This is a genomic window from Paenarthrobacter sp. TA1.8 (assembly GCF_048595705.1).
GTDB lineage: Bacteria > Actinomycetota > Actinomycetes > Actinomycetales > Micrococcaceae > Arthrobacter > Arthrobacter nitroguajacolicus.
In genome coordinates this window covers 3485917-3541474 of the sequence record NZ_CP184287.1, presented here as the reverse complement: position 1 = coordinate 3541474, position 55558 = coordinate 3485917, and the positions used below count along the sequence as shown (strand labels likewise).

Here is a 55558-nt window from a genome sequence, read left to right as displayed (position 1 = left end):
GCCAAGGCATGGAGTTCGCCCCGGCCGTGGTGCTCGGGGTGGGAGGTGCGCTCGGAGGCCTGCTGGGTGCATGGACCGTCGCGGCACTCTTGGCTTCAGCGGCACTTTACTGGTTCGTGCGCGCAACGGTTGGGCCGGTTTCTTCGCGCCGGTACTTGATTCTTGCGGGACGGATCGCGCTCACCCTGGCAGTGCCCGCCGGTGTGGCAGGCATGATGACCGGAAATCAGGACAGGACTGCTTACTCCCTGATAGCGCTAGTAGCCGTGGCTGCTGTGCAGCAAGTTGTGAGCGCCGGGCTTGAACGAGGGGGAGTCCGCCTGTTGGCTCCGCAAGCGTCTGTGGCTGGCTTCGGCGGTGCCGCCGCGGCTGGGCTCCTTGTCCTCCCGGTGTTCGATGACGGCGCCGGACGCCCGGTAGTGGCCGCAGCTGTTCTGCTCCTCTTGTCGGCGGGCCTGGTCTCGGGCCTCCTGATGTTTCCGGGAACTCATCGGGCGCCGAGTGCAACGGTTGCGTGGCGCCCAACGGTGGCTGAGGTGATCGCTCCGGCAACTGCGGTTCTTGCTGGCGGCATGGCAGCATCATTCGTGTCCTGGACGCTGGGACATGCTGTCCTGCTGGCTTTGCTTGCCTACCTTGTGGTCACGGCCCTTCGAATCCACCCGTCCTTCCACAGGCAGTGCTATTGGTGGCTGGCCCGGGCAACCGGCACGGTGTTGGCGGCATCGGCCTACGGAGATGCAACGCGCGATGGCTGGAGCATTCGCCTCGTAGGTGAAGTTCCCGCGATTGGGCTTGTACTCGTCATGGCTGCTGCGCTCCAGTTGTTCCTTCCCCTGAATGCCGGCAACCGACGCCGTTACCCCCGTGCTTCCGTGTTCGATGCCGGCGCTGTGGTTGTCGTCATGGCCGCGGCTACCACCTTCCTTACTGTCACCACCGCGTGGGGAGCTTGGAGCGTCAGGGACAGCTGGCAGCCGGGTGTTGCCGCGGTAACAACTGCCGTCGCTGCCGTCCTGGTCAGTTCGGTTCTCCGAAGTCACTCCGCAGCGTGGATCTTCGCTCCCTTGGCATTTGTGCTCCTCCTGGCTCTTCGGCTGGGGAATATCCGGGACGTCGAAATCTTGCTTGCCATCTTCGCGAGCTACAGCGGTTTCATGATGGGCGTGGTAGGCGACCGGTTGATCCGGGGTGGTTACCTGCTTGGCGTCCGGGTGCTTGCGGGCGCCTTGATCGCTGTAACGGTCGGTGATGTCACGGACTCGCCCGCAGCGGTGTCCATCAGCCTGGCCCTGGTGCTTGCGTTGCAGCATGTGTTCACCTTGGTCCTGCGCAGGCGTGGCGTGGATGTCGCCTTCCAACAGGCAACCGTTCAGCTCACCCTGGGTGCCCAACTCTTGCTGCCGTTCGCCTACTTGCTTGCAGGAGATTACGACGGCGGTGGCCGCTGGGTACTGTTGCTTCAGTTGGCCTTGGTCCCGGCTTCCGCTGCGGTCGCCTGGCGTGTCCTCGGTGCACGCGGGTCCCAATACTTCGGTGTCGCGGCCATAGGAGCGGGAGTCATCGCAGCCGGGCCCGCGCTCACGTTCCCTGTATCGACGTGGCTGCAGCAACCACTGCTGGACAAGTCCCAAGTACCCGTAGTCTTGCTCGCACTGGCTGTCGCCATGATTGGAGCCAGGGCCGCGTTCCGGCCGGAAAAGACGCCTGCCGGTGCAATCGAGGGTGTTACAGAGCGGTGGTTCTGGCTCATCTCTGCCATCGCGTTCACTGTTGTGGGCGGCCTTCTGACCTTAGGTGTGTCCTACTCCCTGACCGGACTTTCCGTGTTGGTCCTGGCTTGTGTTCTGTTCTCAGCCTCACACTTTGAACGAATGCCGGCTCTTTATGCGGCAGCCGCTCCAGCCGTGCTGGTAGGGGCGATTCCCGCCGTCGACGGGCTGCTGCAAGGCCTGCCTGCGGGCGTCTGGAGCGATTACGCTGTTTGGCTCATTGGCGGAGTCGGGACCGCTGTGCTCCTTTATTCGCTAAAGACCTTTGGCGGACCGGCAATGAGGGACGAGGACTGGCGGCGGAACTCCCTGGTTGCGGCCGCGGCCTTGGCTGTTGCATCATCCGCGGCGGTGGGACTGGGAAGCGACGAAACATCCATGGTCGGGTTTATCCTGGTGGTCGCAACCGGGGTGCTGGTGGTGGCTGAGGTTCCGCACGGTAAATGGGTGGCCGCTGAGGTTGCGGGACTGGTCTCTGTCGCAGCCCTCCAACGGGCAGTCCTGTTTGTGGACGCATCCAGGCCTGATTGGTTCTGGGCCGCGCAGTGGTACGTGATAGCCGGCGCCGTTATAGCAGGGCTGCGCTACATGAAGGGGCAGCGGGCGGATGGCCTGCTTCGGCTGTGCATTGCAGCCGGAGCTCTGTCGCTGACATCCGTGGGGACCATCTTCAGCGGTACTTCATCGCAGCAACTGTACGTACTCGTGGCACATGTCCTGCTACTGGCCGCCGGCCTGCTGCTGGCGGAGCGGGTGCTTGTCTGGTGGGGGGCCATTGCCGTTGCGCTGAGCATCATGTGGGCGTTGCGCTCCTATGCCTTTGCGATGCTTGCCCTCGTCGCTTTGGGCCTGATTGTGCTGGCGGTGTGGCGCTTGAACCGGAAGCCGCCAGGCAATACAGGCGGACCGGGAGAGGGTGGAGCTCCGAGTGACGCCCCGCCTGCGCGGACCCGTGACGGAATCCGATAATGTTGCAGTCTACGGAGAGGAGCGCACCATGGAATTTTTGATTTTCCTGGCAGTCATTGCAGCTATCGGCGGCGGCGTGTTGTGGGGTCGAAAGAACTTCAAGACCGAGATTGAACGCGCCAAGAGGATTCGGCGCGCCAACAAAAACAAGTAGGGCAACGTTCCGTAGTGCGGGAGTTAACCCGGGCGGGCTACATGACGATAATTTCCGCGGCCTATAAGTGACGGTGACGTGCACGGCCCAGCGCCCGGTACCAGTAGAACGAATCCTTGGGCGTCCTTTCCAAGGTTTCGAAGTCCACATGGATCAGGCCGAATCGCTGCGAGTAGCCCGCCGCCCACTCGAAATTGTCCAACAAGGTCCAGACGTAGTATCCGCGAAGATCCACATCCTCGGCTATGCCTCCAGGCCCGGTTGCCGTCAGTGCGTGGCCTAGATGTTCAGCCAGGTATGTGATGCGGTTGTGGTCCTGGACAGGTCCATCGACGTGGGCAGGTTCGGGAAAGCTGGCTCCGCCTTCGGTGATGTAAATGGGAGGAAGTGCATCACCGTACCGGTCCTTCATTTCGCGTAGCAGCAGGGCCAGGTACTCAGGCGCAACCGGCCAGCCGAACCCGGTGGTCTCATACTCCTGGTAGGCGGCCAGATGGAATGGAACCTTGGTCATCTCCTGCGACCTTCCGGTGGGTATCTCCGCCGGACCGGGGCCTGCCGCGGCCTTCACGGGGTAGTAGTAGTTGAGCCCATAGAAGTCCAGCGGTTGGCTGATCAGTTCAAGGTCGCCGTCGTGAACTGTACCCAGCGAGCGGAACCACGGTTTCATGGGCAGGGGTGGCTTGGGGTATTGGCCCAGCAGGATCGCATCGGCATAGATGCGGTTGAGGATCAGGTCCAGGGCCTGCGCCATCAATCGATCGCCGAGACTGGTGCTGGCTGGTTCGACGGGGCAGTGCATGTTGGACACGCCGATCTGCCCCTTCACTCCTGCGCCTCGGAGGGCCTGGACCGCCATTCCATGGCCCAGCAATTGATGATGTGCGGCAGGCAGTGAGTCGAACAGCAACTGCCGGCCTGGTGCGTGCACTCCCAACGAGTATCCCTGCACGGTGACTGACACGGGCTCGTTCATGGTCACCCAGTGCTCAACGCGATCCCCGAAGCGCTCGGCTGCGGCTTGGCAGTAGACAGCGAAGCGTTCGGCTGTGTCCCTGTTCATCCACCCCCCGGCATGTTCCAACTCCAGCGGGGTGTCCCAGTGGTACAAGGTGGCCATGGGGGAGATGCCTGCGGCAAGGAGTTTATCGATCAGGCGATCATAGAAGTCCAACCCCCGCTGGTTGACCGCGCCCTTGCCTCCGGGCTGGATGCGCGGCCACGAGAGTGAGAAACGGTAGGAGTCGACTCCGAGCTCCTGCATCAAGGCGATGTCTTCGTCCGAACGGTTATAGTGATCGCAGGCCACGGTGGGGGAGCCGCCGTCGACTATTGCTCCAGGCTTTTCACAGAACGCATCCCAGCCGGACGGTCCCCGCCCATCAGCGGTCAGCGAACCTTCTATCTGGAAGGCTGCGGCCGCGACACCCAGCGTGAACCCCGGGCGGAGTCGGGCGGCGAGATCTTCCACGGAGCCTGAATCCTGGGCGTTCATGACCCCATCATCCTCACCGGATGGGGGCCGGGCAATGGCTCCTCAGCGTCGATTGGCCTTTACACCATATTTCCGCCATACTGGATGAGTTGTTCAAGCGCTTCTTCGTGTCCCGATCCGGATAATGCCGGGTGTCAGGGTCCAGGCTGAAGCCCAAACATAACCCTGAACCCCATGATTGCGGTCGAGTTTGCGTGGAAATCGCGACACGCCCGACCGCGGGGGTCGGTGCGCCGACAAGGTGAGGAACCCGGATTACTCCGGATTCAGCTTGTGCGGCGTGTGGTGGTAAATCCTCAAACGCTTCGGCGGCCACATCAACAGGTAAGTAAACAGAGCAGCCCTAACTAGAGCAGCACTAGCTGAAAGAGAGTCAGGCGACATGGCGGGACAAAAAATCCGCATCCGGCTGAAGTCATATGACCACGAGGTCATTGATGTTTCAGCGCGGAAGATCGTTGAGACGGTCACGCGCGCAGGCGCAACGGTAGTCGGCCCGGTGCCGCTGCCGACGGAGAAGAACGTTTACTGCGTTATTCGCTCTCCTCACAAGTACAAGGACAGCCGTGAGCACTTCGAAATGCGTACTCACAAGCGTCTGATCGACATCATCGACCCCACGCCGAAGGCTGTTGACTCGCTTATGCGTCTCGACCTGCCCGCCGACGTGAACATCGAAATCAAGCTCTAGGGAGGTGCTGAGAGACTATGACCGCAACCCGTAACGTAAAGGGCCTGCTGGGCACGAAGCTCGGCATGACCCAGGTCTGGGACGAGAACAACAAGCTCATCCCGGTAACTGTTGTCCAGGCTGACTCGAACGTCATCACCCAGCTGCGCAACGCAGAGGTAGATGGCTACGTCGCCGTACAGATCGGCTACGGCCAGATCGACCCCCGCAAGGTCACCAAGCCGCTGGCTGGTCACTTTGAAAAGGCTGGCGTGACTCCTCGTCGCCACGTCGTCGAACTGCGTACCGCAGACGCCGCATCCTACGAGCTGGGCCAGGAGCTCTCTGTTGAGATCTTCGAAGCCGGCCAGAAGATCGACGTCGTCGGCACCTCCAAGGGTAAGGGCTTTGCCGGTGTTATGAAGCGTCACGGCTTCCACGGCGTTGGCGCTTCCCACGGTGCCCACAAGAACCACCGTAAGCCTGGCTCCATCGGTGGCGCATCCACCCCGAGCCGCGTCTTCAAGGGCCTGAAAATGGCCGGCCGCATGGGCGCCGAGCGTCACACCACGCTGAACCTCACGGTTCACGCCATTGACGCTGAGAAGTCGCTGCTCCTTATCAAGGGTGCCGTTCCCGGTGCCCGCGGCCAGGTCGTACTCGTACGCACCGCCGTGAAGGGAGCCTAGTTAAATGACTAGCACTGTCAAGGTAGACCTGCCTGCAGAGATCTTCGACGTCCAGACCAACGTGCCGTTGCTGCACCAGGTCGTCGTCGCACAGCTCGCTGCTGCACGCCAGGGTACCCACAAGACGAAGACCCGCGCCGAGGTTTCCGGTGCAGGTCGCAAGCCGTTCAAGCAGAAGGGTACCGGCCGCGCCCGTCAGGGTTCCATCCGTGCTCCTCACATGACCGGCGGTGGCGTTGTCCACGGTCCGACTCCTCGTGACTACAGCCAGCGCACCCCCAAGAAGATGAAGGCTGCTGCACTCCGCGGCGCCCTGTCTGACCGCGCCCGCAACGGCCGCATCCACGTCATCGCTGAACTGGTAGCCGGCACCAAGCCGTCCGCCAAGGAAGCACTGGCTTCGCTGCGTGCAGTCTCCGAGCGCAAGAACCTGCTCGTCGTAATCGAGCGCGCCAACGATGTTGCTGCACTCTCCGTGCGCAACCTCGAAGGTATTCACGTTCTGTACGCAGACCAGTTGAACACCTACGACGTGCTTGTCTCCGACGACGTGGTCTTCACCAAGGCTGCTTTCGAGGCGTTCGTCGCTGACAAGGCCAAGAACGAGGAGGCCTCCAAGTGAGCGTAACCACCATCAAGGACCCGCGCGACGTCGTGCTTGCACCCGTCGTTTCGGAAAAGAGCTACGGTCTGATCGACGAAGGCAAGTACACCTTCCTGGTGGACCCTCGCTCGAACAAGACCGAGATCAAATTGGCCGTTGAGAAGATCTTCTCGGTCAAGGTTGACTCGATCAACACCATCAACCGTGCCGGTAAGCGCAAGCGCACCAAATTCGGCTGGGGACAGCGCAAGAGCACCAAGCGTGCAATTGTCACCCTCAAAGAAGGCACAATCGACATCTTCGGCGGTCCGCTCGCGTAGCGGAGACCACTTTAACGAGGAAATAAATTATGGGAATCCGTAAATACAAGCCGACTACCCCGGGCCGTCGTGGCTCGAGCGTAGCCGACTTCGCTGAAATCACGCGATCGACTCCGGAAAAGTCGTTGCTGCGTCCGCTGCACAAAACAGGCGGCCGTAACAACTCCGGTAAGATCACCACCCGTCACAAGGGTGGTGGGCACAAGCGCCAGTACCGTCTGATCGACTTCCGTCGTCACGACAAGGACGGCATCAACGCCCGCGTTGCCGAAATCGAGTACGACCCGAACCGCACGGCTCGCATCGCACTCCTGCACTACGTTGATGGCACCAAGCGTTACATCATCGCTCCTAACAAGCTGTCCCAGGGTGACTTCGTCGAGGCTGGTCCTGACGCTGACATCAAGCCGGGCAACAACCTGCCGCTGCGCAACATCCCGGTTGGTACCGTAATCCACGCAGTTGAACTGCGTCCGGGTGGCGGCGCCAAGATGGCACGTTCCGCAGGTGCTTCGGTACAGCTCGTTGCCAAGGAAGGCCGCTTCGCACAGTTGCGTCTGCCCTCCGGCGAAATCCGCAACGTTGACGTGCGCTGCCGCGCAACCGTCGGCGAGGTCGGCAACGCCGAGCAGTCGAACATCAACTGGGGCAAGGCCGGCCGTATGCGCTGGAAGGGCGTTCGCCCGACCGTCCGTGGTGTAGCCATGAACCCGGTTGACCACCCGCACGGTGGTGGTGAAGGTAAGACTTCCGGTGGACGTCACCCGGTTAACCCGAACGGCAAGCCCGAGGGCCGTACCCGCCGTCCGAACAAAGAGAGCGACAAGCTTATTGTTCGTCGCCGCCGTACTGGCAAGAACAAGCGATAGGAGCCTGGACACATGCCACGCAGCCTGAAAAAAGGTCCTTTCGTTGACCAGCACCTCTTTGTGAAGGTCGCACGGGAAAACGATAAGGGCACCAAGAACGTCATCAAGACCTGGTCCCGCCGTTCGATGATCATCCCCGACATGCTCGGGCACACGATCGCCGTACACGACGGACGCAAGCACATCCCGGTGTTTGTCACAGAGTCGATGGTCGGGCACAAGCTCGGCGAATTCGCTCCCACGCGGACATTCCGCGGCCATGTTAAGGACGACCGTAAGGGCAAGCGCCGCTAGGCGCCTGACTTTACGTCTTAGACGAGAGAAGGAAAGCAATGGAAGCCAAGGCTATTGCGCGTCACATCCGCGTAACGCCTATGAAGGCCCGGCGCGTCGTCAACCTTGTTCGTGGTAAGCAAGCGAATGAGGCTCTGGCAATTCTGAAGTTTGCCCCCCAGGCAGCTTCGGAGCCGGTATTCAAGGTACTTCAGTCGGCAATGGCCAACGCACGTGTCCTCGCGGACCGTGACGGCGTTGCATTCGACGACAGCGACCTCTTCATCACCGAAGCATTTGTTGATGAAGGCCCGACCATGAAGCGGTTCCAGCCGCGTGCCCAGGGCCGCGCCTACCGCATTAGGAAGCGGACCAGCCACATCACGCTGGTTGTCGCAACCCCGGAGAAAGAGGAGGCTCGCTAAGTGGGACAGAAAGTAAACCCGCACGGGTTCCGACTCGGCATCACCACCGACCACGTTTCGCACTGGTTCGCTGACAGCACCAAGCCCGGACAGCGCTACAAGGATTTTGTCCGCGAGGACATCAAGATCCGTCAGCTCATGTCCACCGGCATGGAGCGCGCCGGCATCGCCAAGGTCGAGATCGAGCGCACCCGTGACCGTGTCCGCGTGGATATCCACACGGCACGCCCGGGTATCGTTATCGGCCGCCGCGGCGCTGAAGCAGACCGCATCCGCGGCGAGCTCGAAAAGCTCACCGGCAAGCAGGTTCAGCTGAACATCCTCGAGGTCAAGAACCCCGAGATGGAAGCACAGCTTGTTGCCCAGGGCATCGCTGAGCAGCTGACTTCCCGCGTGGCTTTCCGCCGTGCGATGAAGAAGGCCATGCAGTCCGCACAGCGTGCGGGTGCCAAGGGTATCCGTGTTGCTTGCTCGGGTCGTCTGGGTGGCGCAGAAATGTCCCGCTCGGAGTTCTACCGCGAAGGCCGTGTGCCCCTGCACACCCTCCGCGCGAACATCGACTACGGCTTCTACGAAGCCAAGACCACCTTCGGCCGTATCGGTGTGAAGGTTTGGATCTACAAGGGTGACGTAACTGCCAAGGAACTGGCTCAGCAGGCAGCTGCTGCTCCGTCCCGTGGCCGTGCAGGAGACCGTCCGGGCCGTCCGGGTGGCGACCGCCGTCGTCGTAACGACCGTCCGGCAGCTGAGGCAGCACCCGCTGCCGTTGAAGCACCGGCCGCTGAAGCTGCTGCTCCGGCAGCAGAAGGAGGACAGGCTTAAATGCTTATCCCACGTCGAGTCAAGCACCGTAAGCAGCACCACCCGGGTCGTTCCGGCGCTGCAACGGGCGGCACCAAGGTCAGCTTCGGTGAGTACGGTATCCAGGCTCTCAGCCCGGCATACGTAACCAACCGTCAGATTGAGTCCGCTCGTATCGCGATGACCCGCCACATCAAGCGTGGCGGCAAGGTCTGGATCAACATCTACCCGGACCGTCCGCTGACGAAGAAGCCTGCTGAAACCCGTATGGGTTCCGGTAAGGGTTCTCCGGAATGGTGGGTCGCAAACGTCAAGCCGGGCCGGGTTCTCTTCGAACTCTCCGGTGTCAATGAAGAGGTAGCTCGCGAGGCCCTGCGCCTGGCAATCCACAAGCTCCCGTTGAAGGCACGCATTGTGCGTCGCGAAGGTGGTGAATAGAAATGGCAGTAGGGTCGAAGGATCTCGCACCCGCACAGCTGGACGGTTTCGACAACGAGCGTCTCGTTGAAGAACTCCGCAAGTCCAAGGAAGAGCTGTTCAACCTGCGTTTCCAGTCCGCCACCGGACAGCTGGAGAACCACGGTCGCCTGCGTGCGGTAAAGAAGGACATCGCACGCATCTACACCGTTCTCCGTGAGCGCGAGCTGGGCATTCGTGCCGAGGTTGCCGCACCGGTTGTGGAAGCCAAGGAAGAAAAGAAGTCCAAGAAGGCTGCCAAGGCTGAAAAGGCCGAGGTTGAAGCTGGAGAGGACGCCAAGTGAGCGAGAAGGAAACTGTGACGGAAGCAGCAGCCAGCGCTGAACAGCGCGGTTACCGTAAGACGCGTCGCGGCTACGTTGTCTCTGACAAGATGGAAAAGACCATCGTTGTTCAGGTTGAAGACCGCGTGAAGCACGCTCTGTACGGCAAGGTTATTCGCCGCACCTCGAAGATCAAGGCTCACGACGAAGAGAACACCGCCGGCATCGGCGACCTCGTTCTCATCTCTGAGACCCGCCCGCTGTCCGCTACCAAGCGGTGGCGTCTGGTGGAGATCCTCGAAAAGGCCAAGTAAATCCGACGCCGGGCACGCCTGGTAGTGATTCACTGGAAAGGCCCGCATTCCTTTGGGAATGCGGGCCTTTCCGCTTCTCCCGCCGTTTCGGTTACAGGCTGTAAACGTGCTAGGATATTGAGTTTGTATGGCGCCACTTGTGCGTCGTCCACTACCTCGTAAACAATCGTGCCGCTGCATACTGCCCCGCGCAGAGTTTTCTGCAAGGGAAGCTGATGCTTGTGGCACGGGCGTTTAGGCCTGTACTGGCAAAATCCAGGCAGGTCAAGAGACACCCCGATCAACCGTTCCGCAAGGCTCATTCCGTATGCATGATTTCGGTCTGAGAACCGGCGCGACGCAAGGAGTAAAAATTGATTCAGCAGGAGTCGCGACTCAAGGTCGCCGACAACACGGGTGCTAAGGAAATCCTTACCATTCGCGTTCTCGGTGGATCCGGTCGTCGCTACGCAGGCATCGGCGACGTCATCGTCGCCACCGTCAAGGACGCTATCCCTGGCGGCAACGTAAAGAAGGGTGACGTCGTCAAGGCTGTCATCGTTCGTACCAAGAAGGAACGCCGCCGTGCGGATGGTTCCTACATCAAGTTTGACGAAAACGCAGCTGTGATCCTGAAGAACGACGGTGACCCCCGCGGTACCCGTATCTTCGGCCCGGTTGGTCGTGAACTTCGCGACAAGAAGTTCATGAAGATCGTTTCGCTGGCCCCGGAGGTGCTTTAGTCCATGGCTAAGATCAAGAAGGGTGACCTCGTTCAGGTCATCACTGGCGCCAAGCAGGAACGTGGCGGCGACCGCGGCAAGCAGGGCAAGGTCCTGCGCGTATTCCCCGACACCAACCGCGTGCTGGTAGAGGGAATCAACCGCGTCACCAAGCACTCCAAGGTCGGTCAGTCGCAGCGCGGCACCAAGACCGGTGGCATCGAGGTTGTTGAAGCCCCGATCCACGTTTCCAACGTTGCTTTGGTTGACCCGTCCACCAAGAAGCCGACCCGTGTTGGTTTCCGTCTCGACACCGTTGAGAAGGATGGCGCTACCAAGACCGTCCGTATCCGCGTGTCCAAGGCCACCGGGAAGGACATCTAATGACTGAGACTCTCGAGACTCCGGTAAAGATCGTTCCGCGTCTGAAGACGAAGTACGCAGAGACCATCAAGAAGTCACTGCAGGACGAATTCAGCTACGCGAACGTCAACCAGGTTCCCCGCCTGGTGAAGGTTGTAGTGAACATGGGTGTTGGAGATGCCGCCAAGGACTCCAAGCTGATCGACGGCGCTGTCCGCGACCTCACCCTGATCACCGGCCAGAAGCCGCAGGTAACCAAGGCCCGCAAGTCGATCGCACAGTTCAAGCTGCGCGAAGGCATGCCCATCGGTGCACACGCAACTCTGCGTGGAGACCGCATGTGGGAATTCGTGGACCGTCTGGTTTCGCTGGCACTGCCGCGTATCCGCGACTTCCGCGGCCTCAACGGCAAGCAGTTTGATGGCAACGGCAACTACACCTTCGGTCTGACCGAGCAGGTTATGTTCCACGAAATCGACCAGGACTCCATTGACCGCGTTCGCGGTATGGACATCACGGTCGTCACCACCGCCAAGACCGATGACGAAGGCCGCGCGCTGCTCAAGGCGCTTGGTTTCCCGTTCAAGACCGAAAACTAACTACGTGACAGGTCCGTCCGCGCAGGCTCTTAGGAGCAAGCGCAGCGGAAACCGGTACGAGGAAGGGCTATAGCCCAAATGACTATGACAGATCCTGTCGCAGACATGCTCACGCGTCTGCGCAATGCAAACTCGGCATACCACGACACCGTGTCCATGCCGTACAGCAAACTGAAGGCACGCGTTGCTGACATCCTGAAGGCAGAAGGCTACATTGCCGGCTGGAAGGAAGAAGACGCCGAGGTTGGCAAGAAGCTGACCATCGACCTGAAGTTCGGTCCGAACCGCGAGCGTTCCATCGCTGGCGTCCGCCGCATCTCCAAGCCGGGCCTCCGCGTTTACGCGAAGTCCACCAACCTGCCGCACGTGCTGGGTGGCCTGGGTATCGCAATCCTGTCCACCTCTTCCGGCCTCCTGACTGACAAGCAGGCCGGCAAGAAGGGCGTGGGCGGCGAAGTCCTCGCGTACGTCTGGTAACGGGAAAGGAAGAGAATAATGTCACGTATTGGACGTCTCCCCATCACCGTTCCTGCCGGAGTTGAGGTCAAGCTCGATGGCTCCGTCATCAGCGTCAAAGGTGCCAAAGGCGAGCTGAGCCACACTGTGGCCAGCCCGATCGAGGTTACCCAGGAAGAGAACACTCTCACGGTCACCCGCCCGAACGACGAGCGCAACTCGCGTTCGCTGCACGGCCTGACCCGCACCCTGATCGCCAACATGATCCAGGGCGTTACCGAGGGCTACGAGAAGAAGCTTGAAATCGTTGGTACTGGTTACCGCGTTCAGGCCAAGGGTTCTGACCTGGAGTTCGCTCTGGGCTACAGCCACCCGGTCAACGTCTCTGCACCCGAAGGCATCACCTTCGTAGTAGAGGGTCCGACCAAGCTCTCTGTTGCGGGTATCAACAAGCAGCAGGTCGGCGAGGTTGCTGCCAACATTCGCAAGCTGCGCAAGCCCGACCCCTACAAGGGCAAGGGTGTCCGTTACGCCGGCGAAGTCATCCGCCGCAAGGTCGGAAAGGCTGGTAAGTAAACCATGGCCATCGCAATTAACAAGAAGCGTTCGAACAAGAGCAAGTCTGCTGCACGCAGCCGTCGCCAGCTTCGTATCCGCAAGCGCATCACCGGTACGGCTGTACGTCCTCGTCTGGTCGTCAACCGTTCGGCACGTCACGTATTCGTCCAGGTTGTCGATGACAGCAAGGGTGTAACCGTGGCTTACGCTTCCACTCTGGAAGCTGACCTCCGCGCATTTGACGGAGACAAGACTGCCAAGGCCAAGCGCGTCGGCGAGCTCGTTGCCGAGCGTGCCAAGGCTGCAGGCGTCGAAGCTGTTGTCTTCGACCGTGGCGGTAACAAGTACCACGGCCGCATCGCCGCCGTCGCTGACGGTGCTCGCGAAGGTGGGCTGGCACTGTGACCGTTGAAAATAACGAAAAGGACACCCAGGTGACTGAAGCTGTAGCTGCTGAAGCAACTGAGACCGCACCCGCTACCGATGACCGCCGCGGCGGACGTCGTGGCGAGCGCGGCGACCGTGGCCAGGGCCGCGGCGACCGTGGTGGCCGTGGTGGCCGCGACGGCGGTCGTGAGGCTGAGAAGAGCCAGTTCGTAGAGCGCGTTGTCACCATCAACCGCGTTGCCAAGGTCGTCAAGGGTGGTCGTCGCTTCAGCTTCACCGCTCTCGTCGTCGTCGGTGACGGCAACGGTATGGTCGGCGTCGGCTACGGCAAGGCCAAGGAAGTTCCCGCGGCTATCGCAAAGGGCGTTGAAGAGGCCAAGAAGTCCTTCTTCCGCGTTCCCCGCGTTGGCAGCACCATCCCGCACCGTGTGCAGGGTGAGGCCGCTGCAGGTGTAGTCCTGCTGCGTCCGGCTTCCGCCGGTACCGGTGTTATCGCCGGTGGTCCGGTCCGCGCGGTATTGGAGTGCGTGGGTATCCACGACATCCTCTCCAAGTCGCTCGGTTCCTCAAACGCGATCAACATCGTTCACGCGACTGTTGCCGCTCTGAAGCAGCTCGAAGAGCCCGCTTCCGTGGCTGCCCGCCGTGGCCTGCCGCTGGACGAGGTTGCTCCTGCTGCTCTGGTGCGCGCGCTCCAGAACCAGAAGGCAGGTGTTTAGTCATGGCTAAGAACCTGACTCCCTCCGACGCCAAGTTGGAGATCACCCAGATCAAGGGCGTCATTGGCGCCAAGCAGAACCAGAAGGCCACCCTTCGGTCCCTCGGCCTGAAGCGCATCGGACACACCGTTGTCCGTAACGCTGACGCTGTGACCGTTGGAATGCTGAACACGGTTCCGCACCTCGTGAATGTAGAGGAGGCGAAGTAATGGCAGAGAACAAGACCGCCGAAGAGACTGCTGAGAAGCAGCACGCTCTGAAGGTCCACCACCTGCGCCCCGCCCCGGGTGCCAAGACCGCCAAGACCCGTGTTGGTCGTGGTGAAGGCTCCAAGGGTAAGACCGCTGGTCGCGGTACCAAGGGTACGAAGGCCCGCTACCAGGTAAAGGCTGGCTTTGCCGGCGGCCAGCTGCCGCTGCACATGCGCCTGCCGAAGCTGCGCGGCTTCAAGAACCCGTTCCGGGTTGAGTTCCAGGTTGTTAACCTGGAGAAGCTCAACGAGCTGTTCCCGGAAGGTGGCGTTGTCACCGTCGAGTCCCTGGTTGAGAAGGGTGCCGTTCGCAAGAACCAGCCCGTCAAGGTGCTGGGCACCGGCGACATCACCGTCAAGGTTGACGTCACCGCCCACGCATTCTCTTCCAGCGCTGCGGAAAAGATTGCTGCAGCAGGCGGAAGCACCACTGCTCTCTAAGAGCCAGTGGGGCGAATGCCCGTTGTAAAAGGATCCCGGTATGCGGGGCTTCGGCCCTGTATACCGGGATTTTTTGCGTGATTGTGGACTCTCGATTATTCCGACGGCGTCACAAGCGGTTAGACTCGGTTGTTGGGTTTCATTGATCCCATCCACATCCTTGTACTTTCTACTCAGGAGGACGCTTGCTAAGCGCATTCGGCCGGGCGTTTCGGACGCCTGATTTGCGACGCAAGTTGTTGTTCACGCTGGGAATCATCACAATCTTCCGCTTGGGAGCTTTTATCCCCTCGCCTGGTGTGAACTACCAGAATGTCCAGCAATGCTTGAACACCGGTGACACCTCGCAGGGCATCTACCAGCTGGTGAACTTGTTCAGCGGCGGCGCGTTGCTGCAGGTTTCAGTGTTTGCCTTGGGCATCATGCCCTACATCACGGCGAGCATCATCGTGCAGCTGCTCCGGGTGGTCATTCCCCGGTTCCAGCAACTCTACGAAGAGGGCTCCTCCGGTCAGTCAAAGTTGACGCAGTACACCCGGTACCTCACCATCGCTCTCGGACTGCTGAACGCCACCACGTTGGTGTCGCTCGCCCGGTCCGGCCAGCTGCTGCCAGGCTGCAACCTGCCCATCATTCCTGATGAGAGCATCATGACCACCATCCTCATCATCATCACGTTGACGGCCGGTACAGGCCTCATCATGTGGATGGGCGAACTGGTCACCGAAAAGGGTGTGGGCAACGGCATGTCGCTGCTCATCTTCACCTCCATCGCTGCAAGCTTCCCCGGCTCGCTGGGCTCCATCTGGGAGTCGAAGGGCCCGGGCACCTTCTTCATGGTCCTGGCCGTCGGCTTGCTGACGGTGGCCTTGGTGGTCTTCGTGGAGCAGTCTCAGCGCCGCGTTCCCGTTCAGTACGCCAAGCGTATGATCGGCCGCCGCACAGTGGGTGGCACCAGCACCTACATCCCCATCAAGGTGAACATGGCCGGCGTCGTGCCTGTCATCTTCGCCTCCTCCATGCTCTACCTGCCCGGGCTGATTTCACAGTTCAACCAGCCGGCGCCAGGGGAGCAGATGGCCCCGTGGGTTGAGTGGATCAACAACAACCTCACCCGTGGCGACCACCCCATCTACATGGCGCTGTATTTCGCCATGATTGTTTTCTTCACCTACTTCTACGTTGCCATCACCTTCAACCCTGAAGAAGTGTCGGACAACATGAAGAAGTACGGCGGGTTTATTCCGGGCATCCGGGCGGGTAAACCGACCGCGGACTACCTGCAGTACGTGCTTTCCAGGATCACCTTGCCTGGAGCCCTTTACCTGGGCTTCGTGGCGTTGATTCCTTTGGTTGCACTCGTCCTGATCAACGCCAACCAGAACTTCCCGTTCGGTGGCACGTCAATCCTGATCATGGTGGGTGTTGGCCTGGAGACCGTCAAGCAGATTGATGCGCAGCTACAACAACGTCACTACGAAGGGCTTTTGCGATGACGAGAATGCTGATCATTGGACCTCCCGGTTCGGGCAAGGGTACGCAGGCTGAGCGGATTTCCGAGCGCCTCAGCGTAGTCGCCATCTCCACCGGCGACATCTTCCGTGCCAACGTAAAGGGCGAAACCCCTTTGGGCATCGAAGCAAAGAAGTACATGGACGCCGGGGACTTCGTTCCGGACAGCGTCACGAACGACATGGTTCGCGATCGCCTGAGCCAGAGCGACGTCGAAAACGGCTTCCTCCTGGATGGCTACCCGCGCACCACCGCGCAGGTGGACTACCTTGACCAGATCCTCGCTGAGGGTGAGCAGGAGCTCGACGTCGTGCTCCAGCTGACCGCCGACGATGAAGAGCTGGTAACCCGCCTCCTTGGCCGCGCCAAGGAAACGGGCCGTTCGGATGACAACGAAACCGTCATCCGGCACCGCCTGGATCTCTACCACGAGCAGACTGAGGCAGTTGTGGCCAAGTACGCCGAGCGTGGCATCCTCACGCAGGTTGATGGCATCGGTGGTATCGACGAAGTTACCGACCGTGTGCTGACGGCGATCGAGTCGGCCAAGGCCGTTTAGCTGGTTCTCCACATAGCCGGTAAAACGGCAGTGGAGCGAGGGGCGTGTCCCGTACGGTGAGTGCGGGACACGCCCCTTTTTCTTTTTCACGCTGCATTCCAATTTCGGCCATGCTCCCGGGTACGGGAAAATGGTTGAAGCACGGGGCCTGGTCGGCCTCGACAGCAAACCTTCCAGAGGAGATCATGGCGTTCGGTCAGCCCCGCATTGAATACAAAACCAACGAGCAGATGCGCACCATGCACCAGGCAGGCCTTGTCCTGAGCCGTGCACTCGACGCTGCCGTTGGAGCGGCCAAGCCGGGCGTCACCACCAAGGACCTGGACGATGTCTTCGCCGCAGTCCTCAACGATGCCGGAGCAAAGTCGAACTTTCTTGGTTATCACGGCTTCCCGGCCACCATCTGCACCTCGGTCAATGAGGAAGTGGTGCATGGCATCCCGGGCGGCAAGGTCCTCAACGACGGCGACATTATCTCCATCGACGGCGGCTGCATCGTTGACGGCTGGCATTCCGACTCTGCCAGGACAGTAATTGTTGGCAACGTTGATCCCGAAGACCAGCGTCTTTCCGATGTCACCGAGGCAGCCATGTGGCGGGGCATCGCAGCCCTCGCCCAAGGCAAGTTTGTGGGAGACATCGGCAACGCGATCGATGACTATGTGTCATCCGTCCCTGGAAAGCCGTTGGGCATCCTGGAGGATTACGTCGGCCACGGCATTGGCTCGGAGATGCACATGGCCCCGGACGTTCTGAACTACCGGACCAGCCACCGCGGCCCCAAGATCCGGCCCGGCCTATGCCTGGCCATTGAACCCATGCTGGTACGTGGTGGCATCGAGACTGCTACCCTCGACGACGACTGGACCGTCGTCACCACGGACGGCAAGCGTTCCTGCCAGTGGGAGCATTCGGTAGCTGTTCACGAAAAGGGCATCTGGGTCCTGTCCGCCCCGGATGGGGGCGCCGCGCAGTTGGCACCGCTCGGCGTCGTGCCTGTTCCCATCCCGTAACACCTGCAAATGAAGAGCTGGGCTACTCAAGTAGCCCAGCTCTTCGCATATCCAGGAAGGCAGTTATGCCTTCAGTTTGGGCTTTACATCCTTGGTGTAGATGCCCTCGAGGGTCTTCTTGAGCTCGGTCATGGTTGTTTGGACGTCACCTTGTTGCGTCAGGATCCTGGCCGCCGATTTGGCCATCTCCTGATCAGCGCCCGGCAAGAATACGCGGGCGTTGTCCTGAACTTTGGTGGCGGCGAGTTGATCCATGGCGGTCTTGATCTGTGGCGTTGCCGCAAGAACCGCTGTCATGTCAGCTGAGAGCCTGGTGGGCATGTAGCCGGTGGCGGCCGAGAAGGCGGCAGTGTTCTCAGGTTCGGTCATGAACTTGAGGAACGTCGCCGCGGCCAGCTGCTCTTCCTTGCTGATGCCGCTGGGGATGCCGAGGCCCGCGCCGCCCGTGGGGCAAACGCCGCTGGGCGCCTCAGGGCCGCCGGGCAGGAAGCCGACGCCAACGTTGAATTTGGCGGCCTTCAGGACGCCGAGCAAGGAACCTGTGGAAGAGATAGTTGACGAGGTGATCCCGGCGGCGAAGTCGTCTGCTGCCTCTTTGGACGAAACGCCGGCCCATCCGTCCTTATAGATGGAGTCCTGGGCCCACTGAAGTGCGGCCACGGACTGCGGCGAATCGCAGGTGATGTCCCAGTCCTTTGACCAGCTGCCTCCCCACCCCCACAGGTTGTTCTGCAGGGTCCACCCTGCGTAGCCGGCCAGGGCAGGGTAGATGTAGGCGTATTGCGCACCCGAGGTGGCCTTGAGTTTCGGCGCCCACTCTGCGAACTCTTGCCAGGTGGCCGGCGCCCTGTCGGGAAGTCCGGCGGCCTTGAAATGGTCCTTGTTGTAGTAGAACAGCGGCGTGGAACGGCCGTAGGGGAGCGCCCACTGCTTGTCCTCGTATTTGTAGTCGTCCACCAGCGACTTTTGGAAGTCGTCGATTTTGATATCCAGCTGCTTCACCAAGCTATCGATGGGAATGATGCTGCCGTTGGAGTAGTAGCGGAACCACCAGACGTCAGAAAGGACTACCAGTCCCGGCAGGCCCGTCTTAGCTGCCTGCGACGTCTGGAATTTCTGGGCGATCTCTTCGTAGTTGGCGCCCGCCGTCACCAGGTTGACCTTGATGTCTGGGAATTTGGCGTGGAACTTCTCGATAATCGCCTTCTCCACGTCCTGTGACTTACCCGGGTGGTTGGTCCAGAAGTCGATGGAGGCTGCGGGCTTTACTCCGCTGAAGTCGATCGTGGCGGTGTCGACGGCGTCTGCCGTACCCGCCGTCGACGGTCCGCCGCATGCGGCGAGGGCCGCAGCTCCGGCGCCGAGGCCTGCCAGTCCAAGGAAATGTCGGCGGTCAAGGGTGGTGTGCATGGTGCTTCCTCTCAATAACGTACTTCGATGCGGATGGTGCGGTGGGAGAAAATCAGCCGGTGACACTGCCTTGGGTCAGGCCGGCAACGATGTAGCGCTGGAGCGCTGCGAACACCAGCAGAATGGGAACGATAACCAGTACGGCGCCGGCCATGAGGATTCCCCAACCGGCCCCATTGCCTTCCGAGTTCTGCAGCAGGGTCAGGCCCACAGGGAGCGTCATGGTTTCGGGGCGGTCAGTGATGATGAGAGGCCAGATGTAGTCGTTCCATTCGCTGACCACGGTTACCAGCGCAACCGTCGCGATCGATGGCACCGAGACCGGGACGATGATCTGCCACAGCCGGCGCCAGTGACCCGCACCGTCGATTTCAGCTGCTTCGAGGATCGATGGTGGCAGGGTCAGGAAGTGTTGTCGGAGCAGGAAGGTACCGAACGCCGTCCCCAGGCCTGGAAGGATGATGCCCCACAGAGTGTTTTTGCCGCCCATCCCCGCGATCAGGATGTAGTTGGGCAGGATGGAGACCTGCGCAGGGACCATGAGGGCCACAAGGATCAGCACGAAGATCACGTTCTTGAACGGGAAGCGAACAAACACCAGCGCGTAAGCCGTCAGAATCGCCAGGACGACCTTGATGCTCGAACCCACCACCGTAACAATCAGGCTGTTGGCGAAGAACTGTGCGAACGGGACCGTGGTCATGGCCGTGGCATAGTTCTCCAGGTTCAGGGACTCAGGCAGGATCTTCAGATCCATGGCGACGATCTCGCCCGGTTGCTTGAAGGAACTCAACAACATCCAGAGCAACGGCAGGAACACCACAAGCGTGGCAATGATCAATGGAATGTAGCCGGTAGCCACTGTCTGGAGGAGGTTTGCGCTGGAGAAGGGGCGCGGACGCTCATGCTGTGCGGCTGGCTGTGCGGCCTCTTGCGGGGGATCAACGACGACGGCGGGTGAGGGAGCGCTCATGAGTAGTGGACCTTTCGCTCAACGAGCCGCAGTTGAAGAACAGTAATGATCAGTAGGATCGCGAAAAGGATCACCGAAATCGCCGCAGAGTAGCCTGCCCGGTTGTAGGCGCCGAACGCCTGCAAGTACGCCTCGTAAATCAGCGTGCTGGTGCCGTTGCCCAACGGAGTCATGATCCGGATGAGGTCGAAGGCCTGCAATGAACTCAGCATCGTGGTGATCAGCAGGAAGAACGTGGTGGGGGAGAGCAAAGGCATGGAAATGTTGAAAAATCTCCGCGCGCTGTTGGCGCCGTCCAACGCCGCAGCTTCCATCACGTCGCGGGGCAAGGACTGCAGGCCCGCCAGATAGACCACGGCACAGTAGCCCAGGTTCTTCCAGATGTACACGATGATGACCATCACCAACGAGAGCTGGGGATCGTTGATCCACTGCGGGCTCTGTTGTCCAAGGCCGCGCAGGACCCAGGCGAGCACTCCGTAGCCGGGATCGAAGATAAACAACCACACCAAGCCAACACCCACACCGGACAGCACATAGGGCGCGAACACCGCGGAACGGGCGAACGTGGTGCCGCGGACTTTGGAGTTCAAAGCAAGGGCAACCAATAGGCCGAGGACCATCGAACCGCCCACCGTCACCAGGGTGAAGATAGCCGTAGTCCCCAGGACCTTGGACGCATCCTCACTGGTGAAGAACGTGACGTAGTTCTGCAGCCCAACAACCGTGGCCGAAGCCGAGCCGAGCGTCCAATCCAACGTTGAATAGTAGATGTTATTGATCAGCGGCCAATAGGTGAACGTGCCGATCAGCACGAGGTTGGGCAGGGCCATGGCCAGGAAGACCAGGAAGTCCTTGCGGCTGCGGCCGGACCAGCGCCGTCTCCCCGGACGGGGCCGGGCGGCGTCGACCGGCGGCGTGGAATCCGGCCTGCCAGCAGGTGCAGCACTGCTGCTTTGAATCTGTCGGGTAGTCATGAGTCACTAACGGTTTTGGGCCAAGGCGGGCGCCAGCTCCCGGACCGGGGCGGCGAAGACAGGCCTAGCTCACCACACCGAAAGTCACCGACCGGACGAAAAGGGTGCCCCGTACCGATAGTTGGCTGACACTTCCAGAGCCGTTTACGCGGCGTTACTCGCGTGTTCGAATTCGAGGCCCGGCTCCCACTTTCCATGTGTCCTTGCCCTGCGGGCGGGCTGAGCCCCTCTGCGCGCTCGGTCGTGCCTCCCTTAGACGCGCGCTGCCGGGGCCCAGCCCGCCCGCAGCGTTGGGCGCCTTTCCAGGTGGAGAATGGAGCCATGAATTCGATCACCGATGTTGCTGGCATACGGGTTGGGCATGTGCAGAGGGTGGGGGAGGGGTGGTTGTCCGGGGTTACTGTGGTGCTTCCGCCTGTGGGGACGGTGGGGTCCGTGGATGTGCGCGGCGGGGGTCCGGGGACTCACGAGACAGATGCCCTGGATCCGACAACGCTGGTTTCCACCGTGGATGCCGTAGTGCTGACCGGGGGTAGCGCGTTTGGACTGGCCTCCGCGGGTGGGGCGCAGCTGTGGTGTGAGGAGCAGGGCAGAGGTTTCGCTGTTCCCGGGACTGTGGTGCCGATTGTGCCGGCAGCCGCCATTTTCGACCTCGGGCGCGGTGGCGACGTCAAAGCGCGACCCGGCGCCGACATGGGCTACCAGGCAGCCGCCGCAGCCTTCGCCTCAGGCGACCATGCCGCCGTCGAGCGTGGAAACGTGGGTGCCGGGGCCGGGGCCGTCGTTGCGCGCGGCCAGTTCAAGGGCGGGATCGGTACGTCGTCCATCACTCTTGAAGGCGGGGTGATCGTTGGAGCCATTGCGGTGGTGAACGCGCTGGGTGTGCCTGTGTTTGGCCCTGCGGACCTGCAGCCCTCTGCGCGCTCGGTCGTGCCTCCCTTAGACGCGCGCCGCCGGGCCCCAGGCCCGCAGGATCAGCCGGGTGCGCCCTTCACGGCCCCGCCGCAGGGGCTCAACACCACGTTGGTGGTGATTGCGACGAATGCCGTACTCGATGTGGCTGAGTGCAAGCGGACTGCTTCTGCCGGGCATGCGGGCTTGGCCCGGGCGTTGGATCCGTCCCATACTTTGGCGGACGGTGACACCGTGTTCGCGCTGGCGACTGGCGCCGTCGGGCTTGACCGCAGCACTGAACAGGCGCGGCAGGTGTCGCTGATAACGCTCCAAAGCGCCGCTGCGGAAGCTGTTCGGCTGGCGATTCTCGACGCCGTCCTGGCAGCCGAAAGCGTTTCGACGGCGGCGGGTGACTTCCCCCGGTATCGGCAAGCGGGGGAGTGACGGCTGGAGGCAGGTGCGCTACCATAGACGGATTTAACTTTCCGGCCTCATTGGCGTAGAGTTATTTGTTGGTTGTCTGTGCAGCCACGCCCTTTTTAGTGTCGTGGTTCCAAGAGGGCCAAGCAAACAAAAAACGTCCGCTGGATCTTCGGTGCCTAACTGGAGGACGGCGGCAAACAACAGTTAGCGGAGGATATGGCCAAGAAGGACGGGGTCATTGAGATCGAGGGCGTTGTGACTGAGGCGCTGCCCAATGCGATGTTTCGTGTTGAGCTCACCAATAAGCACGTCGTTCTCGCACACATCTCTGGGAAGATGCGACAGCACTACATTCGAATCCTCCCCGAGGACCGGGTAGTGGTGGAGCTGAGCCCATACGACCTCACACGTGGTCGTATCGTCTACCGCTACAAGTAAATTGCTGGGCGGCAAGGCAATAGTGCCTAAGCCGCTCCAGCAGATCAACTGCAAAACACGCAAAGGAACGCCATGAAGGTCAAGCCGAGCGTCAAGCAGATCTGCGACAAGTGCAAAGTGATCCGCCGTAACGGCCGGGTCATGGTGATCTGCGAGAACCCGCGCCACAAGCAGCGCCAGGGCTAATTCCCCTTTCGGGAATCAGCGTCCGCGAGGACAAACCTGGGCTGCTAGCCCACGCAAGTAAATAAAGGCAGCACAAGCTGTGCCAGGACTGCATTACAGAGCCTGGTCAGCGAACCCCCGGTCGGAGGCTGGGGCCACACTGAACGTGTGGGTGTACTGCCTACGACCTCCGGTTTATTCAAGGAGTACTGCCACTATGGCTCGTCTCGCTGGCGTAGACATTCCCCGCGAAAAGCGGTTGGAAATTGCGCTTACTTACATCTACGGCGTGGGCAAGACCCGTGCACACGAAACCCTGGCTGCCACCGGCATCAGCGCTGACGTTCGCGTCAAGGACCTGACTGACGCCGAGCTGGTCCAGCTGCGTGACTACATTGAAGGCAACTACAAGGTTGAGGGTGACCTTCGCCGCGAGGTAGCCGCTGACATCCGCCGCAAGGTAGAGATCGGCAGCTACGAAGGCCTGCGCCACCGCAAGGGCCTGCCCGTACGCGGACAGCGTACGAAGACCAACGCTCGTACCCGTAAGGGCCCGAAGCGCACCGTCGCCGGCAAGAAGAAGGCCGGACGTTAATCCCTCGGGATTGATCCGGTTTTCCCCCGATAACTTTCTGTAGGAGAAACAATGCCCCCGAAGACTCGTGGAGCGGTTCGTAAGCCGCGTCGCAAGGATAAGAAGAATATTGCGCTTGGCCAGGCGCACATCAAGAGCACCTTTAACAACACCATCGTGTCCATCACGGACCCGAACGGTGCTGTAATCTCATGGGCTTCCGCCGGTGAGGTTGGCTTCAAGGGCTCCCGTAAGTCCACCCCGTTCGCTGCCCAGATGGCTGCCGAAGCTGCTGCAAAGCGCGCTCAGGAGCACGGTCTGCGCAAGGTTGACGTATTCGTCAAGGGCCCGGGATCCGGACGCGAAACCGCAATCCGTTCGCTTCAGGCCGCTGGCCTCGAGGTTGGCTCCATCCAGGACGTCACCCCCAGCGCCCACAACGGTTGCCGCCCGCCGAAGCGCCGCCGCGTCTAATTAGGTCTTCCCCGCCTGACCGGCCGGGCCTGCTATGGATGGTTTCGATCATCCATCAGCATGGCCCGGCTGGTCAGGCTGGAAACCGAAGCCGATTTCCACCACCTGTGTTGCGTCATATAGCGGATGCTCGCCGAAAGGAAACCTAAGTGCTCATTGCACAGCGCCCCACCCTGTCTGAAGAAGTTGTATCCGAGAACCGCTCCCGTTTCATCATTGAACCGCTGGAGCCGGGCTTCGGCTACACCCTCGGAAACTCCCTCCGCCGTACCCTGCTCTCCTCCATCCCCGGTGCCGCTGTAACCAGCATCCGGATCGATGGCGTGCTGCACGAGTTCACCACGGTTCCGGGTGTCAAGGAAGATGTCACCGAGATCATCCTGAACATCAAGAACCTTTCGGTTTCCTCCGAGCACGATGAGCCGGTTGTTGCTTACCTGCGCAAGCAGGGCCCCGGAGTCGTCACCGCCGCGGACATCGCTCCGCCGGCCGGCGTCGAATTCCACAACCCGGATCTGCACATTGCCACTCTGAACTCGAAGGGCAAGTTCGAACTCGAACTGACCATCGAGCGCGGCCGTGGCTACGTTTCGGCAGCTCAGAACAAGTCCGGCGACTCCGAGATCGGCCGTATTCCGGTTGACTCGATCTACTCGCCGGTCATGAAGGTAACTTTCCGCGTGGAAGCTACCCGTGTTGAGCAGCGCACCGACTTCGACAAGCTCATTGTCGACGTCGAGACCAAGCAGGCCATCGCCCCGCGCGATGCTGTCGCTTCCGCAGGCACCACCTTGGTGGAACTGTTCGGTCTGGCTCGTGAGCTGAACACCGCAGCTGAAGGTATCGAGATTGGCCCGTCGCCGACGGACGCTGCCCTGGCAGCGGACATGGCTCTGCCGATCGAGGATCTGGACCTCACCGTCCGTTCCTACAACTGCCTCAAGCGTGAGGGCATCCACACCGTGGGTGAACTCGTTGCCCGCTCCGAGGCTGACCTGATGGACATTCGTAACTTCGGTGCGAAGTCCATTGACGAGGTCAAGGCAAAGCTCGTGGAACTGGGTCTGTCCCTCAAAGACTCCCCTCCCGGTTTCGATCTCGCAGCCCGCGCCGCAGCCATCGAAGAGGACGACGCCGCGTTCAGCGACGACGAGCTCTAAACAGCAGATCTTGGCCGCCAGGTCCAGCGATGGACCTGACCGGCTTACATAACAGGAGAAATAACTATGCCTACCCCCACTAAGGGTCCGCGCCTCGGAGGCGGCCCGGCTCACGAGCGCCTGATGCTCGCGAACCTGGCAGCTGCTCTTTTTGAGCACAAGCGCATCACCACCACGGTCACCAAGGCCAAGCGCCTCAAGCCGTACGCAGAGCGTCTGGTCACCTTCGCCAAGCGTGGCGACCTCGCTTCCCGCCGCCGCGTTCTCGGCCTGATCAGCGACAAGGGCGTTGTCCACGAGCTGTTCACCGACATCGCCGGCGCCGTTGCTAACCGCGATGGTGGCTACACCCGCATCACCAAGATCGGCAACCGCAAGGGCGACAACGCTCCCATGGCTGTCATCGAGCTCGTTCTCGAGCCGGTTTCCCCGAAGCAGGCCGTTGTTGCTGAAGCAACCGCTGCCGCTGCCAAGGCTGCTCCGGCTGCCGAGGAAGAGGTCGTTGAGACCGAAACCGCAGAAACCGAAGCTGCTGAAACCGAAGAGGCTCCGGCCGCTGAGGCAGAAGCTGCTGAAGCTGAAGCTGCTGAGACCGAAGAGGCTCCGGCCGCTGAGGACAAGAAGTAATTCACTGAATTCTTCACAGTAGACTTAAGTCTATGAACGAACGAAAACCCGCTGCCCCCGTCATGGGGGGCGGCGGGTTTTTGCGTGTCCGGCTGGATCTTTCCTACGACGGCGGCCCTTTCAATGGGTGGGCCCTGCAGCCCGGTCTTCGCACCGTTCAAGGATCCGTGGAAGAGGCCTTGGCGCTTCTCCTGCAGCGCCCGATCCGCGTGACGGTTGCCGGCAGGACCGACGCCGGAGTCCACGCCCGGGGCCAAGTGGTTCACCTGGACCTGAGCGAAGCCGAGTGGCTGTCGCTGCCGCGGGGGCACGAACTTGATCCCGGCGCTGCGCTCTTGCGCCGCCTCCGTGGCGCCTTGAGCCGAATTCTCGGTGACCTGACGGGTGCTATTGAAGTGCACGACGCCGGTCTGGCGCCCGAGGGCTTCGACGCCCGCTTCTCAGCGTTGTGGCGGAGATACAGTTACCGCATAGCCGACGGTCCGGAAGGCTGGGACCCGGTTCTGCGCGGGATTACTTTGTGGCATAAGGCGCCGTTGGACGTTGCGCTCATGAACGAAGGGGCCAGTTCGTTGCTGGGCCTCCAGGATTTCCGTTCCTATTGCAAACCCCGCGAGGGAGCCACGACCATCCGCGAGCTGCAGCAGTTCTCGTTTGCGCGTGGAAGCGACGACGTTATTGTTGCCACGGTGCAGGCCGATGCGTTCTGCCACAACATGGTGCGGTCCCTGGTTGGTTCTGCGCTCCGCGTGGGGGAGGGATTGGAAACTCCTGGTTGGCTGCACTCGCGGCTCCTGGAACGGAAGCGCGATGCCAAGTCTGTTCTCGCTGCGCCGCATCCCTTGGTGCTGGAGGAAGTTGCTTACCCGTCCGACAGCGAGTTGCTGGCTCGCGCGGAGCTGACTCGGGCGCGCCGGGAGTAGCCCTTTCTGTCGATGAGCTATAGGGGTTGCCCGCCTTCACGACGCGGTCCATCCTCCGGGCGAGTTGGTTCTTGTACCCAGGGCAGCTGTGCTCCGGCGGGCAAAGCAGCTGCAGGTGCTGTCCGTGGTTGTTTGCGCATTGCTCGGGACAGGAAAACTGCCATGACGGCAAGTGCGAGCACGAGGCCTACCACTGTCACGATCATCCACAGCGGAATCTCAGGTCCGCTTGATGTGACTGCAGTCGGGTTCTCAATGGCAGCCGCAGGGGTAGCGGACTGCGATGCCGACTCAACCAATTTGACTCCGTTGGCGGTCAGGAAGTCACGGAGCGTTTGCGTGTCGGTGATGTAGTTGGCCTGCCCCGCCCCTTGGTATACGTAGGCGGAATTGATGCCAATAACCTGCCCCTCTTCATTCATCGAGGGCCCACCCGACATGCCGGGAGTGATGTCGGTATCGATTTCGGTACGGGGAACGCCTTGAGTTGAATAACTGCGTGAGCTGACCGCACCGGATCGATAGGACGGCTTTTGCCTTTCCACATCCGAGGTGGAGCCTACGAGATCAGGAAAGCCGATGGAGGTAACCTTCTCGCGGACCTTTGGCGCTTCCGAACCGATCGACAACGCAGGGGTGTCTTTCATATCCGCGATGCGCAGGAGGGCGTTGTCACCTTTCTCAAATCCCTGTTTTGCGATCAATTGCGCCGTGATGGCAGTCTTTCCGCTAAGGACTCCACCGTCGATGCCAGAGGGTTGGTCAATTTTGATTGAAGGATCGCCCAAGGTCATTGGCCAGTCAACGTCCGCAGCCTTGACTCCGGTCAGGCCCTGCTCTTCTATGATGTTGGAGTAGACGCTGACGCGAAGTCCGTCATCAGCTTCCACACAGTGGCCGGCAGTTGCCACATGCCCGGTGTCACTAACGAACCATCCCGTGCAATAGGCGTAGACGGTGGTCTTGAATGTTTCGGTGGTGCCGTCTTTGAACGGAACCTGGACGGAGGCGCTCCACGCACTGTCGACCCACACAATGGACTTGTCTATGGTGTCCGCATTGATGTCGGCTGCGGCAGGTGACGCGACCAGGAGTGGTGCAGCTACCAGTGCCGCCAACGCAGCCGGTACCGTCAGCTTCTTTTCCGGCTTCTTGACCGTCTCTGACCTTTTCATGATCATTCCTAGGCTTTGATGTGGGCAGACGTTGGGCGGATCCCAGGCTGTACATGGAGTGTAAAAGAGTGGCTCTCGTCTTGACACGAGTAGGGCGTACTCGACTTCCGGTAGGAGTGATACCTGAAACCTGCAGCAGGTACTCGTTTGCGCGGGAGTAGTTACTGGTGGTGGGCCTGTTGGAGGACCCCCTCCCGGCTCTGGGTACCGGAAGGGGGCCGTTGTGGCCGCCCGTGGTCTGGGATCCGCGAACGGCCGGTTTTTAGGGCAGCCCGAGCGCGGCTTTGACACCATTGGTGAGGTCGTTGAAGTATCCACCAACCGCCAACCCCAATAGCCTGGCTCCGGCGACGATCACTGCAGCCATGAAGCCTGCAAGGATCGAGTACTCCGTGGCTGTCGCACCGTCCTCGGCATTTAATCCAAGGACAATGCGACTCAGCCTTTTCGACATGATTGCTCGCTCTCCGCTACTAAGAGAAAGCCTTGATGATGCTCATCACTGCTGGGCCTAGCAGGATGATGAACAGCGTCGGGAAGATACAAAAGATCAAAGGGAACAGAATTTTGACGGGGATCTTCATGGCATGTTCCTCCGCCCTCTGCCGCCTCTTGGTACGCATCTCTTGCGCCTGTGCTTTGAGTACCTTTGCGATGGCAATCCCATAGGCATCAGCTTGGACAATAGCCCGGACGAAGCTACGGACGTCCGGTACATCGATGCGGGATGACATATCCAAATAGGCTTCCTTCCGGCTACGGCCCACTTGGATGTCTTGGAGAGTTCTGGTTAGTTCGTCTGCCAATGGTCCGGAACTGTTGGCCGCGGTCCTTGCCATGGATGCCTCGAATCCTAAGCCAGCCTGAACTGAAATCAGCATTTGATCAAGAGTGTTGGGAAGCTCCATTTGAATGGCGTTGCGGCGCTTATCGGCGTTCGAACGGATCAGGAGGTCCGGTACGAAATAGGAGAGGACCACGATAGCCAGACCAAGAAGGAACTTACCCGTGGAGGGATCGCCCAGATACAGGAGGACGCCCAGGCCAGCACCAGCCAAAGCGAGTAAGGGCTTAACAACCAAGACGCGTGGGAGCGGCCACTCTTTGGGCCGACCGGCTCCGGCAAGCTGCTTGTCAAGCCATGCCACGTAGCCGTCGGGTGTTACTCGTCGAGCGGTCAACGTGATCCATTGGGCCGACGTGGCAGGTTTGCCGGAAGCGGTGGCCGACCTTTGGGAGAGATTTGCACGGATGCTCCGGATCCCGGCGCGATCGCTGGTAACCGCGAGCCACACCATCCATGAGATGGGCGCAATGATGCAAAGCACTGCTGCATAACCGAACAAGTTCATGGACAGCTCCTAATACTGAGGTTTGATGAGACGGCTGAGCCATAGGGATCCCAGACCCAGCATCACCACAGACGCGGCAATCATCAGGTAGCCGGGCAGTGTTGACGTGAAGGTTTGGGCGTAAGTTGGATTAATCAGCATCAGTGCAAAGAACATCACCACTGGCAGAGCCAGCAGTACCAGTGCTGACATACGGCCTTCTGCACTAAGCGCCCTTACCTGCCGCCGTATCTGATTGCGGTCCCGGATTGTTTCCCCTACATGGTCCAACACCTCGGCGAGATCGCCGCCGACTTCACGGTGAATTTCAATGGCTTGGGCAATCCAGGCGAAATCCTCGCTCTGGGTTCTCTGGGCAACGTCGTTCAACGACCCGCCCAGATCCCGTCCGATACGATTTTCGTTCACGACCCTGCTGAGTTCTTCAGCCATAGGTGATTCGGACTCCCGCGCAGCGGCGTCCACTGCGCGCAAGAGACTGTGTCCCGCCCTCATCCCGCCGGTCAGGAGCTGCAGCATGTCGGGCACCTGTACTTCGAACTTTGATCTGCGTCGCGAGGTCAGGAGCCGAAGGGTTGCGAATAACCCGATTACGGCAAGGAGGCAGAAGAGCAAACCCATGACGGGACCGCCTAGCGAAAGGCCGAGCACTCCGGTAATGAGGACAACAACCCCGGAGATAACAACGTAGTCGGAAGCCTGTTTTTTGAGGCCGGCGGCGTCCAAGGTGGCCTGTGACAGCAGCCCGCCCGGATGAGTCCTAAGCCTTGACTCAATCATTCCCTTTGTGGAGTCGGTGAGTACAGCCAGAGCTGACTGGCTGGACTGCGTCTTCGGCTGTCTGCGCTCCAAGTCGATGGTCCGCCGTGATTTCAGGACAACCCCCACTAGCAGCATCAAGGAGAGGTAGACCAGTCCGAGTCCGATCACCATGACTATGGGTGAGTTCCAGATCACGCTCATCGTGGACCTCCGGGAATCAGAGAGCCGAAGATTGCAGGAGAAATGGGGATACCAAGGTCTGCAAACCGTTCGGTAAATCGCGGTCTGACACCGGTTGGAATTGTTCTACCCAAGAAGCGTCCATTCGCATCCAGGCCAGCCGAATAATCGAAGACGAAGGCGTCCTGTAGGGTAACAATGTCTCCTTCCATGCCCTGCACTTCCGTGATGTGGGTTATGCGTCGAGTACCGTCCCTTAAGCGGCTGATATGAACTATGAGGTTCACAGCGGACGCTATCTGCTCGCGGACTGCACGGAGTGGCAAGTCCATGCCGGACATCAACACCAGTGTCTCGAGCCTCGCGACGGCGTCGCGCGGAGAATTCGCATGAACCGTTGAGATAGAGCCATCATGCCCTGTGTTCATGGCCTGCAGCATGTCCAAGGACTCGCCACCGCGAACTTCTCCGACCACGATGCGGTCTGGTCGCATGCGAAGCGAGTTGCGCACTAGATCACGGATGGTCACCTCGCCTTCGCCCTCAATATTGGGCGGCCTGCTCTCAAGCCGGACCACGTGCTCTTGCTGGAGTTGAAGTTCCACCGCATCCTCGATGGTGACGATGCGGTCCTCAGCCGGAATGAAGGAAGACAGAACATTCAAGAGCGTGGTCTTCCCTGTACCTGTACCGCCAGAGACGATGATGTTCATGCGTGCCAGCACGCAAGCATTAAGGAGCTCAGCCATTTCCAGTGACATGCTGCCGAACTCGATGAGCTTCGCGACAGTCAAGGCCTCCCGTCCGAACTTACGGATCGTCAAAGAGGGCCCATTGACCGCCAACGGCGGGATAATTGCGTTGACGCGGGAACCATCGGCCAAACGAGCGTCCACAAGTGGCGACGATTCGTCAATGCGCCGTCCCACTCGGGAAACAATGCGCTCGATGACTCTTCGAAGGGCTTCATCCGAAGTGAAGCGGGCTTCCGTCTTGTAAAGCCGTCCGCCACGTTCCACATAGATGCTGTCATAGCGATTAACCATGACTTCTGTGACGGCAGGGTCATTCAAGAATCGTTGGATAGCCCCATGTCCCATGACGTCATCCAGAATTTCTGATGTCAGACGCTGCCTTTCAGAAGAACTCAGAGGAACTTGTTCCTCGTCAACGACGAGTCGGAGTTCGTCTCGGACGTATTGGTTAAGCTCTGTCTCGTTGAGGGTGGAGTCGGTCAGTCTCGAGCCCAAACGCTCATAGAGTGCGGCAACTGCTCGCTCCTTAAGACCTGTGAGCGCCCCACTCGCCAAAATCGTGGAAGGTACCGCGTCTTCTTGGAGGGAGCTATTGGCTGCCTCGGCTGTGCGGACTTCCTGGATATGACCAAGCGTTGCGGCTACCTCCGGAGCGGCGGGTGAGCTTTGTGGTTGGTTCGGCCCGGTTCCGGAGTTGCCTGGGTTGCGGTGGTTTTCGAGTCTGCGGGAGAGGCTCATCTGACAACCGCCCTTCTGTGAACCTGCTTGCGTGATCTCTCATCCCAGTTCGGTTTGAACCGGTTGACGAGTAGGCGCAGGCCCTTGATTGCCGCATCCCGGGAACCATCCTGTAGTAGCGGCACACCCTTGTTGGTCGAGTACGGCAGCGTGCGTGAACGGGGGATAACTATGTCAACCGGCACGCCGATCGTGGACTCAACATCCTTGAGTGCCAGGCCGCTCTTATGGTCAGCCATGTTGAGAATGACGTGGCGATGCTGGGGGAGAAGTTGCAGCTCGTCGAGGACCTGCAGACCGGTCCTTAATCCGCGAATGCTCGGAATATCCATCCCGCAAACCCATACCGCGTCTGTAGCACATTCCAAAGCCGCTAAGACGTGTTCACCAAGGCCGGGGGCCGTATCGATCACCACATACTGGAACTCGTGACGCAATTGTTCCAGAAGGCGAGTTACGTGGCCTGCGTTGATTTTGTCCATCTCGACGGGATTGCGGGGGGCACATAGAGCATAGATGCTTGCTGGGTGGACACTTAGGTACGTTTTCAGAACCATTGCGTCCTGGCTTGCTGGCCCCAAAACGGCGTCAGTGATGGTTCTCTCCGGATCCAAAAGCAATCCACTGCCGACATCGCCGAATTGCAAATCAAGATCGACGATCACAACGCCCATCGGAGCAACCAGGCCAAGTCCAACTGCCAGGTTGGTCGCCACAGTCGTCTTGCCGACGCCACCCTTCGGGGACATTACAGCGATAATGCGGCCGCCGGATCCGTGACCGGCACCCTCTGCGGAGCTCGGGGCAAGTCCGCGCCGCCTTCCAGCTGCCGCCAAGCTTGCCCTCTCCACCATCACCCGGATGTCATCGACGTCTGCGCTGGGCGAGAGGATGTCGCGGACGCCTGACCGCATGGCGCCCAACACCAGTTCAGCGGTTTGCGTAGCTGCGAGGACAACACTGATTTCGGGGAACTGTAAGTCCATCAGGGACGCGAGTTTCAGGGACTCGCCGAGGTTCAATCCGGGTCCCAGGATGAAGACTTCGGGTGGCTCCCCCAAGAGCTGGTCGAGGATGTCCCGGGGCCCTTCCGGAAGATAGTCTGCTTTGAACCACTGAAGGCTTCCACTCATGCCTGCCGTGGCTGTGCGTACCAGCTTTTCAAAGTCGTGATCTGCTGTGATCAATACGAACCGGCTCATTTGAACAACCTCCCCCGGTCCAGGACGCCTGAAGTGCCTTCAGATGCTTCGGAAGGCTCCTTCGACAGATAGATGGTGCCGAATTCGGCGGCATAGACGATTTTCTCGACGTCGACGTCCGGACGGGCCAAGGTCACAAGATACCCTCCGTTTTGCCCGGAGTTCTTGTTTGCATTAAGGGGCCCGCCGCTGTTCTCACTCTCGGAACTGCTACCGTCAGAGACCGTTCCCATGGCATCCTGTACAGCTGTGACAAGGACCTTGTGGAACGTTAACTGGGTCTGGTCAGGACTGTTGGACTTTTCGTGCTCTTTGACCGACAGCATGACACCGACGGTGTCGCCGGCGATCAATTTGCCCCCGACGACGCGTTCAATGGGCAGTTTTAGAGTGATTTCCTGAAGTCCGGTGGGTACTTCTACGCGGCCTCGGCCGACCAGAGCGTCGCGATCGACCAATCGTGAGGCAAGCAATTGTTCACCGGGGATAAATTCGATGGACGAGACTTTGGATCCAAGACCCGCCAAGCTGCTGACGCTGTCGCTGGCAACGGCTGACTTGGGGACAGACTTTTTTATCACTGAGTCCCCAAACTCTGCGGCAGAAGTGCCGGCAGGGATCTCTTTCTGAACAACGTAGACGTCTTCGGTCTCTGTGTTGGCCAGAGCGCGCTTGTCGGCGCCCTGGACGTAGAACACAAGCATCACTGTCCCAATGATGGCTACGACAAGCGCAGCGATGCCTCCCAGTAGGCGAGCTTTCATTACTTTCCCTTTCGAAATGCAGTCTTGGATTCAGGCCGCTATTTGATGAGTTTCACGACGACGGTGCCGAGATTCACACCAGACCCGGTCCCACCGCCTTCGAAATCGTCGATGGACACATACTTGACGAATTTCCCGATGATGCAGCGATCAGGTCCCCCAGAGCACGCGAGCTTGGAGTTTCCTAGAGCTGCTGTGGTGTTGCGGTATTCATAGACGCCGTTTTGGCCGAATTTCCAGCCTTCGATGCTGAATGTTGCATAGCCGATGAGGTGGAACGAGCCGTTATTTCCTGAGCCGGTGGCCGTGTCGAAAACCGGGAATGGCACTTCCAGGTCTTCACCGCTGGCAAGAGTGCTGATCCAGCCCTGCAGAACAGAAGCACATTGAGTCGGCTTATTATTGCCGGGATCCGAGCCGGCAACGTTCCCAATCGATGTGACCGCTTCGCAGTCGCCATCTGGATCGTCCAGCCACCCCCAGCCCCCAGGAATTGTGTGCCCCGACGGGTTAGTGCAAGTGATGCCGGGCTTCCACGAGATCTTCTGCAGAGTTCCAGTAGGACTTGTTCCGGTCAGATCCCAGCACTTATTTGAAAAAGCGAGAGGAAACCCTCCACCTGCTACGGGGGGTACTAATGCTGCGGTGGCAGTGGCTCCCACTGTGGCAGGGCCTGTATTCAAAGCGCTGGCGAACATCTTTGTGAGGAAGCCTGCGTTGCTGGTGCCGTCAATGGTTGACGTGCTGACGGTGACCTTGTTAGCGACACTGAGATCGACGAATCGGAGGTTGGAGATGCCATCCCGCGCATTATCGTCGGCCAGTGCCTTTGCTGCATCATTCGCACTGCTTTGACTGCAGCCTGCACTTGACGCGCACAACTGGGCCGCAGCCAAGGCACCCGCATCCGCGCCGTTCTGGAGCTCTGCACGTTCGGCGTAGATCTGTCCTACGTCAACGGCCATGGCGCCGGCACCAATAAGTACTAGCACCATTACCGCAACCAGCACGCCGGAGGCACCACGTTGGTTGTCTTGACCCTTGAATCTGCGCTCTAGCCACCACATCGCATGGCCCCCTGTCCTGACACGGCAAGTGAGGGAGTGAAGAGTCCCGTGAGCGATGGCGAGCTGAAGGAGACTGTTGCCTGCACTGTGTTCCCGGGGCTGCACGCCCCTGAAAAACTCACGTTTCCGGGAGCTAGATTGATGCTCGGAGCACCTGCCACCGCAGCGGCCTGGGCCTGTCCTGTATCGTTCGTGACAGCCATGGTCCTGGCTGCCTCGCGGGCTGCCTGGGTAACCGAGATCTGGAGATTGAAAAAGAAGGAAAATTCGACAATGGCCACAAGGACAAGCAGGAGGAGAGGTGCTACTAATGCAAACTCCACTGCAACGGCTCCGCGGTCTCGCTCGGGCCTGATTTTGCTCCGCCTCACGGTACCCTCCCAGGGGTTTGGGCAGTTGGATAAAACGACAGTGCCGCGTCCGCGTTGCGCGGACGCGGCACTGAGTGTTGTGGCTAGGGGACTACCAGCCGTTGACGGTGCCAGCCAAACCGGTGAAGAAGTTGTTCAGAGCCGTGCCGAAGAGGCCGACGCCTGCAACGATGATGAGGGCAATAAGGCCAACAAGCAGCGAGTACTCCGTCGCCGTCGCACCCTTCTCCTCGGAGGTGAAGCGGTCTTTGACGCCGGCGATGAACGAAATGACGGAAACCATGAGAGATGACATTGGAAAATCCTTCCCAGAATAAAATTGGCGAATGATGAATGACGAACTCCAAATTGAAATTCGTCCGACTTTCGAACTGCCCCATGTAGCCTTAAGCGGTTCGGAATTCGATGAGATAAGAATTCACCAGGGCAGGCAGAAGCCACAATGCGTAGTCGTACTCGATTTCATAGGCCACTCATTACTTGGTGGCGCACTGCGGAGGCAGTGAGTACTCAGTTTCGAAGCCATAACAGGCGGAAACTACTTGGTTTGCGAAGCAGTCTTATTAATTGCGGTGCACAGTGGGGCCTGAGTAAGGGCGTACTTACCCTTGGTTAGTTCATGAGCAGGGCCACGCCCAGGGCAGCAACTACCATTGCAGGGCCGTGGGCCGTCTCCACGGGTTTTTCGGCTGATCGCAGGCGCAACATCAGGACCGTGAGCACCCCGCCCACCACGAATCCCAGAAGCCCCCCGAAGAGTACTTGGCCCCAACCCAAGTACCCCAAGTACAGCCCCAGGGGCGCTGCAAGCTTCACATCGCCCATTCCGAGGCTTCCCGGCGAAATAAGTCCCAGAATTAAGTAGCCGGCGAACAGGATCGCTCCTCCGGCGAGAGCTCGAATCAAGTCCGCCCATCCTGGCGTGAGGGCGGCGGAGGTAAGGAGCAGAACCAAACCGCCCCCAAGCAAAAATAAAACCAGGGCGTTGGGCAGCAAGTGGAGGGTAAAATCAATCCGCGAAAGCTGCACCCCTAGGAGTGCCAACAAAAGAAATGCCGGCAACTCGGGAGAAAACCCAAAACGCCACGCAAGTAAGCCAAAAAGCAGCGCGGTGACCGCCGCCGTCGTGATCCGGACCTTGAGGGCAGGCGCGCCGCCGAGTCGCGGCAGCGTGCGGGCGATCACTAGCTCGGCAGTAGGGCTGAGCAGCAACCCGAGGAGCGCAATGATGAGCGGGACGCCGGGGCCATCGGTCATGTTTCTCCCTTAGTAAAGGTGCGCTACCCCTAGGGGCGGTTACCCCATTTTGACCCGGACGCCCTAGTGACGGTATTGTTTAGAGTCGTTGTGCGTGTCCTATCTCGATGACACATGCCTTCCGGGGGATCCAGTTGCAGGATCGCTAACTCCTAAGGCATTTCGAGATCTTGGGATAACTGGTACATAGAGCCCTCACCTCTGCTCCGGTAGCGCATACATAGATAGGTGCACGCCTTATTGCGTGCCGCCTAATACATGAACGCCAGAACAAGAACGAGGCAAAACCGTGCGTACGTACACCCCGAAGCCCGGCGATATCAACCGCCAGTGGCACGTCATTGACGCCACCGACGTTGTCCTTGGTCGTCTTGCCAGCCAGACCGCAACACTGCTGCGCGGAAAGCACAAGCCGACCTTTGCGTCCCACATGGACATGGGCGACTTCGTCATCATCATCAACGCTGAAAAGGTTGCCCTCACCGGCGCCAAGCTGGAGCAGAAGCGCGCATACCGCCACTCCGGTTACCCGGGCGGCCTGACCTCCGTCAACTACGCCGAGCTGTTGGAATCCAACCCGGTTCGCGCTGTTGAGAAGGCCATCAAGGGCATGCTCCCCAAGAACTCCCTCGCTGCACAGCAGTTGGGCAAGCTCAAGGTCTACCGTGGCGCTGAGCACCCCCACGCTGCACAGCAGCCGAAGACTTTCGAAATCACCCAGGTCGCCCAGTAGTCCTGGCCACCAACCAACTTTTCATTACAAGGAGAACCGTGGCTCAGAACGAAGAACTGACCGCCGAAGCCGTCGAGGCTGAGGAAACCCTCACCAGCTACACCTCTGAAAGCACATCTGGTGAAGATGCGCCCAAGAAGGAGCGCCCGGCACTGACCGTTGCCGGTGCAGCTGTTGGCCGCCGCAAGGAAGCCGTTGCACGCGTTCGCGTTGTTCCGGGTTCCGGCAAGTGGACCATCAACGGCCGCACGCTGGACAACTACTTCCCGAACAAGCTGCACCAGCAGGACGTCAACGAGCCCTTCAAGATCCTTGATCTCGAAGGTGCCTACGACGTCATCGCCCGTATCCACGGCGGTGGCATCTCCGGCCAGGCCGGTGCGCTGCGTCTCGGTGTTGCTCGCTCGCTGAACGAGATCGACGTCGACAACAACCGCGCAACCCTCAAGAAGGCCGGTTACTTGAGCCGTGACGCCCGCGTCATCGAGCGCAAGAAGGCTGGTCTCAAGAAGGCACGTAAGGCTCAGCAGTACTCCAAGCGCTAATCCGCTTCACCCCGTTCGGGGTATCGAAAGCCCGTTCCGCCGTTTCGGCGGGGCGGGCTTTCGTCGTTTCAGAACCCGGACAGGGGAGTCAAGAGGAGCGCCGCTTGTGACCCTCCGGCGGCCCCTTGAACCAGTGCTGTCCCGGCGTCGTCTAAACTTGACCCGATGTCTAGATTATTTGGAACAGATGGCGTCCGCGGTCTCGCGAACGGATTGCTCACCGCCGAACTGGCTATGCAGCTCGCGCAGGCAGCCGCCGTCGTACTCGGCCATGACCGCACAAGCGATGGGAGACGGCCGCGCGCCGTCGTCGCCAGGGACCCCCGGGCCAGCGGAGAATTCCTTGCCGCTGCCGTTGAAGCCGGGCTTTCAAGCTCTGGCATCGACGTGTACGACGCCGGTGTGCTCCCCACGCCCGCAGCGGCTTACTTGGTGGCAGATCTCGACGCCGACTTCGGCGTCATGCTCTCGGCCTCCCACAACCCGGCTCCGGACAACGGTATTAAGTTCTTCGCCCGGGGCGGTCAAAAGCTTCCGGACGATGTTGAGGACGCCATCGAGGCGCAGCTGGGCAAAGAGCCCCAGCGGCCGGTAGGCGCCGACGTCGGACGCATCCAGCGGTTCTCAGACGCCGAGGACAGGTACATCGTGCACCTGCTGGGCACGCTCCCCAAGCGTTTGGAAGGCCTGAAGGTGGTCCTGGACTGCGCCCACGGCGCAGCTAGTGGCTGTTCGCCCCAGGTGTTTAAGGACGCCGGGGCTGACGTCGTGGTGATCGGCGCAGAGCCGGACGGCCTGAACATCAACGACGGCGTGGGTTCCACTCACCTGGGCCCGCTGAAGGAAGCGGTGGTCAAGCACGGCGCGGACCTTGGGGTAGCGCACGACGGCGACGCCGACCGCTGCCTGGCCGTTGACCATGAAGGCAATGAAGTGGACGGCGACCAGATCATGGCGATCCTGGCGCTGGCACTCAAGGAAGCCGGAAAGCTCAAGGACAACATCCTTGTAGCCACGGTCATGAGCAACCTTGGCCTCAAGATCGCCCTTCGCGATGCCGGTATTACCATTCGCGAGACCGGAGTTGGTGACCGCTATGTTCTGGAGGAAATGCGCGACGGCGGGTACAACCTTGGTGGCGAACAGTCCGGCCACGTGATCTTCTCGGACTTCGCCACCACGGGTGATGGTGTTCTGACTGGTCTCCAGCTTGCCGCGCAGGTTGCGCTGACGGGCCGCAGCCTCAAAGACCTGTCCAGCGCCATGACCAAGCTTCCGCAGCTCATGATCAACGTCAAGGACGTGGACAAGGCCCGTGCCGCCACGGACGAGGGCGTTGCCCAGGCCGTTGCAGCAGCTGAGCTTGAACTGGGTGAAACCGGCCGTGTGCTGCTCCGCCCCTCAGGCACCGAGGCGTTGGTCCGAGTCATGGTGGAAGCCGCTGACATGGAAACAGCAGAGCGCATCTGCAAGGGTCTTGCTGCCGTGGTCAAGGACCGTTTGGGCGCCCCCAGCGAAATGGCAGTCTAGGAAAGCACACTTTTTGGCCCGCTCCCTTGCTTGAATTGAAGCAGGGGAGCGGGCCTCAGTGTTTAAGGACTAGAGCCTAAGCATCATGTACTAGAGGTACTCCGGCGCTGCTTCGAGCCCAAAATACTCTTCCACGGTCGCAATGCCGCTCGTGACCATGTCCGTGGCTGCTTCCACGCCGATGTAACGCAGGTGCCAGGACTCGTAAAAGTACCCGGTGGTGTCGTGGAACATCCACGGATAGCGGACCACAAAGCCGAACTTGTGGGCATTGGCTTTCGCCCACACAGCGGCAGGTTGTTCGGCAAAGCACGGTTGGAAGCTGCAGGCACCCGCGCCGTCGCCAATGTCGAAAGACCAACCAGTCTGGTGCTCGGAGTGCCCTGGGCGGGCGGACGCGCGGTCCGCTGCAGCCTGACCGGTGCTGGCTACGTACCCGTTGTACGTGGTCACTTGGGTGGAATAAGAACGGTAACCAGAGGCCAATGTCATGATGACGCCCTCTGCGGCTGCGGCGTCGAACATCTTTTCCGCGGCGGCCGCCGTCGTGCTGTTAAGCAGAGCCGCTTCGCCGCTGACGGCGAGCCGTACGCCCGGCTGCACCAAATCTGTCGGAACGAAATCCTGGGGAGCCAATGGCCGGTGCTTGTTGACTACAACCCAGGGGCTCGCCGGATCCGTCAGCGAGTGCTGAGGGGCTACGGAATGCGAGGGAGCGGTGCTGGCAGGTATGTCGCTGGAGGGTGCAGGCTCAACGGGTGCAGGCTCGGTGGTAGCGGCGCTGGGCGTAGCCACGGAGGATGTTGCAGAGGCCGAGGGGACGTCGCTGGCGGCGTTGGCTGCGACAGGGGAGGGAGTGGTGCTGTCCGGCGTGCAGGCGGCCAGGGCTGCCATTCCGGCACCAGCGGTCAGGAGGCTCGCGAAAACCCGCCGGCTGGGCAGTGGTTGAGGATTGTTCTGCAAGCTAGACCTTCCTCAGCAGCATGCGGCGGATGGAGTGGTCTGCGTCCTTGGTAAGGACCAGCTGTGCGCGTCCGCGGGTAGGCAGCACGTTCTCCTCAAGGTTTGGCTCGTTAATGCGTTTCCAAATGCCGCGTGCGGTGGATTCGGCGTCGTCGTCGGACAACGTGGCGTAGCGGTGGAAGTAGGACTCGGGCTGGGCGAAGGCTGTGGTCCGCAGCTTCCGGAAGCGGTCTACGTACCACTCCTCAATATAGGAAGTTTTGGCGTCGACATAGATGGAGAAATCAAAGAAGTCGCTGACGGCCAGTCCTTGTTTGCCGTCCATGCGGGGACGGGCGGGGGCCAGGACGTTGAGGCCTTCAACGATCAGGACGTCGGGTCGCCGCACCACGACTTCCTTGCCCGGCACGATGTCGTAAGTGACGTGGGAGTACCAAGGGGCGCGGACTTCCTCGGCACCGCCTTTGACTTCCGAGACGAAGCGAAGAAGGCCGCGGCGGTCGTAGGACTCCGGAAAACCCTTGCGCTCCAGCAGATGCCGACGCTTCAGCTCGGCCAAGGGGTAGAGAAAGCCATCTGTGGTGATGAGTTCCACGTTGGGAGTTCCGGGCCAGCGCCTGAGCATTTCCCGGAGCACGCGGGCGATGGTGGACTTACCAACAGCAACTGAACCGGCCACGCCGATCACGAACGGCGTCCGCTGGGTTTGCTCGCCCAGGAAGGTGGTGGTGGCTGCGTGCAGCTGGTGGGACGCCTCGACGTACAGGTGCAGGAGGCGTGACAGCGGGAGGTAAACCTCCCGGACTTCCTTCATATCCAAGGGATCGCCGAGGCCGCGGAGACGGAAAATGTCCTCTTCGTTGAGGGGCTGCTCCATCTGCGCTGCAAGCCTGGACCACGTTTGACGGTCCAGCTCTACAAACGGGGAAGCGCCGTCGCCATTAGCTTCGGTGCGTTGCAAAGTCACGCTCATGATTCTGCCCTCCGCGGGGCGGATCAGGAAATGCGCGACGACGGGCAGGTGAATTGTGAGTGGTGGATCCCGCGCGGAGAGGGGGCGGAGGGAGGATGTCCCACATCAGTTGTTTGACCTAGCCGCTAGGCTTGTACCCATGTGTGGAATCGTAGGCTATGTTGGCAATTCGTCTCGCAAGGCAGCTGGATACAGCGCTCTTGACGTTGTGGTGGAAGGGCTGCGCCGTCTGGAATACCGCGGCTATGACTCCGCCGGCGTCGCAGTAGTCGCTGATGGGACCATTTCGTCCCGTAAAAAGTCCGGCAAGCTGAGCAACCTGATCGCGGAACTGGAAGCAAATCCCGTTCCCGAGTCCATGACCGGCATCGGCCATACCCGTTGGGCTACGCACGGCGGGCCCACCGACCGTAACGCACACCCGCATCTTTCCGACGGCGGCAAGCTGGCAGTCATTCACAACGGCATCATTGAGAACTTCGCTGAGCTTAAGCAGGAACTGCTGGGCAAGGGCGTCACCTTCGAGTCGGAAACCGACACCGAAGTTGCAGCCGCCCTTATCGGTGACATCTTCCGCACCCGGCTCAATGGCGACGGCGGCAACCTCACCGAGGCGATGCGCCTGGCTTGCCAGCGACTCGAAGGCGCTTTCACCCTTCTCGCAGTCCACGCGGACCAGCCCGACGTCGTCGTGGCCGCCCGTCGCAACTCCCCGTTGGTGGTGGGCCTGGGCGATGGCGAGAACTTCCTCGGCTCCGACGTTTCCGGCTTCATCGACTACACCCGCCGCGCTGTGGAACTGGGACAGGATCAAATTGTCACCATCACCGCGGACACCGTAGAGATCACCGATTTCTTCGGCGCTCCCGCCGAGGGCAAGGAATACCACGTTGACTGGGACCCGGCTTCGGCTGAAAAGGGTGGATTCAGCTCCTTCATGGAGAAGGAAATCAACGACCAGCCGGACGCCGTAGCGCAGACCCTCCTGGGCCGCTCGGACCTCAACGGCAAGCTCACCCTTGACGAAGTCCGCATCGATCCTGAGCTCCTCAAGCAGGTGGACAAGATCATCGTGTTGGCTTGCGGTACCGCAGCGTACGCCGGTCTCGTAGCCAAGTACGCAATCGAAAACTGGTGCCGGATCCCCACCGAGGTGGAGCTCGCACACGAGTTCCGCTACCGTGACCCCATCGTTGACTCCAACACGCTGGTGGTCTCCATCAGCCAGTCGGGCGAGACCATGGACACGCTGATGGCTGTCCGCTACGCCCGCGAGCAGGGCGCCAAGACGATCTCCATCTGCAACACCAACGGTTCAACCATCCCTCGTGAATCCGACGCCGTGCTCTACACGCACGCAGGTCCTGAAATTGCCGTTGCATCCACAAAGGCATTCCTGGCGCAGATCACAGCGGCGTACCTACTGGGCCTGTACCTGGCCCAGCTGCGGGGCAACATCTTCTCCGGCCAGATCAAGGATGTCCTCGCGGACCTCAACAAGATCCCGGCCAAGATCCAGAAAATCCTTGACAACGCAGGGCCCCTGCGCGAGCTCGCCCGCAGCATGAAGGACGAGAAGTCCGTCCTGTTCCTGGGCCGCCACGTGGGCTACCCGGTAGCCCTGGAAGGTGCCTTGAAGCTCAAGGAAATCGCCTACATCCATGCTGAAGGCTTCGCCGCCGGCGAGCTCAAGCACGGTCCGATCGCCCTGATCGACGACGGCCAGCCGGTCTTCGTTGTTGTCCCGTCCCCGCGTGGCCGCGATTCCCTGCACGCCAAGGTAGTCAGCAACATCCAGGAAGTCCGCGCACGTGGTGCCCGTACCCTGGTGATCGCTGAAGAGGGCGACGAATCGGTCAAGGATTACGCAGAGCACGTCTTCTACGTCCCGGAGACCCCCACTCTGCTGATGCCGCTGCTCACCACCGTTCCGCTGCAGATCTTCGCTGCTGAACTCGCGGGTGCCAAGGGTTACGACGTCGATCAGCCGCGTAACCTGGCCAAGAGCGTGACCGTAGAATAACGCCATGATTGTTGGCATTGGCGTAGACGTCGTAGACATCGAGCGGTTCGGCCGGCAGTTGGAACGGACACCGGGACTGCGGGACCGCTTGTTCGTTCCTGCCGAGCGGGAACTCAACACCCGGTCGCTGGCTGCACGTTTTGCTGCCAAGGAAGCCGTAGCCAAGGTGCTGGGCGCTCCGGCGGGCATGAACTGGCAGGATTGCTGGATTGGCCTCGACGAGAACGGACCCACCGTTCAAGTCAAGGGGACAGTGCTTGCTGTGGCTGAGGCCAAGGGCGTCAAGCGCTGGCACTTGTCCATGAGCCACGACGGCGGCATAGCCACGGCGACTGTCCTCGCCGAGGGCTAAGCGAACTTCATAAAAACAATGATCAGCGCCTTCACCGGACAACAGATCAGGGATGCGGAACAAGCGCTCCTGGACTCCGGTGAGGGCGCTGTTCTGATGCAACGGGCAGCTTATGGCTTGGCGCAAGCCGTGGCTCGCGAGGTCAAAAGCAGGCGAAAGCTTGCAGGCGCCAGTGTCACGGTGCTGGCCGGCAAGGGCAACAATGGCGGCGACGGCCTTTTCGCTGCGGCATTGTTGGCCCGTCGCGGAATGCGCACGACGGCGGTACTCGCCGCACCTGAGGTGCACCAGGAGGCCTTGGCTGCTTTCGTCGCAGCAGGCGGGCGCGTTGTCCAGCTGGAGGCCGGGAACGCAGAGGAGCTTGCGGTCCTCAGCGCGGGCAGTGACTGCATTATCGACGCGCTGCTCGGGACCGGTGCCCGCGGGGGATTGAGGGAAGCCCCGGCGGAGTTGGTGGCTTCACTTCAAGAACTGCGTCCCCGGCTGGTGGTGGCATGCGACCTCCCCAGCGGACTGGACGCCAACAGCGGGGAAGTGCATTGGCCCGTCCTGGATGCGGATATCACCGTGACGTTTGGCGGCATCAAAGCCGGACTCATGGCCGACCCGGGTGAGGGCTGCGCCGGGCGCGTGGAGCTGGTGGCGATCGGGATTGAGCGATCCTTGGAAAGTATCAGCCCCGAGCTTCGCCGCCTCACTGACTCGGACCTTGGCACTTTGCTGCCCAAGCCAGGCCGACGCGCGCATAAATACTCGCGGGGCGTCCTGGGAGTAGTAGCAGGTTCGGCGCGTTTCGCGGGAGCTGCTGCTCTGACCGTTCACGCCGCGGCTCTCGCCGGAGTGGGCATGGTGCGCTATCTCGGGCCTCAATCCGCGGCCGAACTGGTGCTTGCCCGAACTCCGGAAGCCTTGTGGGAGGCGGATCACTCCGGCCGCGTCCAAGCGTGGTTGCTGGGGTCCGGGGTTGACGGCGAGGAACAGCTGCAACGGGCGAAGGAAGCCGGCGCGTTGGCCCTCGCTGACGATTTGCCGGTGGTCGTCGATGCCGGAGCCTTGAGCCTCCTGCCGGAACGCTGCCCCGCTCATTGGATACTGACACCCCATGCCGGCGAGCTGGCTACCTTGCTGAACTCGCTTCCTTCCACGGGGGAAGTGAAGGTGACCCGCGACGACGTCGAATCCCGACCCCTCCACTTCGTGCGGCAGGCCGCCGAGCAGACCGGTGCCACAGTGCTCCTGAAGGGTGCCACCACGCTGGTGTCGTCGCCGTCGGGCGTGGTGTTCAGCCAATCCGAAGGCACCGCGTGGATGGCCACCGCAGGCAGCGGCGATGTCCTGGCCGGCGTTCTGGGCGCCCTGCTGGCGCAGGCTGCGGAGTCCATCCGGCACGACGACGGCGCATATGCCGCCTTGTGCGTGGACCCAGCCGACCGCTGGGCTGCCCTGGCCGCGGTTGCTGCAAGCGTTCACGGCCGGGCTGGTGCTCTGGCATCGGCAGATTTCGACGGAGGACCCCTTACAGCCTCGGTGATCGCGGAGGCTGTACCCCGCGTTATTGGTTCGCTCAGCGCGGAATACGACCCAACAAGACCGTAAGGTTGCTGTCGGTGTCTGGGGGCTTGAGTAGGCTTGCAACAGTTGTTCGCATCATCAAGAGGAGAACGCATGGAAGTCTGGCCTGGATCGGCTTATCCGCTAGGTGCCACCTTTGACGGCACCGGCACCAACTTCGCGCTTTTTAGCGAGAAGGCCGAAAAAGTGGAATTGTGTCTCTTCGACGACGACGGCGGGGAAGTCCGCGTAGACGTTACCGAAGTGGATGGTTACGTATGGCACTGCTATCTGCCGCAGGCCCAACCGGGACAGAAGTACGGCTACAGGGTGCACGGCCCCTACAACCCTGACGAGGGCCAACGCTTTAATCCCAACAAGCTGCTGCTGGATCCTTACGCCAAGGCCATCCACCGTCAGATCGACTGGGACCCGGCCCTGTTCTCATACAACATGGGTGACCCGGATTCGCGCAACGACGAGGACTCTGCACCGCACATGATGCTGGGCGTGGTCATCAACCCGTTCTTCGACTGGGACGGTGACAAGCTCCTGCGCATTCCGTATCACAAGTCCGTAATCTATGAAGCGCACGTCAAGGGCCTCACCCAGATGCATCCGGAAGTGCCCGAGGAGCAGCGCGGCACATATGCCGGCGTCGCCCACCCGGCGGTTATTTCCCACCTGCAGAAGCTGGGGATCACGGCGATCGAACTCATGCCGGTGCACCAGTTCGTCAATGACGGCATCCTGCAGGACAAGGGCCTGAACAACTACTGGGGCTACAACACCATTGGTTTCTTTGCGCCCCACAACAGCTACAGCTCCAAGGGTGATACCGGACAGCAGGTCCAGGACTTCAAGGCCATGGTGCGGGCGCTGCACACAGCTGGTATCGAGGTCATCCTCGACGTCGTGTACAACCACACGGCCGAGGGAAACCACCTTGGACCCACGCTGTCCTTCAAGGGCATTGATAACTCCGCGTACTACCGCCTGGTGGAAGACGACCAGAAGTACTACATGGACTACACCGGCACGGGCAACTCGCTCAATGTCCGCAGCCCGCACTCCCTCCAGCTGCTCATGGATTCCCTGCGCTACTGGGTGACCGAGATGCACGTAGACGGATTCCGCTTTGACCTCGCCTCCACGTTGGCCCGGGAGTTCTACGATGTGGACAAGCTGTCCACCTTCTTCGAACTCATCCAACAGGACCCGGTGGTCTCCCAGGTGAAGCTCATTGCCGAGCCTTGGGACGTTGGGCCCGGCGGCTACCAAGTGGGCAACTTCCCTCCCCAGTGGACAGAGTGGAACGGCCAATACCGCGACACCGTCCGCGACTTCTGGCGCGGCGAACCTTCCACCTTGGGCGAGTTCGCATCCCGGTTGACAGGGTCGGCGGACCTTTACGAGCACTCCGGGCGTCGCCCGGTTGCCTCGATCAACTTCGTCACCGCCCACGATGGCTTCACGCTGGCTGACCTTGTGTCCTACAACGAGAAGCACAACGAAGCCAACGGCGAGGGCAACAACGACGGCGAATCCCACAACCGTTCCTGGAATTGCGGTGCGGAAGGGCCCACGGATGATCCCACCGTCCTTGGTCTGCGGGCACGCCAGCAGCGCAACTTCATTGCCTCGCTGTTCCTGTCCCAAGGTGTTCCCATGCTTCTGCACGGCGACGAACTCGGCAGGACGCAGAACGGCAACAACAACGGCTACTGCCAGGACTCCGAGCTCACGTGGATCAACTGGGACAACGTGGACCAGCCCCTGATCGAGTTCACGGCGGCGGTCAGCGCACTCCGGGCCAAACACCCGAGCCTGCGGCGCAGTCGATTCTTCGATGGTCGTCCGGTATTGCGTGGTGAAGGCGAGCGGCTCCCGGACATCGTATGGCTGGATGCCGACGCGAGCACCATGACGCCGTCCGATTGGGACGAAGCCCTGGGACGCTCCGTGGGCGTGTTCCTTAACGGCGACGGTATTCATGGCCGGGACACACAGGGCCGACGTATCACTGACGTCAACTTCCTGTTGTACTTCAATGCCGACCAGGACGAAGTAGGCTTCCGGATTCCTTCCGACGAGTATGCGCCCGCTTGGGATGTCATGATCGACACCGCTGGAGAAGGCGCTGAAGCAGGCGTCATCAAGCCCGACCAGATCCTGATGGTCGGCGGTAAGTCACTGGTGGTACTCCGTGCCCACAGCACCCCGGAAATTGAACCGGATCACTCTGTTGCAGCTTCCCTTGCCGCGCTGACCCATACGAGCACTCCGGAAACGGCATCCATCACCGCCCCTGCGGTGACGTCATTGCCGTTCGATTACAAGGGCGCTGCGCCCGAGGGCAATGACGATGAAGGTGAAACGAAGGAGCCGAACGCATGAGGACCCCTGTCTCCACATATCGGCTCCAAATTCGCCCGAGCTTCACTCTTCAGGATGCAGCTGAGCTCACGGGATACCTGCAGTCCCTGGGTATCGACTGGGTCTATGTGTCACCGATCCTGACTGCAGAAAAGGGCTCGGACCACGGCTATGACGTGACCGATCCCTCCACTGTGGATCCCTCCAGGGGAGGCCCGGAAGGGCTCTCCGCCCTGTCCAAGGCAGCGAAGGACAAGGGCCTGGGCATCCTGGCCGACATCGTTCCGAACCACATGGGCGTTGCTTCGCCCAAGCAGAATGCATGGTGGTGGCAGCTGCTGAGGGAAGGCCGCGGCTCAAAGTATGCCGAGGCCTTCGACGTCGACTGGGAGTTCGGCGGGGGGAAGATCCGCATCCCCGTCCTGGGAAGTGACGACGACCTTGACGAGCTGAAGGTCGTGGACGACGAACTTCGCTACTACGACCACAGTTTCCCGTTGGCCGAGGGGACGTACACGTCCGGGGACAACCCGCGTGAGGTCCATGCCCGGCAGCACTATGAGTTGGTTGGCTGGCGCCGGGCTGACGCAGACCTGAACTACCGGCGGTTCTTCGCAGTGAACACCTTGGCCGGAGTGCGCGTCGAGGTTCCCTGGGTCTTTGACGAGTCCCATGAAGAGATTGTCCGCTGGTTCCGCGAAGGTCTGGTGGACGGCCTGAGGATCGACCACCCGGATGGGCTCGCCGACCCCGAGGGTTACCTCGCCAGGCTACGCGAGGTGACGGGGGGCGCTTACCTGTTGGTGGAGAAGATCCTGGAACCGGGGGAGCGGCTGCCCGAGACCTTCGACTGCGAAGGGACCACAGGATACGACGCCTTGGCCGACGTTGACCGCCTTTTTGTGGACCCGGCTGCGGAGGAGTACCTGAACTCCCTCGATGCCCGTCTGCGGAATGCGGACGCTCCGGCGGATTACCACGCCATGATTCATGCCACCAAGCGCCGCATCGCCGATGGCATTTTGCGCTCGGAAATCCTGCGGCTGGCCCGCCTGGTGCCCGAAACCTTGGAGCTGCCGTTCGCCAAGGTAGCCGACGCACTGGCTGAAGTAATTTGCTGCTTCCCCATCTACAGGACATATCTGCCCTACGGCGGGAAGACGCTCGTAGAGTCCGTGGAAAATGCCGCCAAGGAGCGACCCGACCTGGCAAACGTCCTCGGCCAGCTTCAGCCGCTCTTGCTGGATGAGACCAGTTTGCTGGCCCGGCGTTTCCAGCAGACGTCCGGCATGGTGATGGCCAAGGGTGTGGAGGACACTGCGTTCTTCCGCTATACACGGCTAGGATCACTGACGGAAGTGGGCGCGGATCCCACGGAATTCTCCATCCCCAGTGGGGTCTTCCATGAGCGAATGGCCCGCAGGCAGCAGCTCTTGCCGCTCTCCATGACAACGCTGAGTACCCACGACACCAAGCGGAGCGAGGACGCAAGGGCCAGGATCTCGGTCATCTCCGAGGCAGTACCTGAATGGGAGCTTTTCCTCGGCACCGTCCAGGAACTCGCCCCCATCCCCGATGGACCCCTCTCGGCATTGATCTGGCAATCGATCGTCGGCGCATGGCCCGCGGATCGCCAGCGTTTACAGTCCTATGCCTTGAAAGCAGCCCGCGAGGCCGGTAATTCCACTAACTGGACCGACCCCAACCAGGAGTTCGAGCGCAAGTTGGCTGCCGCCGTCGACGCCGTATTCGACGTCCCGGAGGTAACCGCCGCCCTGACGAACTTCGTGGACGAGCTCGAACCTTATGGAACGTCCAACTCGCTGTCCGCCAAACTGATCCAGCTGACCATGCCCGGCGTCCCCGACGTCTACCAAGGGACGGAATTCAGGGACGGCTCGCTGACTGACCCCGACAACCGGCGGCCAGTGGACTTCCAAGCCCGCATCGCTGCCTTGGCGGAGCTGGATGATGGTTCCAAGCCCGCATTCACGGAGGAAGCTGCCAAACTGCTGGTGATTTCCCGTGCGCTGCGGCTGCGTCGCGACAGGCCCGGGCTGTTCGCCGGCTACCTCCCCGTCGCGGCCCACGGCGCGGCCGCCGCACACGTGGTGGCTTTCGATCGAGGGGCTGACCGTCGGGGAGCTCTCACCGTTGCCACGCGCTTGCCCAAGCGCCTGGCCAGGGAAGGCGGCTGGCGGGACACGTCAATCGAACTGACAGTGGAATGCCGCGATGAACTCACTGGCGCTACGTACGGTGCCGGTGCTGTGCCTGTGGCCACTTTGCTGGAGCAATACCCGGTGGCCCTACTGGTACCCACGGACTGAACGTTGGACGGTCCTGATGAGCTGACCGTCAACATCGTCACTGCAAGCACGCTTGAACACGTACAGGGGAACTTGATGCTGGAAAACGCTGCTGGAAAAAACCGTTACGACGTCTGGGCGCCGAACGCCAATTCTGTTCGATTGCTGGTCGAGGACCGGGAGTACGGCATGGAACACCACCACGACGGCGGCGCCCGCGGTTGGTGGCGCGCGCCGGCTGATGTGGCGGCGCAGCAAGCCGACGGGGTGCGGTACGGCTACATCGTTGACGGGGAGGGGCCGTTTCCCGACCCCCGCTCGCGGAGGCAGCCGGACGGGGTCCACGGTTTATCTGCGACCTTCGATCCCTCCACTTACGAGTGGAAGGACGGCGGATGGAAGGGCCGGAATCTCAAAGGTTCCGTGATCTACGAGATGCATCTGGGCACCTTCACACCCGAAGGAACGTTGGATGCCGCCGCCGGGAAGCTGGACTACTTGGTGGAGCTTGGTGTCGACTTCGTCGAGCTGCTGCCGGTCAACGGCTTCAACGGTGTCCACAACTGGGGCTACGACGGTGTCCTTTGGTATGCCGTCCACGAACCCTATGGCGGACCTGAGGCATACCAGCGCTTTGTGGATGCTGCTCATGCTGCCGGTTTGGGTGTCATTCAGGACGTTGTTTACAACCACCTCGGGCCAAGCGGCAACTATCTGCCCAAGTACGGTCCCTACCTGAAAGCGGGAGAGGGCAACACGTGGGGTGATTCGGTCAACCTGGACGGACCCGGCTCGGATGACGTTCGCCGCTACATCCTGGAAAATGCGGCGATGTGGCTCCGGGACTACCATGTGGACGGACTTCGTCTCGATGCCGTGCATGCCTTGCGTGACGAGCGTGCCGTGCACATCCTTGAGGAGTTCGGCGCGCTGGGAGATGAGATTGAGGCGGAGACGGGAATTCCCCGGACCATGATTGCTGAATCTGACCTGAACAACCCGCGGCTCATCTATCCGCGCAAGGACAACGGCTACGGGTTGGAAGGCCAGTGGAGCGACGACTTCCATCACGCAGTGCACGTCAACCTCAGCGGGGAGACTACCGGCTACTACGCTGACTTTGACTCCCTGGCAGTCCTGGCGAAGGTCCTGCAACATGGCTTCCTTCACGATGGCAGCTACTCCAGCTTCCGGGAACGGCATCACGGCCGGCCCATCAGGCACGATTTGGCGCAGCCGTCTGCGCTGGTGGTCTGCTTGCAGAACCACGACCAAATCGGCAACCGGGCAACTGGCGACCGGCTCACAGCTTCGTTGTCGTATGGAAAGCTGGCCATAGGGGCGGTGCTGACCATGACGTCCCCGTTCACCCCCATGTTGTTCATGGGCGAGGAATTTGGGGCCTCAACGCCGTGGCAGTTCTTCACCTCCCACCCGGAACCTGAGCTTGGGAAGGCCACAGCGGAGGGGCGGATCAAGGAGTTCGAACGTATGGGTTGGGACCCTGCCGTGGTCCCTGATCCGCAGGACCCGGAAACGTTCCAGCGTTCCAAGCTCAAGTGGGACGAAGCAGGAGAAGGCGACCACGCACGCTTGCTGCAGCTGTACAAGGATTTAGCACAGCTGCGCCGGAACACTCCGGAGCTGGCGGACGGTGGATTCGGTGAGACCTCCGTTGAGTTCGACGACGACGAACACTGGCTGCAGTTCTCCCGCGGCTCAGTCCGGGTGGTTTGCAACTTCGGGAACGAAGCACTGGGGACGCCGCTGACCGGTTCCGTGCTGCTGGCCACTGACAGCGAAGCAGCACTGGAAGAAGGGACCCTGACGCTTCCCGGCGGTAGCGCCGCCGTCGTGCGCGTCCACTGAGCCCCGCCGATCGAGGGTGACGGCGCCCACATTGCGGACAGCGCCGTCACCCCGGTTTGTGCAGTGGCAGGATGGTACGTATGACTTATTCGGCTGCGGAAAACCGCTACGAAACCATGCCCTACCGCCGCGTCGGACGCAGCGGACTCAAGCTCCCCGCCATCTCGCTGGGACTCTGGCACAACTTCGGCGACGACAAACGCTTCGACGAACAGCGCGCCATCCTGCGCCGGGCATTCGACCTCGGCGTGAACCATTTTGACCTCGCCAACAACTACGGACCGCCGGACGGATCGGCCGAGACCAACTTCGGACGTCACTTGAAGGACGACTTCAAGCCGTACCGCGATGAACTGGTCATCTCCACCAAAGCCGGCTACTACATGTGGCCCGGGCCGTACGGGGAATGGGGATCCCGTAAGTACCTGATTTCCAGCCTCGACCAGTCGCTGGAGCGTATGGGCCTGGACTATGTGGACATTTTCTACAGCCACCGTCCCGACCCCGAAACGCCGCTGGAAGAGACCATGGGTGCGCTGGACTACGCGGTCCGGTCGGGCAAGGCACTCTACGCGGGCATCTCCTCCTATACCCCGGAGCAGACCCTCGAAGCTGCCCGGATTCTGAAGGAGCTCGGAACCCCGCTGCTCATCCACCAGCCCAGCTACTCCATGCTGAACAGGTGGACGGAAAACGGCTCGCCCAACCTATATGAAGCGCTGGATCAAGTGGGCGCCGGTTCAATTGCCTTCTCACCGCTCGCCCAGGGCATGCTCACCAACCGGTACCTCAACGGTGTGCCGGCCGACTCCCGAGCAGCCAAGGAACGCTTCCTGTCCGAGTCCGCATTGACTGAAGACAAGCTGGACCGCGTGCGCGGATTGAACGCCATTGCCGAGGGGCGTGGGCAGACCCTCGCACAGATGGCCATTGCGTGGATCCTTCGCGATCAGCCAAAGGGTTCGCCGGTGACATCCGCACTTATTGGTGCTTCCAGCGTGGGCCAGCTTGAGGACACTCTCAGCGCAATCAACAACCTGAAGTTCACTACAGACGAGCTGGCCGCGATTGACGAGTTCGCCGTCGAATCGGACATCAATCTGTGGGCGCAGAAGTAACATTCAAGAACTGACATAAACAGCGGAAGCCGGTAGGGAACAAAACCGGCTTCCGCTGTGTTGGTTACAATGCAAGTGTGCGCCGAATGGCGCCGTGCCAATCAGCCGTGCCCTGGACTCAGTCAGGGATACGCCTGGCACCTGAGGTTATTTCTCAAAAGGAGTTCCGTGTCTTCACATCCGATTCGTGTTGCCATTGTCGGCGTAGGTAACTGCGCCGCATCGCTGGTCCAAGGTGTTCAGTACTATCGCGACGCTGACCCCAAGGCCACGATCCCGGGTCTGATGCACGTTGAGTTCGGTCAGTACCACGTCAACGACGTCCAGTTCGTTGCTGCTTTCGACGTCGATAGCAAAAAGGTTGGACTTGACCTCGCAGACGCCATCGGTGCCAGCGAAAACAACACCATCAAGATCGCCGACGTTCCGGCCACTGGTGTGACCGTGCAGCGCGGCCACACCCTGGACGGCCTCGGCAAGTACTACCGCGAGACCATCGTCGAGGCCTCGGAAGAAGCCGTTGACATTGTTGCCGCGCTCCGCGAGGCCAAGGCCGACGTCATGGTCTGCTACCTGCCCGTCGGTTCGGACCAGGCCGCCAAGTTCTACGCCCAGTGCGCTATCGATGCCGGTGTTGCTTTCGTCAACGCGCTGCCCGTCTTCATCGCAGGCACCAAGGAGTGGGCGGACAAGTTCACTGAGGCTGGTGTCCCGATCGTTGGTGACGACATCAAGAGCCAGATCGGTGCCACTATCACGCACCGCGTCATGGCCAAGCTGTTCGAGGATCGCGGTGTCACTTTGGACCGCACGTACCAGCTGAACGTCGGCGGCAACATGGACTTCAAGAACATGCTGGAACGCGACCGCCTGGAGTCCAAGAAGATCTCCAAGACCCAGGCCGTTACCTCCAACGTCGAAGCTGAGCTGCACGCCGACGATGTCCACATTGGACCGTCCGACTACGTTGCATGGCTCGACGACCGCAAGTGGGCCTTCGTCCGCCTTGAGGGCCGCAACTTCGGTGACGCTCCCGTTTCCCTTGAGTACAAGCTCGAAGTGTGGGACTCGCCGAACTCTGCCGGCGTGATCATCGACGCCATCCGCGCTGCGAAGATCGGCCTGGACCGTGGCATCGGCGGCCCGCTGCTTTCAGCTTCCAGCTACTTCATGAAGTCGCCGCCGGAGCAGTTCAACGACGACCTCGCCCGCGACAAGGTTGAAGCCTTCATCCGCGGCGACATCGAACGCTAAACACCCCGTTACACCAAACGCCCCCGTATTCCGATGCGGGGGCGTTTGTCGTACCCCGGACGCTCTACCAGATCCCTCGGGCTTGGGCCGGACGCTCTATCACTTTCTTCAGAAGAGCGAGAGATGGTCGGGTTGGAGGGGGTGGGATGTGAGAGATGGTTAGAAAAGGCCCGTGGGGTTACCGTCCGAGTCGACGTCCATGCGCATCGCGGCGGGTTCCTTGGGCAGGCCAGGCATGGTCATCACCGCGCCGGTCAACGCAACAATGAACCCGGCACCCGTCTTGGGAATCAGTTCGCGGACGTGCACCCGGAATCCCTTGGGCGCACCAAGCCTGGAGGCATCGTCGGTGAAGGAATACTGGGTCTTGGCCATGCACACAGGGAACCCTGACCAGCCATTTTTCTCGATCTCGGCGAGGCGCCTGAGTGCCGGAACTGAGAACTCCACGCCATCGGCCCCGTAGATCTCCTGCACAATCGTTTGGATCTTGTCCTCGACGCTCAGTTCCAGCGGGTACAGGTGACGGAAGTTGGACGGCGCATCCAAAGCCGCCGCCACTTTGGCTGCGAGCTCGTCACCGCCGTCGCCTCCGCCTCCGCGGCCCCAAACATCAGCGACGGCGGCTTCCACGCCTTCTGCTGCACACCAGGCGAGGAGCCACTCAAGTTCCTCAGGAGTGTCGGTTCCAAACTTGTTGATGGATACAACGGGCGAAATGCCGAACTTCGCAACGTTGCCCACGTGCCTTTTCAAGTTCTCGACGCCTGCTGCCATGGCCTCGACGTTTGGCTCGCTGAGCTTCTCCTTGGGAACCCCGCCCTGCATTTTGAGGGCGCGGATTGTTGCAACCACCACGACGGCGGATGGCGCCACGTCGGCGATGCGCGCCTTGATGTCCATGTACTTCTCAGCGCCGAGGTCTGCGCCGAAGCCGGCTTCAGTCACCACGATGTCCGCAAGCTGCATGGCGGTGACGGTAGCGATCAGGGAATTGCAGCCGTGGGCAATGTTCGCGAAGGGTCCGCCGTGCACCAACGCAGGGGTGCCCGCGATGGTTTGGACGAGGTTCGGCTTGATGGCGTCTTTCAGGAGCATTGTCAGTGCACCCTCCACGCCGAGGTCTGAGACGGTGACAGGGGTGCGATCGTAGGTGTACCCGAAGGTGATGCGCCCCAGCCGGGACCGAAGGTCGTCGAGGTCCGTTGCGAGGCAGAAGACCGCCATGATTTCCGAGGCGACGGTGATGTCGAAGCCGTCCTGCCGAGGTACTCCTTGCATGGGTCCGCCGAGACCAATGACAACTTCCCGTAGCGAGCGGTCGTTCATGTCCAGGACGCGTTTGAACGTCATGCGCCGGGGATCGATTCCGAGTTGGTTGCCTTGGAATATGTGGTTGTCCACGAGTGCCATGAGGGCGTTGTTCGCAGACGTGATGGCGTGGAAGTCCCCGGTGAAGTGCAGGTTGATGTCATCCATGGGCAACACCTGGGAGTACCCGCCGCCGGTAGCCCCTCCCTTCATGCCCAGGATGGGGCCTAGAGAGGGTTCACGCAGGGCGATCATCACTTTGTGCCCTGCACGGGCCAAGGAGTCTGCGAGTCCCACTGTGGTGGTGGATTTGCCTTCGCCTGCCGGGGTGGGAGAC

62 protein-coding genes (2 of these 62 running past the window's edge) are annotated in these 55558 nt (G+C 60.8%); 44 read left to right on the top strand and 18 right to left on the bottom strand.

Going from position 1 to position 55558, the window contains the following annotated elements:
• A protein-coding gene (locus ACNAOT_RS16525; protein ID WP_420178618.1) for a hypothetical protein crosses the window boundary here: on the top strand, window positions 1–2741 show its 3' portion. The gene continues 1498 nt to the left of window position 1, outside the view; 2741 of the gene's 4239 nt are visible here — the last part of the coding sequence; the start codon falls outside the window, past its left edge; it ends in the stop codon at window positions 2739–2741.
• 28 nt (window positions 2742–2769) lie between these two features.
• Window positions 2770–2895 carry a hypothetical protein gene (locus ACNAOT_RS16520; protein ID WP_256870824.1) on the top strand — a complete coding sequence of 42 codons (126 nt, stop codon included), beginning with the start codon at window positions 2770–2772 and terminating at the stop codon, window positions 2893–2895.
• Between the two features lie 61 nt (window positions 2896–2956).
• On the opposite strand, the gene ACNAOT_RS16515 is transcribed toward ACNAOT_RS16520, so the two are convergent.
• Window positions 2957–4390 carry a GH1 family beta-glucosidase gene (locus tag ACNAOT_RS16515; RefSeq protein WP_420178617.1) on the bottom strand — a complete coding sequence of 478 codons (1434 nt, stop codon included), beginning with the start codon at window positions 4388–4390 and terminating at the stop codon, window positions 2957–2959.
• Between the two features lie 382 nt (window positions 4391–4772).
• Between ACNAOT_RS16515 and rpsJ the strand changes: the two genes are divergently transcribed.
• From rpsJ to map, 23 genes are all read left to right on the top strand, one after another.
• Window positions 4773–5081 carry a 30S ribosomal protein S10 gene (rpsJ, locus tag ACNAOT_RS16510; RefSeq protein WP_003803825.1) on the top strand — a complete coding sequence of 103 codons (309 nt, stop codon included), beginning with the start codon at window positions 4773–4775 and terminating at the stop codon, window positions 5079–5081.
• 17 nt (window positions 5082–5098) lie between these two features.
• Window positions 5099–5749 (top strand): 50S ribosomal protein L3, encoded by a 651-nt coding sequence (gene rplC, locus ACNAOT_RS16505; protein WP_011775595.1) that lies wholly within the window; start codon window positions 5099–5101, stop codon window positions 5747–5749.
• Window positions 5750–5753: 4 nt separating this feature from the next.
• The gene (gene rplD, locus ACNAOT_RS16500) at window positions 5754–6371 is read left to right on the top strand and encodes a 50S ribosomal protein L4 (RefSeq protein WP_091468992.1); all 618 of its coding nucleotides are present in this window, start codon (window positions 5754–5756) and stop codon (window positions 6369–6371) included.
• Complete coding sequence (rplW, locus tag ACNAOT_RS16495; protein ID WP_011775593.1) at window positions 6368–6673, top strand: 50S ribosomal protein L23; 306 nt, start codon at window positions 6368–6370, stop codon at window positions 6671–6673. The genes rplD and rplW overlap by 4 nt, the downstream gene beginning before the upstream one ends.
• Window positions 6674–6702: 29 nt before the next feature.
• On the top strand, window positions 6703–7542 hold the full coding sequence (rplB, locus tag ACNAOT_RS16490; RefSeq protein ID WP_011775592.1) for a 50S ribosomal protein L2: 840 nt from the start codon (window positions 6703–6705) through the stop codon (window positions 7540–7542).
• Window positions 7543–7554: 12 nt separating this feature from the next.
• Window positions 7555–7836 (top strand): 30S ribosomal protein S19, encoded by a 282-nt coding sequence (gene rpsS / locus ACNAOT_RS16485; RefSeq protein ID WP_011775591.1) that lies wholly within the window; start codon window positions 7555–7557, stop codon window positions 7834–7836.
• A gap of 38 nt (window positions 7837–7874) precedes the next feature.
• Window positions 7875–8240, top strand: coding sequence for a 50S ribosomal protein L22 (gene rplV, locus ACNAOT_RS16480; protein ID WP_011775590.1), 366 nt, complete (start codon window positions 7875–7877; stop codon window positions 8238–8240).
• Entirely contained in the window at window positions 8241–9062 is an 822-nt protein-coding gene (gene rpsC / locus ACNAOT_RS16475; protein ID WP_011775589.1) for a 30S ribosomal protein S3, read from the top strand.
• On the top strand, window positions 9063–9479 hold the full coding sequence (gene rplP / locus ACNAOT_RS16470; protein WP_003803795.1) for a 50S ribosomal protein L16: 417 nt from the start codon (window positions 9063–9065) through the stop codon (window positions 9477–9479).
• Between the two features lie 2 nt (window positions 9480–9481).
• Entirely contained in the window at window positions 9482–9802 is a 321-nt protein-coding gene (gene rpmC / locus ACNAOT_RS16465) for a 50S ribosomal protein L29 (protein ID WP_014922387.1), read from the top strand.
• The gene (rpsQ, locus tag ACNAOT_RS16460; RefSeq protein WP_011775587.1) at window positions 9799–10095 is read left to right on the top strand and encodes a 30S ribosomal protein S17; all 297 of its coding nucleotides are present in this window, start codon (window positions 9799–9801) and stop codon (window positions 10093–10095) included. Before rpmC ends, rpsQ begins: the two co-directional genes overlap by 4 nt.
• A 353-nt stretch (window positions 10096–10448) precedes the next feature.
• Window positions 10449–10817, top strand: a complete 369-nt coding sequence (gene rplN / locus ACNAOT_RS16455) for a 50S ribosomal protein L14 (protein ID WP_003803789.1) — start codon at window positions 10449–10451, stop codon at window positions 10815–10817.
• Between the two features lie 3 nt (window positions 10818–10820).
• The gene (rplX, locus tag ACNAOT_RS16450; RefSeq protein ID WP_011775586.1) at window positions 10821–11180 is read left to right on the top strand and encodes a 50S ribosomal protein L24; all 360 of its coding nucleotides are present in this window, start codon (window positions 10821–10823) and stop codon (window positions 11178–11180) included.
• Window positions 11180–11758 carry a 50S ribosomal protein L5 gene (gene rplE / locus ACNAOT_RS16445; protein ID WP_011775585.1) on the top strand — a complete coding sequence of 193 codons (579 nt, stop codon included), beginning with the start codon at window positions 11180–11182 and terminating at the stop codon, window positions 11756–11758. The genes rplX and rplE overlap by 1 nt, the downstream gene beginning before the upstream one ends.
• Window positions 11759–11836: 78 nt before the next feature.
• Window positions 11837–12235 (top strand): 30S ribosomal protein S8, encoded by a 399-nt coding sequence (rpsH, locus tag ACNAOT_RS16440; RefSeq protein ID WP_011775584.1) that lies wholly within the window; start codon window positions 11837–11839, stop codon window positions 12233–12235.
• 18 nt (window positions 12236–12253) lie between these two features.
• Window positions 12254–12790 carry a 50S ribosomal protein L6 gene (gene rplF / locus ACNAOT_RS16435; protein ID WP_011775583.1) on the top strand — a complete coding sequence of 179 codons (537 nt, stop codon included), beginning with the start codon at window positions 12254–12256 and terminating at the stop codon, window positions 12788–12790.
• A gap of 3 nt (window positions 12791–12793) precedes the next feature.
• A complete protein-coding gene (rplR, locus tag ACNAOT_RS16430; RefSeq protein WP_011775582.1) occupies window positions 12794–13177 on the top strand; it encodes a 50S ribosomal protein L18 in 384 nt (127 codons plus the stop codon).
• Between the two features lie 29 nt (window positions 13178–13206).
• On the top strand, window positions 13207–13878 hold the full coding sequence (gene rpsE / locus ACNAOT_RS16425) for a 30S ribosomal protein S5 (protein WP_011775581.1): 672 nt from the start codon (window positions 13207–13209) through the stop codon (window positions 13876–13878).
• Window positions 13879–13880: 2 nt separating this feature from the next.
• Window positions 13881–14087, top strand: a complete 207-nt coding sequence (gene rpmD / locus ACNAOT_RS16420; protein ID WP_011775580.1) for a 50S ribosomal protein L30 — start codon at window positions 13881–13883, stop codon at window positions 14085–14087.
• Window positions 14087–14569: a 50S ribosomal protein L15 gene (gene rplO / locus ACNAOT_RS16415; RefSeq protein WP_011775579.1), complete on the top strand. Its 483-nt coding sequence runs from the start codon at window positions 14087–14089 to the stop codon at window positions 14567–14569. Before rpmD ends, rplO begins: the two co-directional genes overlap by 1 nt.
• A 185-nt stretch (window positions 14570–14754) precedes the next feature.
• Window positions 14755–16065, top strand: coding sequence for a preprotein translocase subunit SecY (gene secY, locus ACNAOT_RS16410; RefSeq protein WP_017200273.1), 1311 nt, complete (start codon window positions 14755–14757; stop codon window positions 16063–16065).
• Between the two features lie 5 nt (window positions 16066–16070).
• Window positions 16071–16640 carry an adenylate kinase gene (locus ACNAOT_RS16405; RefSeq protein WP_420181184.1) on the top strand — a complete coding sequence of 190 codons (570 nt, stop codon included), beginning with the start codon at window positions 16071–16073 and terminating at the stop codon, window positions 16638–16640.
• A 185-nt stretch (window positions 16641–16825) separates the two neighbouring features.
• Window positions 16826–17653 carry a type I methionyl aminopeptidase gene (map, locus tag ACNAOT_RS16400; RefSeq protein ID WP_420178616.1) on the top strand — a complete coding sequence of 276 codons (828 nt, stop codon included), beginning with the start codon at window positions 16826–16828 and terminating at the stop codon, window positions 17651–17653.
• A 63-nt stretch (window positions 17654–17716) separates the two neighbouring features.
• Here map and ACNAOT_RS16395 read toward each other — a convergent pair whose 3' ends face one another.
• Genes ACNAOT_RS16395 through ACNAOT_RS16385 form a run of 3 tightly spaced genes read right to left on the bottom strand, consistent with a single transcriptional unit; the run spans window position 17717 to window position 21013 of the window.
• Window positions 17717–19063, bottom strand: coding sequence for an ABC transporter substrate-binding protein (locus tag ACNAOT_RS16395; RefSeq protein ID WP_420178615.1), 1347 nt, complete (start codon window positions 19061–19063; stop codon window positions 17717–17719).
• Window positions 19064–19115: 52 nt separating this feature from the next.
• Complete coding sequence (locus ACNAOT_RS16390; protein ID WP_420178614.1) at window positions 19116–20036, bottom strand: carbohydrate ABC transporter permease; 921 nt, start codon at window positions 20034–20036, stop codon at window positions 19116–19118.
• Entirely contained in the window at window positions 20033–21013 is a 981-nt protein-coding gene (locus ACNAOT_RS16385) for a carbohydrate ABC transporter permease (RefSeq protein ID WP_420178613.1), read from the bottom strand. The genes ACNAOT_RS16390 and ACNAOT_RS16385 overlap by 4 nt, the downstream gene beginning before the upstream one ends.
• Before the next feature lie 321 nt (window positions 21014–21334).
• Here ACNAOT_RS16385 and ACNAOT_RS16380 point away from each other — a divergent pair, with 321 nt between their 5' ends.
• From ACNAOT_RS16380 to truA, 8 genes are all read left to right on the top strand, one after another.
• Entirely contained in the window at window positions 21335–22351 is a 1017-nt protein-coding gene (locus ACNAOT_RS16380) for a P1 family peptidase (protein WP_420178612.1), read from the top strand.
• Between the two features lie 195 nt (window positions 22352–22546).
• Complete coding sequence (gene infA / locus ACNAOT_RS16375) at window positions 22547–22768, top strand: translation initiation factor IF-1 (protein ID WP_011775571.1); 222 nt, start codon at window positions 22547–22549, stop codon at window positions 22766–22768.
• 72 nt (window positions 22769–22840) lie between these two features.
• Window positions 22841–22954, top strand: coding sequence for a 50S ribosomal protein L36 (gene rpmJ, locus ACNAOT_RS16370; protein WP_011775570.1), 114 nt, complete (start codon window positions 22841–22843; stop codon window positions 22952–22954).
• Window positions 22955–23150: 196 nt separating this feature from the next.
• Entirely contained in the window at window positions 23151–23528 is a 378-nt protein-coding gene (gene rpsM, locus ACNAOT_RS16365) for a 30S ribosomal protein S13 (RefSeq protein ID WP_011775569.1), read from the top strand.
• 51 nt (window positions 23529–23579) lie between these two features.
• A complete protein-coding gene (gene rpsK / locus ACNAOT_RS16360) occupies window positions 23580–23981 on the top strand; it encodes a 30S ribosomal protein S11 (RefSeq protein WP_014922380.1) in 402 nt (133 codons plus the stop codon).
• Window positions 23982–24130: 149 nt separating this feature from the next.
• The gene (locus ACNAOT_RS16355; RefSeq protein WP_011775567.1) at window positions 24131–25141 is read left to right on the top strand and encodes a DNA-directed RNA polymerase subunit alpha; all 1011 of its coding nucleotides are present in this window, start codon (window positions 24131–24133) and stop codon (window positions 25139–25141) included.
• A gap of 66 nt (window positions 25142–25207) precedes the next feature.
• Window positions 25208–25768 carry a 50S ribosomal protein L17 gene (gene rplQ, locus ACNAOT_RS16350; protein ID WP_091468982.1) on the top strand — a complete coding sequence of 187 codons (561 nt, stop codon included), beginning with the start codon at window positions 25208–25210 and terminating at the stop codon, window positions 25766–25768.
• Between the two features lie 32 nt (window positions 25769–25800).
• Window positions 25801–26691, top strand: a complete 891-nt coding sequence (gene truA / locus ACNAOT_RS16345; RefSeq protein ID WP_420178610.1) for a tRNA pseudouridine(38-40) synthase TruA — start codon at window positions 25801–25803, stop codon at window positions 26689–26691.
• Between the two features lie 17 nt (window positions 26692–26708).
• On the opposite strand, the gene ACNAOT_RS16340 is transcribed toward truA, so the two are convergent.
• The 11 genes from ACNAOT_RS16340 to ACNAOT_RS16290 all read right to left on the bottom strand — a co-directional run bounded on the left by ACNAOT_RS16340 (window position 26709) and on the right by ACNAOT_RS16290 (window position 36314).
• Window positions 26709–27866 carry a S1 family peptidase gene (locus ACNAOT_RS16340; RefSeq protein ID WP_420178609.1) on the bottom strand — a complete coding sequence of 386 codons (1158 nt, stop codon included), beginning with the start codon at window positions 27864–27866 and terminating at the stop codon, window positions 26709–26711.
• A 262-nt stretch (window positions 27867–28128) separates the two neighbouring features.
• Window positions 28129–28320 (bottom strand): Flp family type IVb pilin, encoded by a 192-nt coding sequence (locus ACNAOT_RS16335; protein ID WP_420178608.1) that lies wholly within the window; start codon window positions 28318–28320, stop codon window positions 28129–28131.
• A gap of 19 nt (window positions 28321–28339) precedes the next feature.
• Window positions 28340–29218, bottom strand: a complete 879-nt coding sequence (locus ACNAOT_RS16330; protein WP_420178607.1) for a type II secretion system F family protein — start codon at window positions 29216–29218, stop codon at window positions 28340–28342.
• Between the two features lie 9 nt (window positions 29219–29227).
• On the bottom strand, window positions 29228–30181 hold the full coding sequence (locus tag ACNAOT_RS16325) for a type II secretion system F family protein (RefSeq protein ID WP_420178606.1): 954 nt from the start codon (window positions 30179–30181) through the stop codon (window positions 29228–29230).
• Window positions 30178–31653, bottom strand: coding sequence for a CpaF family protein (locus ACNAOT_RS16320; RefSeq protein ID WP_420178605.1), 1476 nt, complete (start codon window positions 31651–31653; stop codon window positions 30178–30180). The genes ACNAOT_RS16325 and ACNAOT_RS16320 overlap by 4 nt, the downstream gene beginning before the upstream one ends.
• Window positions 31650–32855, bottom strand: coding sequence for an AAA family ATPase (locus ACNAOT_RS16315; protein WP_420178604.1), 1206 nt, complete (start codon window positions 32853–32855; stop codon window positions 31650–31652). The genes ACNAOT_RS16320 and ACNAOT_RS16315 overlap by 4 nt, the downstream gene beginning before the upstream one ends.
• Window positions 32852–33619: a Flp pilus assembly protein CpaB gene (gene cpaB, locus ACNAOT_RS16310; RefSeq protein WP_420178603.1), complete on the bottom strand. Its 768-nt coding sequence runs from the start codon at window positions 33617–33619 to the stop codon at window positions 32852–32854. Before cpaB ends, ACNAOT_RS16315 begins: the two co-directional genes overlap by 4 nt.
• Window positions 33620–33657: 38 nt before the next feature.
• Complete coding sequence (locus ACNAOT_RS16305; protein WP_420178602.1) at window positions 33658–34584, bottom strand: pilus assembly protein TadG-related protein; 927 nt, start codon at window positions 34582–34584, stop codon at window positions 33658–33660.
• A gap of 89 nt (window positions 34585–34673) precedes the next feature.
• Entirely contained in the window at window positions 34674–34967 is a 294-nt protein-coding gene (locus ACNAOT_RS16300; RefSeq protein ID WP_420181183.1) for a TadE family protein, read from the bottom strand.
• 181 nt (window positions 34968–35148) lie between these two features.
• Window positions 35149–35352: a Flp family type IVb pilin gene (locus ACNAOT_RS16295; RefSeq protein WP_420178601.1), complete on the bottom strand. Its 204-nt coding sequence runs from the start codon at window positions 35350–35352 to the stop codon at window positions 35149–35151.
• Window positions 35353–35669: 317 nt separating this feature from the next.
• Window positions 35670–36314, bottom strand: a complete 645-nt coding sequence (locus ACNAOT_RS16290; RefSeq protein WP_420178600.1) for a prepilin peptidase — start codon at window positions 36312–36314, stop codon at window positions 35670–35672.
• 289 nt (window positions 36315–36603) lie between these two features.
• On the opposite strand from ACNAOT_RS16290, the gene rplM reads away from it, so the two are divergent.
• From rplM to glmM, 3 genes are all read left to right on the top strand, one after another.
• On the top strand, window positions 36604–37047 hold the full coding sequence (rplM, locus tag ACNAOT_RS16285; protein WP_024817563.1) for a 50S ribosomal protein L13: 444 nt from the start codon (window positions 36604–36606) through the stop codon (window positions 37045–37047).
• Window positions 37048–37085: 38 nt separating this feature from the next.
• On the top strand, window positions 37086–37592 hold the full coding sequence (gene rpsI, locus ACNAOT_RS16280) for a 30S ribosomal protein S9 (RefSeq protein ID WP_017200290.1): 507 nt from the start codon (window positions 37086–37088) through the stop codon (window positions 37590–37592).
• Window positions 37593–37757: 165 nt separating this feature from the next.
• Window positions 37758–39122, top strand: a complete 1365-nt coding sequence (glmM, locus tag ACNAOT_RS16275) for a phosphoglucosamine mutase (RefSeq protein WP_420178599.1) — start codon at window positions 37758–37760, stop codon at window positions 39120–39122.
• A gap of 90 nt (window positions 39123–39212) precedes the next feature.
• Here the strand turns inward: glmM and ACNAOT_RS16270 are convergent, their stop codons facing one another.
• Window positions 39213–40085, bottom strand: coding sequence for a D-alanyl-D-alanine carboxypeptidase family protein (locus tag ACNAOT_RS16270; protein ID WP_420178598.1), 873 nt, complete (start codon window positions 40083–40085; stop codon window positions 39213–39215).
• 1 nt (window position 40086) lies between these two features.
• Window positions 40087–41058, bottom strand: coding sequence for a type I pantothenate kinase (gene coaA, locus ACNAOT_RS16265; protein ID WP_011775550.1), 972 nt, complete (start codon window positions 41056–41058; stop codon window positions 40087–40089).
• 139 nt (window positions 41059–41197) lie between these two features.
• Between coaA and glmS the strand changes: the two genes are divergently transcribed.
• From glmS to ACNAOT_RS16225, 8 genes are all read left to right on the top strand, one after another.
• Window positions 41198–43081 (top strand): glutamine--fructose-6-phosphate transaminase (isomerizing), encoded by a 1884-nt coding sequence (glmS, locus tag ACNAOT_RS16260; protein ID WP_420178597.1) that lies wholly within the window; start codon window positions 41198–41200, stop codon window positions 43079–43081.
• Between the two features lie 4 nt (window positions 43082–43085).
• Entirely contained in the window at window positions 43086–43433 is a 348-nt protein-coding gene (locus ACNAOT_RS16255) for a holo-ACP synthase (protein WP_011775548.1), read from the top strand.
• An 18-nt stretch (window positions 43434–43451) separates the two neighbouring features.
• Entirely contained in the window at window positions 43452–45029 is a 1578-nt protein-coding gene (locus ACNAOT_RS16250) for an NAD(P)H-hydrate epimerase (protein WP_420178596.1), read from the top strand.
• 69 nt (window positions 45030–45098) lie between these two features.
• Window positions 45099–47381, top strand: a complete 2283-nt coding sequence (glgX, locus tag ACNAOT_RS16245) for a glycogen debranching protein GlgX (RefSeq protein ID WP_420178595.1) — start codon at window positions 45099–45101, stop codon at window positions 47379–47381.
• A complete protein-coding gene (gene treY / locus ACNAOT_RS16240; RefSeq protein ID WP_420178594.1) occupies window positions 47378–49690 on the top strand; it encodes a malto-oligosyltrehalose synthase in 2313 nt (770 codons plus the stop codon). Before glgX ends, treY begins: the two co-directional genes overlap by 4 nt.
• A gap of 75 nt (window positions 49691–49765) precedes the next feature.
• Window positions 49766–51538, top strand: coding sequence for a malto-oligosyltrehalose trehalohydrolase (gene treZ / locus ACNAOT_RS16235; RefSeq protein WP_420178593.1), 1773 nt, complete (start codon window positions 49766–49768; stop codon window positions 51536–51538).
• An 80-nt stretch (window positions 51539–51618) separates the two neighbouring features.
• Window positions 51619–52656 (top strand): L-glyceraldehyde 3-phosphate reductase, encoded by a 1038-nt coding sequence (mgrA, locus tag ACNAOT_RS16230; protein WP_420178592.1) that lies wholly within the window; start codon window positions 51619–51621, stop codon window positions 52654–52656.
• A 168-nt stretch (window positions 52657–52824) separates the two neighbouring features.
• Window positions 52825–53910 (top strand): inositol-3-phosphate synthase, encoded by a 1086-nt coding sequence (locus ACNAOT_RS16225; RefSeq protein ID WP_017200299.1) that lies wholly within the window; start codon window positions 52825–52827, stop codon window positions 53908–53910.
• Window positions 53911–54069: 159 nt separating this feature from the next.
• On the opposite strand, the gene ACNAOT_RS16220 is transcribed toward ACNAOT_RS16225, so the two are convergent.
• Window positions 54070–55558, bottom strand: partial view of a formate--tetrahydrofolate ligase gene (locus ACNAOT_RS16220; RefSeq protein WP_420178591.1) — the 3' portion only. Its footprint extends 200 nt past the window's final position; 1489 of the gene's 1689 nt are visible here — the last part of the coding sequence; the start codon falls outside the window, past its right edge; the stop codon is at window positions 54070–54072.

Bases quoted from the DNA above. Each gene is read 5' to 3' on its own strand.
- rpsM (WP_011775569.1), top strand. From the start codon at position 23,151: ATGGCTCGTCTCGCTGGCGTAGACATTCCCCGCGAAAAGCGGTTGGAA.
- rpsK (WP_014922380.1), top strand. From the start codon at position 23,580: ATGCCCCCGAAGACTCGTGGAGCGGTTCGTAAGCCGCGTCGCAAGGAT.
- ACNAOT_RS16255 (WP_011775548.1), top strand. From the start codon at position 43,086: ATGATTGTTGGCATTGGCGTAGACGTCGTAGACATCGAGCGGTTCGGC.
- rpsS (WP_011775591.1), top strand. From the start codon at position 7,555: ATGCCACGCAGCCTGAAAAAAGGTCCTTTCGTTGACCAGCACCTCTTT.
- rplX (WP_011775586.1), top strand. From the start codon at position 10,821: ATGGCTAAGATCAAGAAGGGTGACCTCGTTCAGGTCATCACTGGCGCC.
- rplQ (WP_091468982.1), top strand. From the start codon at position 25,208: ATGCCTACCCCCACTAAGGGTCCGCGCCTCGGAGGCGGCCCGGCTCAC.
- glgX (WP_420178595.1), top strand. From the start codon at position 45,099: ATGGAAGTCTGGCCTGGATCGGCTTATCCGCTAGGTGCCACCTTTGAC.
- rplF (WP_011775583.1), top strand. From the start codon at position 12,254: ATGTCACGTATTGGACGTCTCCCCATCACCGTTCCTGCCGGAGTTGAG.
- ACNAOT_RS16290 (WP_420178600.1), bottom strand. From the start codon at position 36,314: ATGACCGATGGCCCCGGCGTCCCGCTCATCATTGCGCTCCTCGGGTTG.
- treZ (WP_420178593.1), top strand. From the start codon at position 49,766: ATGCTGGAAAACGCTGCTGGAAAAAACCGTTACGACGTCTGGGCGCCG.
- treY (WP_420178594.1), top strand. From the start codon at position 47,378: ATGAGGACCCCTGTCTCCACATATCGGCTCCAAATTCGCCCGAGCTTC.
- ACNAOT_RS16335 (WP_420178608.1), bottom strand. From the start codon at position 28,320: ATGTCGAAAAGGCTGAGTCGCATTGTCCTTGGATTAAATGCCGAGGAC.
- ACNAOT_RS16325 (WP_420178606.1), bottom strand. From the start codon at position 30,181: ATGAGCGTGATCTGGAACTCACCCATAGTCATGGTGATCGGACTCGGA.
- rplR (WP_011775582.1), top strand. From the start codon at position 12,794: ATGGCCATCGCAATTAACAAGAAGCGTTCGAACAAGAGCAAGTCTGCT.
- ACNAOT_RS16390 (WP_420178614.1), bottom strand. From the start codon at position 20,036: ATGAGCGCTCCCTCACCCGCCGTCGTCGTTGATCCCCCGCAAGAGGCC.
- ACNAOT_RS16520 (WP_256870824.1), top strand. From the start codon at position 2,770: ATGGAATTTTTGATTTTCCTGGCAGTCATTGCAGCTATCGGCGGCGGC.
- mgrA (WP_420178592.1), top strand. From the start codon at position 51,619: ATGACTTATTCGGCTGCGGAAAACCGCTACGAAACCATGCCCTACCGC.
- rplD (WP_091468992.1), top strand. From the start codon at position 5,754: ATGACTAGCACTGTCAAGGTAGACCTGCCTGCAGAGATCTTCGACGTC.
- rplC (WP_011775595.1), top strand. From the start codon at position 5,099: ATGACCGCAACCCGTAACGTAAAGGGCCTGCTGGGCACGAAGCTCGGC.
- rplV (WP_011775590.1), top strand. From the start codon at position 7,875: ATGGAAGCCAAGGCTATTGCGCGTCACATCCGCGTAACGCCTATGAAG.
- ACNAOT_RS16315 (WP_420178604.1), bottom strand. From the start codon at position 32,855: ATGAGCCGGTTCGTATTGATCACAGCAGATCACGACTTTGAAAAGCTG.
- coaA (WP_011775550.1), bottom strand. From the start codon at position 41,058: ATGAGCGTGACTTTGCAACGCACCGAAGCTAATGGCGACGGCGCTTCC.
- rpsH (WP_011775584.1), top strand. From the start codon at position 11,837: ATGACTATGACAGATCCTGTCGCAGACATGCTCACGCGTCTGCGCAAT.
- truA (WP_420178610.1), top strand. From the start codon at position 25,801: ATGAACGAACGAAAACCCGCTGCCCCCGTCATGGGGGGCGGCGGGTTT.
- ACNAOT_RS16340 (WP_420178609.1), bottom strand. From the start codon at position 27,866: ATGAAAAGGTCAGAGACGGTCAAGAAGCCGGAAAAGAAGCTGACGGTA.
- rpsJ (WP_003803825.1), top strand. From the start codon at position 4,773: ATGGCGGGACAAAAAATCCGCATCCGGCTGAAGTCATATGACCACGAG.
- ACNAOT_RS16515 (WP_420178617.1), bottom strand. From the start codon at position 4,390: ATGAACGCCCAGGATTCAGGCTCCGTGGAAGATCTCGCCGCCCGACTC.
- rpmJ (WP_011775570.1), top strand. From the start codon at position 22,841: ATGAAGGTCAAGCCGAGCGTCAAGCAGATCTGCGACAAGTGCAAAGTG.
- map (WP_420178616.1), top strand. From the start codon at position 16,826: ATGGCGTTCGGTCAGCCCCGCATTGAATACAAAACCAACGAGCAGATG.
- ACNAOT_RS16305 (WP_420178602.1), bottom strand. From the start codon at position 34,584: ATGGCCGTTGACGTAGGACAGATCTACGCCGAACGTGCAGAGCTCCAG.
- rplO (WP_011775579.1), top strand. From the start codon at position 14,087: ATGGCAGAGAACAAGACCGCCGAAGAGACTGCTGAGAAGCAGCACGCT.
- infA (WP_011775571.1), top strand. From the start codon at position 22,547: ATGGCCAAGAAGGACGGGGTCATTGAGATCGAGGGCGTTGTGACTGAG.
- ACNAOT_RS16405 (WP_420181184.1), top strand. From the start codon at position 16,071: ATGCTGATCATTGGACCTCCCGGTTCGGGCAAGGGTACGCAGGCTGAG.
- ACNAOT_RS16380 (WP_420178612.1), top strand. From the start codon at position 21,335: ATGAATTCGATCACCGATGTTGCTGGCATACGGGTTGGGCATGTGCAG.
- ACNAOT_RS16295 (WP_420178601.1), bottom strand. From the start codon at position 35,352: ATGTCATCTCTCATGGTTTCCGTCATTTCGTTCATCGCCGGCGTCAAA.
- glmS (WP_420178597.1), top strand. From the start codon at position 41,198: ATGTGTGGAATCGTAGGCTATGTTGGCAATTCGTCTCGCAAGGCAGCT.
- ACNAOT_RS16320 (WP_420178605.1), bottom strand. From the start codon at position 31,653: ATGAGCCTCTCCCGCAGACTCGAAAACCACCGCAACCCAGGCAACTCC.
- ACNAOT_RS16385 (WP_420178613.1), bottom strand. From the start codon at position 21,013: ATGACTACCCGACAGATTCAAAGCAGCAGTGCTGCACCTGCTGGCAGG.
- rpmD (WP_011775580.1), top strand. From the start codon at position 13,881: ATGGCTAAGAACCTGACTCCCTCCGACGCCAAGTTGGAGATCACCCAG.
- rplP (WP_003803795.1), top strand. From the start codon at position 9,063: ATGCTTATCCCACGTCGAGTCAAGCACCGTAAGCAGCACCACCCGGGT.
- ACNAOT_RS16250 (WP_420178596.1), top strand. From the start codon at position 43,452: ATGATCAGCGCCTTCACCGGACAACAGATCAGGGATGCGGAACAAGCG.
- glmM (WP_420178599.1), top strand. From the start codon at position 37,758: ATGTCTAGATTATTTGGAACAGATGGCGTCCGCGGTCTCGCGAACGGA.
- rplE (WP_011775585.1), top strand. From the start codon at position 11,180: ATGACTGAGACTCTCGAGACTCCGGTAAAGATCGTTCCGCGTCTGAAG.
- rpmC (WP_014922387.1), top strand. From the start codon at position 9,482: ATGGCAGTAGGGTCGAAGGATCTCGCACCCGCACAGCTGGACGGTTTC.
- rplB (WP_011775592.1), top strand. From the start codon at position 6,703: ATGGGAATCCGTAAATACAAGCCGACTACCCCGGGCCGTCGTGGCTCG.
- ACNAOT_RS16395 (WP_420178615.1), bottom strand. From the start codon at position 19,063: ATGCACACCACCCTTGACCGCCGACATTTCCTTGGACTGGCAGGCCTC.
- ACNAOT_RS16330 (WP_420178607.1), bottom strand. From the start codon at position 29,218: ATGAACTTGTTCGGTTATGCAGCAGTGCTTTGCATCATTGCGCCCATC.
- cpaB (WP_420178603.1), bottom strand. From the start codon at position 33,619: ATGAAAGCTCGCCTACTGGGAGGCATCGCTGCGCTTGTCGTAGCCATC.